Annotated in this window: 44 protein-coding genes, 1 tRNA gene and 1 pseudogene (1 of these 46 cut by a window edge); 17 read left to right on the top strand and 29 right to left on the bottom strand. The window is 73.0% G+C overall.

Annotated elements, in window-relative coordinates; all coding sequences use genetic code 11:
* The 3 genes from EES43_RS09285 to EES43_RS31215 all read right to left on the bottom strand — a co-directional run.
* A protein-coding gene (locus EES43_RS09285; protein ID WP_124268295.1) for a DNA glycosylase family protein crosses the window boundary here: on the bottom strand, window positions 1–48 show its beginning. Its footprint begins 756 nt before the window's first position; 48 of the gene's 804 nt are visible here — the first part of the coding sequence; it begins with the start codon at window positions 46–48; the stop codon falls past the left edge of the window.
* A gap of 407 nt (window positions 49–455) precedes the next feature.
* Complete coding sequence (locus EES43_RS31220) at window positions 456–953, bottom strand: pyridoxal-phosphate dependent enzyme (protein ID WP_241192355.1); 498 nt, start codon at window positions 951–953, stop codon at window positions 456–458.
* Window positions 950–1,129, bottom strand: coding sequence for a hypothetical protein (locus tag EES43_RS31215; RefSeq protein ID WP_241192354.1), 180 nt, complete (start codon window positions 1,127–1,129; stop codon window positions 950–952). Before EES43_RS31215 ends, EES43_RS31220 begins: the two co-directional genes overlap by 4 nt.
* 481 nt (window positions 1,130–1,610) lie before the next feature.
* Here EES43_RS31215 and EES43_RS30970 point away from each other — a divergent pair.
* Window positions 1,611–1,721: pseudogene (locus EES43_RS30970) on the top strand (IS5/IS1182 family transposase); the annotation flags it as partial.
* A 120-nt stretch (window positions 1,722–1,841) separates the two neighbouring features.
* On the opposite strand, the gene EES43_RS09270 reads toward EES43_RS30970, so the two are convergent.
* Entirely contained in the window at window positions 1,842–2,309 is a 468-nt protein-coding gene (locus tag EES43_RS09270; protein WP_124268293.1) for a hypothetical protein, read from the bottom strand.
* Window positions 2,310–3,064: 755 nt separating this feature from the next.
* Window positions 3,065–3,140 (bottom strand) — tRNA-Arg (locus tag EES43_RS09265).
* Between the two features lie 295 nt (window positions 3,141–3,435).
* Between EES43_RS09265 and EES43_RS09260 the strand changes: the two genes are divergently transcribed.
* The 7 genes from EES43_RS09260 (at window position 3,436) to EES43_RS09230 (ending at window position 12,457) form a co-directional block, all read left to right on the top strand.
* Window positions 3,436–5,076, top strand: coding sequence for an ATP-binding protein (locus EES43_RS09260; protein ID WP_124268292.1), 1,641 nt, complete (start codon window positions 3,436–3,438; stop codon window positions 5,074–5,076).
* Window positions 5,073–7,106: a YfjP family GTPase gene (locus EES43_RS09255; protein WP_124268291.1), complete on the top strand. Its 2,034-nt coding sequence runs from the start codon at window positions 5,073–5,075 to the stop codon at window positions 7,104–7,106. The genes EES43_RS09260 and EES43_RS09255 overlap by 4 nt, the downstream gene beginning before the upstream one ends.
* Before the next feature lie 116 nt (window positions 7,107–7,222).
* Entirely contained in the window at window positions 7,223–7,744 is a 522-nt protein-coding gene (locus EES43_RS09250; RefSeq protein ID WP_124268290.1) for a single-stranded DNA-binding protein, read from the top strand.
* A 189-nt stretch (window positions 7,745–7,933) separates the two neighbouring features.
* Entirely contained in the window at window positions 7,934–9,472 is a 1,539-nt protein-coding gene (locus EES43_RS09245; RefSeq protein WP_124268289.1) for a Cys-Gln thioester bond-forming surface protein, read from the top strand.
* A gap of 134 nt (window positions 9,473–9,606) precedes the next feature.
* The gene (ettA, locus tag EES43_RS09240; RefSeq protein WP_124268288.1) at window positions 9,607–11,271 is read left to right on the top strand and encodes an energy-dependent translational throttle protein EttA; all 1,665 of its coding nucleotides are present in this window, start codon (window positions 9,607–9,609) and stop codon (window positions 11,269–11,271) included.
* A 5-nt stretch (window positions 11,272–11,276) separates the two neighbouring features.
* Window positions 11,277–11,699, top strand: coding sequence for an acyl-CoA thioesterase (locus EES43_RS09235; protein WP_124268287.1), 423 nt, complete (start codon window positions 11,277–11,279; stop codon window positions 11,697–11,699).
* Complete coding sequence (locus EES43_RS09230; RefSeq protein WP_124268286.1) at window positions 11,696–12,457, top strand: serine/threonine-protein kinase; 762 nt, start codon at window positions 11,696–11,698, stop codon at window positions 12,455–12,457. The genes EES43_RS09235 and EES43_RS09230 overlap by 4 nt, the downstream gene beginning before the upstream one ends.
* Window positions 12,458–12,544: 87 nt before the next feature.
* Here the strand turns inward: EES43_RS09230 and EES43_RS09225 are convergent, their stop codons facing one another.
* On the bottom strand, window positions 12,545–12,949 hold the full coding sequence (locus EES43_RS09225) for a globin (RefSeq protein ID WP_124268285.1): 405 nt from the start codon (window positions 12,947–12,949) through the stop codon (window positions 12,545–12,547).
* Between the two features lie 141 nt (window positions 12,950–13,090).
* Between EES43_RS09225 and EES43_RS09220 the strand changes: the two genes are divergently transcribed.
* Window positions 13,091–14,092, top strand: coding sequence for a methyltransferase domain-containing protein (locus EES43_RS09220; RefSeq protein WP_124268284.1), 1,002 nt, complete (start codon window positions 13,091–13,093; stop codon window positions 14,090–14,092).
* 63 nt (window positions 14,093–14,155) lie between these two features.
* On the opposite strand, the gene EES43_RS09215 is transcribed toward EES43_RS09220, so the two are convergent.
* The 11 genes from EES43_RS09215 to EES43_RS09165 form a co-directional block, all read right to left on the bottom strand.
* Window positions 14,156–15,559 carry an FHA domain-containing protein gene (locus EES43_RS09215; RefSeq protein ID WP_124268283.1) on the bottom strand — a complete coding sequence of 468 codons (1,404 nt, stop codon included), beginning with the start codon at window positions 15,557–15,559 and terminating at the stop codon, window positions 14,156–14,158.
* Window positions 15,560–15,680: 121 nt separating this feature from the next.
* Window positions 15,681–17,036 carry a vWA domain-containing protein gene (locus EES43_RS09210; protein ID WP_124268282.1) on the bottom strand — a complete coding sequence of 452 codons (1,356 nt, stop codon included), beginning with the start codon at window positions 17,034–17,036 and terminating at the stop codon, window positions 15,681–15,683.
* Between the two features lie 201 nt (window positions 17,037–17,237).
* The gene (locus EES43_RS09205) at window positions 17,238–18,458 is read right to left on the bottom strand and encodes a PP2C family serine/threonine-protein phosphatase (RefSeq protein ID WP_124268281.1); all 1,221 of its coding nucleotides are present in this window, start codon (window positions 18,456–18,458) and stop codon (window positions 17,238–17,240) included.
* A 2-nt stretch (window positions 18,459–18,460) separates the two neighbouring features.
* A complete protein-coding gene (locus EES43_RS09200) occupies window positions 18,461–21,367 on the bottom strand; it encodes a serine/threonine-protein kinase (protein WP_124268280.1) in 2,907 nt (968 codons plus the stop codon).
* Window positions 21,364–22,710, bottom strand: a complete 1,347-nt coding sequence (locus EES43_RS09195) for a hypothetical protein (protein ID WP_124268279.1) — start codon at window positions 22,708–22,710, stop codon at window positions 21,364–21,366. Before EES43_RS09195 ends, EES43_RS09200 begins: the two co-directional genes overlap by 4 nt.
* An 87-nt stretch (window positions 22,711–22,797) precedes the next feature.
* Window positions 22,798–23,835 (bottom strand): glutamate ABC transporter substrate-binding protein, encoded by a 1,038-nt coding sequence (locus EES43_RS09190; protein ID WP_124268278.1) that lies wholly within the window; start codon window positions 23,833–23,835, stop codon window positions 22,798–22,800.
* A gap of 11 nt (window positions 23,836–23,846) precedes the next feature.
* A complete protein-coding gene (locus EES43_RS09185) occupies window positions 23,847–25,235 on the bottom strand; it encodes a hypothetical protein (RefSeq protein WP_124268277.1) in 1,389 nt (462 codons plus the stop codon).
* 429 nt (window positions 25,236–25,664) lie between these two features.
* Window positions 25,665–26,642 carry an N-acetylglucosamine kinase gene (locus EES43_RS09180; RefSeq protein WP_124268276.1) on the bottom strand — a complete coding sequence of 326 codons (978 nt, stop codon included), beginning with the start codon at window positions 26,640–26,642 and terminating at the stop codon, window positions 25,665–25,667.
* Complete coding sequence (locus EES43_RS09175; protein WP_124268275.1) at window positions 26,633–27,898, bottom strand: 6-phospho-beta-glucosidase; 1,266 nt, start codon at window positions 27,896–27,898, stop codon at window positions 26,633–26,635. The genes EES43_RS09180 and EES43_RS09175 overlap by 10 nt, the downstream gene beginning before the upstream one ends.
* Before the next feature lie 71 nt (window positions 27,899–27,969).
* Window positions 27,970–29,211 carry an ROK family transcriptional regulator gene (locus EES43_RS09170; RefSeq protein WP_124268274.1) on the bottom strand — a complete coding sequence of 414 codons (1,242 nt, stop codon included), beginning with the start codon at window positions 29,209–29,211 and terminating at the stop codon, window positions 27,970–27,972.
* A gap of 217 nt (window positions 29,212–29,428) precedes the next feature.
* Complete coding sequence (locus EES43_RS09165; RefSeq protein ID WP_124268273.1) at window positions 29,429–30,502, bottom strand: mechanosensitive ion channel family protein; 1,074 nt, start codon at window positions 30,500–30,502, stop codon at window positions 29,429–29,431.
* Window positions 30,503–30,816: 314 nt separating this feature from the next.
* Between EES43_RS09165 and EES43_RS09160 the strand changes: the two genes are divergently transcribed.
* The 4 genes from EES43_RS09160 to EES43_RS09145 all read left to right on the top strand — a co-directional run bounded on the left by EES43_RS09160 (window position 30,817) and on the right by EES43_RS09145 (window position 34,465).
* A complete protein-coding gene (locus EES43_RS09160; RefSeq protein WP_124268272.1) occupies window positions 30,817–31,353 on the top strand; it encodes an HNH endonuclease in 537 nt (178 codons plus the stop codon).
* A gap of 341 nt (window positions 31,354–31,694) precedes the next feature.
* The gene (locus EES43_RS09155) at window positions 31,695–32,006 is read left to right on the top strand and encodes a hypothetical protein (RefSeq protein ID WP_124268271.1); all 312 of its coding nucleotides are present in this window, start codon (window positions 31,695–31,697) and stop codon (window positions 32,004–32,006) included.
* Window positions 32,007–34,217 (top strand): 4-alpha-glucanotransferase, encoded by a 2,211-nt coding sequence (malQ, locus tag EES43_RS09150; RefSeq protein WP_124268270.1) that lies wholly within the window; start codon window positions 32,007–32,009, stop codon window positions 34,215–34,217.
* A gap of 20 nt (window positions 34,218–34,237) precedes the next feature.
* On the top strand, window positions 34,238–34,465 hold the full coding sequence (locus tag EES43_RS09145) for a hypothetical protein (RefSeq protein ID WP_124268269.1): 228 nt from the start codon (window positions 34,238–34,240) through the stop codon (window positions 34,463–34,465).
* A 133-nt stretch (window positions 34,466–34,598) separates the two neighbouring features.
* Here EES43_RS09145 and pepN (EES43_RS09140) read toward each other — a convergent pair whose 3' ends face one another.
* The 5 genes from pepN (EES43_RS09140) to pepN (EES43_RS09120) all read right to left on the bottom strand — a co-directional run bounded on the left by pepN (EES43_RS09140) (window position 34,599) and on the right by pepN (EES43_RS09120) (window position 46,298).
* The gene (gene pepN / locus EES43_RS09140) at window positions 34,599–37,175 is read right to left on the bottom strand and encodes an aminopeptidase N (protein ID WP_124268268.1); all 2,577 of its coding nucleotides are present in this window, start codon (window positions 37,173–37,175) and stop codon (window positions 34,599–34,601) included.
* A 175-nt stretch (window positions 37,176–37,350) separates the two neighbouring features.
* Window positions 37,351–38,379, bottom strand: coding sequence for an aspartate-semialdehyde dehydrogenase (locus EES43_RS09135; RefSeq protein WP_124268267.1), 1,029 nt, complete (start codon window positions 38,377–38,379; stop codon window positions 37,351–37,353).
* A gap of 383 nt (window positions 38,380–38,762) precedes the next feature.
* On the bottom strand, window positions 38,763–42,071 hold the full coding sequence (locus EES43_RS09130; RefSeq protein WP_206430017.1) for a S8 family serine peptidase: 3,309 nt from the start codon (window positions 42,069–42,071) through the stop codon (window positions 38,763–38,765).
* A gap of 342 nt (window positions 42,072–42,413) precedes the next feature.
* Window positions 42,414–43,490, bottom strand: coding sequence for a hypothetical protein (locus EES43_RS09125; protein WP_124268265.1), 1,077 nt, complete (start codon window positions 43,488–43,490; stop codon window positions 42,414–42,416).
* A 207-nt stretch (window positions 43,491–43,697) separates the two neighbouring features.
* Entirely contained in the window at window positions 43,698–46,298 is a 2,601-nt protein-coding gene (gene pepN, locus EES43_RS09120; RefSeq protein ID WP_124268264.1) for an aminopeptidase N, read from the bottom strand.
* A 147-nt stretch (window positions 46,299–46,445) separates the two neighbouring features.
* On the opposite strand from pepN (EES43_RS09120), the gene EES43_RS09115 reads away from it, so the two are divergent.
* Both EES43_RS09115 and EES43_RS09110 read left to right on the top strand, forming a co-directional pair.
* Window positions 46,446–47,096, top strand: coding sequence for a mycothiol-dependent nitroreductase Rv2466c family protein (locus tag EES43_RS09115; RefSeq protein ID WP_124268263.1), 651 nt, complete (start codon window positions 46,446–46,448; stop codon window positions 47,094–47,096).
* Window positions 47,097–47,168: 72 nt separating this feature from the next.
* Window positions 47,169–47,516: a VOC family protein gene (locus EES43_RS09110; RefSeq protein WP_124268262.1), complete on the top strand. Its 348-nt coding sequence runs from the start codon at window positions 47,169–47,171 to the stop codon at window positions 47,514–47,516.
* Window positions 47,517–47,705: 189 nt separating this feature from the next.
* Here the strand turns inward: EES43_RS09110 and EES43_RS09105 are convergent, their stop codons facing one another.
* The 6 genes from EES43_RS09105 to EES43_RS09080 form a co-directional block, all read right to left on the bottom strand.
* Window positions 47,706–48,110, bottom strand: coding sequence for a VOC family protein (locus EES43_RS09105; RefSeq protein ID WP_124271862.1), 405 nt, complete (start codon window positions 48,108–48,110; stop codon window positions 47,706–47,708).
* Between the two features lie 337 nt (window positions 48,111–48,447).
* A complete protein-coding gene (locus tag EES43_RS09100; RefSeq protein WP_124268261.1) occupies window positions 48,448–49,113 on the bottom strand; it encodes a CatB-related O-acetyltransferase in 666 nt (221 codons plus the stop codon).
* A gap of 232 nt (window positions 49,114–49,345) precedes the next feature.
* Window positions 49,346–49,987 (bottom strand): superoxide dismutase, encoded by a 642-nt coding sequence (locus EES43_RS09095; protein WP_124268260.1) that lies wholly within the window; start codon window positions 49,985–49,987, stop codon window positions 49,346–49,348.
* A 147-nt stretch (window positions 49,988–50,134) separates the two neighbouring features.
* Window positions 50,135–51,211 carry a glycerophosphodiester phosphodiesterase family protein gene (locus tag EES43_RS09090; protein ID WP_124268259.1) on the bottom strand — a complete coding sequence of 359 codons (1,077 nt, stop codon included), beginning with the start codon at window positions 51,209–51,211 and terminating at the stop codon, window positions 50,135–50,137.
* 300 nt (window positions 51,212–51,511) lie between these two features.
* On the bottom strand, window positions 51,512–52,954 hold the full coding sequence (locus tag EES43_RS09085) for an amino acid permease (protein ID WP_124268258.1): 1,443 nt from the start codon (window positions 52,952–52,954) through the stop codon (window positions 51,512–51,514).
* Between the two features lie 119 nt (window positions 52,955–53,073).
* Entirely contained in the window at window positions 53,074–54,516 is a 1,443-nt protein-coding gene (locus EES43_RS09080; protein WP_124268257.1) for an amino acid permease, read from the bottom strand.
* A 288-nt stretch (window positions 54,517–54,804) separates the two neighbouring features.
* Between EES43_RS09080 and EES43_RS09075 the strand changes: the two genes are divergently transcribed.
* Window positions 54,805–55,398, top strand: coding sequence for a biotin transporter BioY (locus tag EES43_RS09075; protein WP_124268256.1), 594 nt, complete (start codon window positions 54,805–54,807; stop codon window positions 55,396–55,398).
* A gap of 107 nt (window positions 55,399–55,505) precedes the next feature.
* Here the strand turns inward: EES43_RS09075 and EES43_RS09070 are convergent, their stop codons facing one another.
* Window positions 55,506–56,933, bottom strand: coding sequence for an amino acid permease (locus tag EES43_RS09070; protein WP_124268255.1), 1,428 nt, complete (start codon window positions 56,931–56,933; stop codon window positions 55,506–55,508).
* A gap of 229 nt (window positions 56,934–57,162) precedes the next feature.
* On the opposite strand from EES43_RS09070, the gene EES43_RS09065 reads away from it, so the two are divergent.
* Window positions 57,163–57,651 carry a ribose-5-phosphate isomerase gene (locus EES43_RS09065; protein ID WP_124268254.1) on the top strand — a complete coding sequence of 163 codons (489 nt, stop codon included), beginning with the start codon at window positions 57,163–57,165 and terminating at the stop codon, window positions 57,649–57,651.
* Window positions 57,652–57,671: the final 20 nt, after the last annotated feature.

The raw sequence follows: 57,671 nt of genomic DNA, 5'->3' as shown, positions 1-57,671 counted from the left end.
CGTGGTCTCGACCCAGGCCGGATGGTCGGTCGTCAGGACGCCTGTCACGGGTGCTCCTCGGGGTGGTGCGGGGGCTGTCGCCTCGTAGACTCTCGCGGTTCGCGCCCGGGATCTACTCGGTGGCCGGTCGTCAGGGGCGGGCCGGGCCCTGGTGTCAACCACCAGGGGGGCGCTGAGGCTCAGGGGCCGCAGGCCGAGGCTGACGCCCCGGCCGCCGAAGAACCGCTCGAAGTCTCCGATCGGTAGAACGGCCTTCCGGGTGGCTGAGGTGTGGCCTGAGGGGTTGTTGAAATGAACGTCGCCGGATGCGGAGACGCCGGTGACGAGGACGAGGTGGCCACCGAGCCGTTGCGGGTTCGTTTCGGGCGTCCGGATGCCCTTCGAGACGCTGGCCATGACCATGCGGCCGGTGTCGCACACCGTCCGCAGGTCATCGAGGGAGAGCCGTGGGTGGCCTACGGTCCGCATACCGTGGGCTGCATGGCGTACTCGGCGAACGGCTGGTGGATCAGCCCCCGGATCTCCTCTCCTCGGACCTGGTCGGCGCCCGCTCGCACCGCTCCGCGCCGCAGGTTCCACAGGGTCGGCGCCGTCCCGTCGCGGTGTACCAGGGCGATCTGGAAGCGCAGCAGCATCTCCAGGGCGACGGTCCCGGCACCGGTGATGACCGCCCCGTGCTCGGCGGACGGGACGACGGCCAGTCCGTGCCGGTTGGCCTCGACCAGCGCGATGGCGTCCCGCCCGCCCTCGCGACGCTGGTAGGTGATCACCGTCGCGCCCAACTGCTCGATCGCACGACGCTTGGCCGGCGGAGCGTCCTCGGGCAGGACCACGGTCACCGGCACCCTAAGCCGCTGACCAGCCAGCGCGAGCGCCGGGCCGTGATTCCCGGACGACGCTCCGATGACGCCGCGCGCACGCCGGTCCAGGGGCAGGCTCGTCAACGCGTTCATCGCCCCCGGTACTTGAAGGAGCCGCTGTGCTGCATGATCTCGGCCTTGACCAGCACCGGGCGGCCCATGCGGTGGCTGAAGTCGGCGCTCGCCGGCAGTGGCGTCTCCACGACCCGCCCCTTCAGCCGCTCGGCGAACAGGTACACCTCGCGCCGACTCAACTTGGTGTCCGTCATGCCGCGCTCCTCGTGCTCGTGGCGACCGGCGGACGCTGGCTCTGGCTCCGGCTCTGGCGCTGGCCAGGATGTGGGAGATGAGCTGCGGATAGGAGACGCCGTCCGCCTCGGCCATCCGCGCCAGGTTGCCCACGCGGGTCAGGCCGGGGCGCGTGTCGACCTCCAGCCAGTACGGGTGACCGTTCTTGTCCACGACGAAGTTGTGTCGCGAGTACCCGCTGCGCAGGGCGTTCAGGGCGGTCTCCGAGAGGCGGGCCGGGCAGTGGTACTCAGTCTGGCCGGGTACCCACTTGGCCTCGTAGGAGTAGACGTCCCCCACCAGGGCGAACGCGCAGTTAACGGTCGTCCCGTCGTCGCCGACGTCCACACGATCAGCGACGACGGCAACGAGGTGCAGACCCCGCCCATCCTCCGCGTCGTCGTTCAACGGCCGAGGGACGGGCGGGCGCGGGAGCCGTCGTCTTGCAGGGCGCCTGGACTCCTGCCGCGGCTCAAGCAGTGGCGCGGCCTGGCCATGCGAACGGACAAGCTCGCCATCGCCTGTCAGGCCGCACTCCACCTCGCCGCGATCCTCATCCGGGCCCGCCGATAAACGGCCGTCAGCGGTCGAAACCCCAACGGGCTTCCGCAGGCGAAGAGATCATTACCGATGTGCTCCACGACGCTGAACGCCATGCGAATGGGACGGTCTCCTCACCCGGATGTCACACGGCTAATCCCGCTCGACGGGCAGGAACGCCCAGCAATTCTGGAGGTCCCAGTTGGAAGGCGCCAGCTCGATCTCAGGCGGGAAGATCAACTTAGGAGAAATTGCCATCATCAGAGACTCTTCGTCATCTGCGACGCCGATGCGGAAGGGTGCCGGGTGTGGCTTCTGCGGAGCTGGGGTGATCTTCCACTCGCGAGTGGGGAAATCACTCACAGGCCCCAGGATCACCCTCTCGCCTTTCTCCGCCTCCTTGAAACTCAGGGAACGGGAGGGGAAGAGGCGGGCGGGGATCTGGATGGCGGCGAGGCCGTCCTCGCGGACCTCCACGCTAAACTCCTGCTCTCTTTCCGGTGCGGCCCCCGGAGCCGTAACGGTCACACCATTTTCCCCGGCTGTGAGGACCCGCGCCTCGGGGACCAATTCGCCGGGCCAGCTGACGATGCGATAGACGCCGGATTTCAAGATTCCCATGGGTGACTCCTGAGGTTGGTGATTGCCGCGACCCGCGACCGACTCCGGTCGACAGCCTCCTGCGGCGACAAGTGGGCCGGACCGCAGATCGGCCGGACAACCGGGCAACGCTGCAGGAGCCGTGAAGGTGCGCCACGAGACGGCAAACCACCTGAACGTGGGATAATCCCCCCGCCGCACTGGCCGCCGACGCCATCAAGTGCTGGGCCGACAAGGCGTATCAGGGCGCCGGCCCTGCGATGCGGGTCCCGATCCGGGTCCCGACCGGGGCAACCACCTGCGCGGCCGTCGCCGACGTCACACCGTGATCACGCCAAGGTCCGCAGCCTCGGCGAACGCTCCATGGCCATCCTCACGTCCTGGCGGCCCCGGTCGTGCTCGCGCGGGCCGTGCTCCACAACCGCGTCACACGCGTCCTCACGCAGAGTGTCGGCGTCCCCCTGGCGGTGGTTCATCACCCCCCGCGCCTCTGGGGGCCGTCGTCGTCGGCGTCTTCCGCCAGGGTCCAGCCGTTTCTTGCGCTCCGACCCACCAAGGAGGAGCCTCCGTAGGCCGGAGGCCGTCCGTCGGAGGCCGAGGGCCTGGAAGCCGCCGGATTTGTTGGACGTATGGAGGACGGGAGCCCGTAGAAGGCTGCTTTTTGCCGCGTCAGCCGGACGCTCGCGGTCCTCGGGCGGTGAAGGAGGCACCTACGGTGAGTGCCTCCCCCGCCCATCCTGACCTGTGAAAACGCCGCTCATCCGACGCGGCGTCGATGGCGCCCCCGGCAGGACTCGAACCTGCGGCCAAGCGCTTAGAAGGCGCCTGCTCTATCCACTGAGCTACGGGGGCCGGGAGTCCTGATCGGTGCTTCCGTGGCCGTGCCGGGTCAAGGATAGGGCTCCGATCCCCTGGACCCGGTTGCTTCACCTGCGTGGCACGATGTGGAGGTTCGGTGAAGCGAACCGATAATCGCAGGTAGGTGCGATTCCTGCATCGTTTTTCGCCACCTCGGCTGCGGGTGTTGTGCACTCGTTATGCCTGCGTCCCACTCGTCCCCTCTGTCCGGAGGGTGGAACCGCCGCGCAGAGGAGCCTATACGCTTCAAAAAGGCTTCAAAATTGGGCATTCTTCGCATGTGGTAACCATGGACGTACGGCCTCAGCTCATCGACGCACTTTCCGCCCTGCGCGACCGTGTCGCCGCCGTGCGTCTTCCCCTTCCGTTGCCGGGGGCCCCGCGCGCCCGGCAGACCCGGGCCGAACTCCTCGCACAGCTCGACGACTACCTGCTGCCCAGGCTCAAGGACCCCGAGGCGCCGCTCCTCGCGGTGATCGGCGGATCCACCGGCGCGGGCAAGTCCACGCTCGTCAACTCCCTCGTGGGCTGCCGGGTCAGCGAGGCGGGCGTCCTGCGCCCCACCACCCGCACCCCGGTCCTGGTCTGCCACCCCGACGACCACCACTGGTTCGCCGGCGCGCGAGTGCTGCCGCAGCTCACCCGCATCTGGCTGCCGCCGGGTCAGGCCCGGGACCCGGACGGCCTCGACGACCTCGGGCCCGACGACGAGGCCGCCGCCGTACTGCGGGTGGAGACCGCCGTCAGCCTGCCCCGGGGGCTCGCCATCCTCGACGCCCCCGACATCGACTCGCTCGTCGTCCGCAACCGGGTCCTCGCCGCCGAACTCATCTGCGCCGCCGACGTCTGGGTCATGGTCACCACCGCCTCCCGGTACGCCGACGCCGTGCCCTGGCACCTGCTGCGCACCGCGAAGGAGTACGACGCCTCGCTCGTCACCGTGCTCGACCGGGTGCCCCACCAGGTGATCGCCGAGGTGTCCCGGCAGTACGCGGCCCTGCTGACCCGGGCCGGGCTCGGAGACGTACCCCGCTTCACCATCCCGGAACTGCCCGAGTCGGCGGGCGGCGGCAGCGGACTGCTCCCCACCACCGCCGTCGCCCCGTTGCGCGCCTGGCTCACCCACCGGGTCCAGGACCCCGCGGCCCGGCAGCAGTCGGCGGGGCGCACCGCGTCCGGCGTCATCCAGTCGCTGAACGTACGGATGCCCGAACTGGCCGGCGCCGTCGCCGCCCAGTACGCCGCGTCCGTACGGCTGACCGGCGTGGTCGAGGAGGCGTACGCCCAGGAGGCCGCCCGCATCCGCCGCCGCCTCCAGAGCGGAGGCGTGCTCGCCGGGGACGCGCGGACCCGGTGGCGCGGCTATCCGCTCTACAGTTCGGCCGGGGAACTCCTCGAAGCGCTGGTGGACAGCCTGATCGCGCTGCTCCAGTGCGCGGTCTCCGCCGCCGACGAGCAGATCCGCGTCCGGTGGGGCCGGGAACCGGCCGCCGGACTCTTCCGGTCCGGGGGCGGCGGACGCGAGGCCGGGGGATGGGGGCCCGACGAGGACGTGGCGGGCCGGATCGCCGTCGCGGTAAGGCGATGGCGTCGGGTCCTGGAGGAACTGGCCGAGGAGGAGGCCCGCCAGCTCGAACGCAACGCGGCCCCCGACCCCGAGACCGTCGCCGCCCTCCTCGCCGCCGCCCTCCTCGGAGGGCGGCGCGCCCGTAGAGCGGGCGAACAGCTCGCCGAACGCATCGGAGCCCAGGGCGCGCTGCGGCTCCGCGACAAGGGCGGCGAACTGCTGAAGACATACCTCGACCAGGTGCTCGGCGGCGAACGCGACCGCCGGCTCGCCCCGCTCGACGCCCTCGACGTCGCCCCCGAACCGCAGGCCGAACTGATCGCCGCACTTTCCGTACTGCAGAAGGAGAGGTGGCAGCGATGACTGCCGTCACGGACGAGGACCCCGGCAACGGCGCCGCGCACGAAGGCGGAGCGGAGGACGAGCGGCGCCGGGCGCGGAAGGCCGGGCGCTGGGACGACGGGCTCATCGCCCGCCGCGCCGCCGCCCGCACCCGTACGCCCGAGGAACCCGCCGTCCCGCCGAAGGGGGCGGAGGAGGCGGCCGAGGACGTACGGCCGCAGGTCGAGGCGTACGTTCCGTCCGACGGGCCGCTCCCGGCCCGGCTGGACGCCCTGCGCGAACTGGTCGGGCTCTCCCGCGCCCGGCTCGACCGCGACACCCTCACCGAGGCCGGACGGGTCCTGGACGAGGCCGCCGCCCGGCGCAGGCTCTCCTCCCGGCACACCGTCGTCGCCGTCGCCGGAGCCTCCGGAAGCGGCAAGTCCACCCTCTTCAACGCGCTGGCCGGAGCCCAGATCTCCGACACCGGCCTGCGCCGCCCGACCACCTCGTCCCCCATCGCCTGCAGTTGGATGGACGGCGCCGCCGGACTGCTGGACCGCCTCGCGATCCCCGGCCGGCTGCGCCGCCGCCCCCACCCCGGTCCCGTCGCCTTCGACGAGGCGCTTCAGGGGCTCGTCCTGGTGGACCTGCCCGACCACGACTCGGCCGCCACCGCGCACCGCGAACAGGTCGACCGGGTGCTGGCCCTGGTCGACGCGGTGATCTGGGTCGTCGACCCGGAGAAGTACGCCGACGCCGCCCTGCACGAGCGCTATCTGCGTCCGCTGGCCGGACACGCCGAGGTCACCTTCGTCGTCCTCAACCAGATCGACCGGCTGCCCGGCGAGGCCGCCGACATCGTCCTGGACGACCTGCGCCGGCTGCTCGACGAGGACGGCATGGCCCTCGGCGAGCACGGCGAGCCCGGCGCCACCGTCCTGGCGCTCTCCGCGCTCACCGGTGAGGGCGTGCCCGAACTGCGCGAGCTGCTGGGCCGGTTCGTCCAGGACCGCACGGCCGCCACCCGACGCCTCTCCGCCGACGTCGACGCGGCGGCGGCCCGGCTGCGCCCGGTCTACGTGGCCGACGGCCGGCCCGGCCTCGGTGAACGCGCCCGGGAGGCGTTCACCGACCGGCTGGCCGAGGCCGTCGGAGCAGCCGCCGCCGGGCAGGCCGCCGAGCGGGAGTGGCGGCGGAACGCGAGCCGGGCCTGCGGGACGCCGTGGCTGCGGCTCTGGCGCTGGTACGAGTCCCGGGGGCTGCCCGGCAGCCTGGACCGGATGGGCCAGGCGCTGACCCCGGCGGAGGAGGAGCTGACCGCCCGCCAGCGGGTCGAGCAGGCGGTCCGGACCCTCGCCGACGACGCCGCCCGCGGGCTGCCCGACCCGTGGGCGCAGGCAGTCCGCGAGGCGGCGTTCACCGGGGCGGAAGGGCTGCCGGAAGCGCTGGACGAACTGGCGGTCGCGGCGGGCACGGCGGGCGCGAACGGGCGCAAGGGCGGCAGCGGCGTCGTCGGGGACGGCGGAGCCGGCGGAGCCGGTGGAGATGGCGGCGGTGGTTCGGGCGGTGGTTCGGAGGCTGGTTCAGGCGCGGGTTCGCGCGGTGGTCCGAGCGCTGGTTCAGGCGGTGGATCGGGTGCCGGTTCGGGCCGTGGGGTCCGGGGCGCGGGGGCCGGAGCAACGCTCGCCGGACGTCCGGCCAAGCCGCCCCGGCCCAGGTGGTGGCCCGCCGCCGTCCTGGCCCAGGTGTCCATGACCCTGCTCCAGGTCTTCGGCGGCCTGTGGCTGCTCGGCCAGATCGTCGGCCTGCTGGAGCCGGGGCTCGTCACGCCCGCCCTCATCATGCTGGCCGGCGTCGTCGGCGGGCCGTTGGTGGAGTGGTCCTGCGCGGCGGCGATCCGGGGACCGGCCCGCCGGTACGGCCAGGAGGCGGAGCGCCGGCTGCGCGAGGCGGCGGCGGGCTGCGGTCGGGCGCGGGTGCTGGACCCGGTCTCGGCCGAGCTGGTCCGCTACCGCGAGGTGCGCGAACGGTACGTGGCGGTGATGGAGTTCTCCACAACCGGCCGGTAGTCCACAGGCCCCCGCGCGAAAGCCCTCCCGCGTCCACCATGGAGGCGGTGCCGGACGCCGAGGACGGCGGACACGGCCGCGGAGAGGGACCAGAGGACACGAACCGGGGGCGGGACATGAACGAGACGTTGGTGACGCTGGTGGGGAACGCCGCTACGGCGGTGGAGTTCCGGGAGACGGCCACGGGCGGGATGGCGCGCTTCCGCTTCGCCGTGACGCCGCGCCGCTGGGACCGGGGGAAGCAACTCTGGGCGGACGGGACCACCAGCTTCTACACGGTCTGGGCCTGGCGGACCCTGGCCGCGAATCTGGCCGGATCAGTGGCGGTCGGCGAACCTCTGCTGGTGCACGGCCGGTTGAAGGTGCGGGAGGAGGAGAGCGACGGGCGACGGCGGATGTCCGTGGACGTCGAGGCGGTCGCGGTCGGCCACGACCTGAGTCGCGGTACGGCTGCCTTCCGGCGGCTGACCAGGGCCGATCCGGTCCCTGCGGGGTTCAGCGGCAGTGGTTCCGACGGTACGTCGGACATGGCGGCTGGCGTGGCTCCGGGCACCGGCGCGAGCGGTGGCCCGGTCGCCCCGGCGGACACCGCGCCGAGCCGGCGGGAGCGCGCCGGCGACAGGGTCGCGGTGTCTTGAAATGGCTGGTCGGGGGCGGGTGGACGGGGATAACGATTCCGATTCGGAATGGTTGAGCGGCGTCGGTACGGGGGATCGGGGTTCGCCCGGTCCCTAGGATTCCCCTTGCTCACGGGTCACTTGAGTCTGCTGGCGGGGCATTCCCCACACGCGCACCACGCGCGAGGGTCTCGCCCGGAGAGGAAATCTGTGTTTTCTGCGTCTTCGGCGTCCGCTTCTCCGTCCGTCACGAGGGGAGTCCACCCCCATCGCGACAGAACCGCCGAGGGCGGGGGCGGCGGACGCGGAGGACGTGGCCGGGGACTGCTCCGGCCCGTCGCCGCACTGCTGGCCGCCGGTCTCGCCGCGGCGGCATGCCTCGCCGGAGCGGGCGCGGCGGCGGCCGAGGAGCGCGGTCGCCACCAGAGCGGGGCCGCGGCGGTGCTCGACGGGCTGAGGACCTTCGACACCGCGGTGCTCCGCGTGCCGGGGGAGAACGGCGAGCCGGCCAGGACGCAGCAACTGCCCGCCGGGCTCTTCGAGATGACGGTGGAGGGCGGCGGCAAGCTCAAGACGTACTGCGTCGACCTGCACAACCCCACGCAGGACCAGGCGCGGTACCTGGAGACGCCGTGGGCCGAGACCTCGCTCGGGGCCAACCGGAACACCGGGAAGATCCGCTGGATCCTCCAGCACTCCTATCCCCGGATCGACGACCTCGCCTCCCTGGCCGAGGCGGCCGGCACCGGACCGCTGACCGAGCGCACCGCCGCCGCCGGCACCCAGGTCGCCATCTGGCGCTACTCGGACGGCGCGGACGTCACGGCCGCGGACGAGCAGGCGGAGAAGCTGGCCGACTGGCTCCACCGGCAGGCCCGCGACACCGCCGAACCCCGGACGTCGCTGACGCTGGAGCCGGCGGCGGTCTCCGGCCGGGCCGGCGAGCGGCTGGGCCCGGTGACGGTCCGCACGGACGCTGACCAGGTCTCCGTGTCGCCCCCCGTGGACGCGGCGGCGAGCGGCATCACGGTCACGGACAAGGACGGCGCACCCGTCACCACCGCGTCCGACGGCGACCGGCTCTACTTCGACGTCCCCGAGGACACGGCCGACGGCTCCGCCTCCCTGGCCGTGCAGGCGGCCACCTCGGTGCCGGTGGGCCGGGCCTTCGCCTCCGTCACCCGCAGCCAGACGCAGATCCTGGCCGGGTCCAGCGAGTCCACCGTCTCCGCCCGCGCCACCGCTACCTGGGCGGAAAAGGGCGCCGCCCCCGCGCTCACCGCGCGGAAGAACTGCGCCGAGGGCGGCGTGGACATCACCGCGGCCAACCGGGGCGACGAGCCGTTCACCTTCGAACTGGGTGGCGCCGAGTACACCGTCGCCGCCGGGGCCACGCGGACGGTGACCGTCCCGGTCGCCGAGGACCAGGCGTACGACTTCACCATCACCGGGCCCGGCGGGTTCCGGAAGAGCTTCACCGGCCTGCTGGACTGCGCGACCAGCGGCAGCGCCGCCACCGGCCCCGACGAGGCGGCGGAGGACGAGGGCGGTCTCGACACGCAGAGCGCCCAGCGGTCCGGTCCGGCCTCGACCGGCAGCACCACCGCGGAGATGGCGGGCGACCTCGCGGCCACCGGCGGATCCAGCGCCACCGCGATGATCGCCGTCATCGCCGTCGGACTGCTCGTCGTCGGCGGCGCGGCCTTCTTCTTCCTCGGCCGGAGGAATCCCCGGCACGACGCCGGCTGACGCACGCGATCATCGGCCCCGAACACGTCCCGGCGTGCCGGGGCCGATGCGTGGACGGGTTTCCGTCCGGGGACGGCCGTCAGGCAAGATGGGGTGTATCTGCCCACACCTCTATTGCTGCCGGACGGTTTCTCTTGGCTGAGTTCATCTACACCATGCGCAAGACGCGCAAGGCGCACGGCGACAAGGTGATCCTTGATGACGTCACCTTGAACTTCCTGCCCGGCGCGAAGATCGGTGTCGTGGGGCCCAACGGCGCCGGCAAGTCCACGGTGCTGAAGATCATGGCGGGCCTGGAGCAGCCGTCCAACGGCGACGCGTTCCTGTCGCCCGGGTTCAGCGTCGGCATCCTCATGCAGGAGCCGAAGCTCGACGAGGAGAAGACGGTCCTGGAGAACGTCCAGGACGGCGCGGCGGAGATCATGGCCAAGCTCCAGCGCTTCAACGAGGTCGCCGAGCTGATGGCGACCGACTACTCCGATGAGCTGCTGGACGAGATGGGCAAGCTCCAGGAGGACCTGGACCACGCCAACGCGTGGGACCTGGACGCCCAGCTGGAGCAGGCCATGGACGCCCTGGGCTGCCCGCCCGGCGACTGGCCGGTCACCAACCTCTCCGGTGGCGAGAAGCGCCGCGTGGCGCTCTGCAAGCTCCTCATCGAGGCCCCGGACCTGCTCCTCCTCGACGAGCCCACCAACCACCTCGACGCCGAGTCGGTGAACTGGCTGGAGCAGCACCTCTCGAAGTACGCGGGCTGTGTCATCGCCGTCACCCACGACCGGTACTTCCTGAACAACGTCGCCGAGTGGATCCTGGAGCTCGACCGGGGCCGCGCCATCGCGTACGAGGGCAACTACTCCACGTACCTGGAGAAGAAGCAGGCCCGCCTGAAGGTCGAGGGCCGCAAGGACGAGAAGCGGCAGAAGCGGCTCAAGGAGGAGCTGGAGTGGGTCCGCTCCAACGCCAAGGGCCGCCAGACCAAGTCCAAGGCCCGTCTCGCCCGGTACGAGGAGATGGCGGCCGAGGCGGACAAGATGCGGAAGCTGGACTTCGAGGAGATCCAGATCCCGCCGGGCCCGCGGCTCGGTTCCATCGTCGTCGAGGTCGAGAACCTCTCGAAGGCGTTCGGCGACAAGGTCCTCATCGACGACCTGTCGTTCACCCTGCCCCGTAACGGCATCGTCGGCGTCATCGGTCCGAACGGCGCGGGCAAGACCACGCTGTTCAAGATGATCCAGGGCCTGGAGACGCCGGACAGCGGCTCCATCAAGGTCGGCGACACCGTCAAGATTTCCTACGTCGACCAGTCCCGCGCCAACATCGACCCGAAGAAGAGCCTCTGGGCCGTCGTCTCGGACGAGCTGGACTACATCAACGTCGGCCAGGTCGAGATGCCTTCGCGCGCCTACGTCTCGGCGTTCGGCTTCAAGGGCCCGGACCAGCAGAAGCCGGCCGGCGTCCTCTCCGGCGGTGAGCGCAACCGCCTCAACCTGGCGCTGACGCTCAAGGAGGGCGGCAACCTGCTGCTCCTCGACGAGCCCACCAACGACCTCGACGTCGAGACGCTCTCCTCGCTGGAGAACGCCCTCCTGGAGTTCCCGGGCGCGGCCGTGGTCATCTCCCACGACCGCTGGTTCCTGGACCGCGTCGCGACGCACATCCTCGCCTACGAGGGCGACTCGTCGTGGTACTGGTTCGAGGGCAACTTCGAGTCGTACGAGAAGAACAAGGTCGAGCGCCTCGGCGCGGACGCGGCCCGCCCGCACCGCGCCACGTACAAGAAGCTCACGCGAGGCTGATCGTCTTGGCTCGTCACATCTACAGCTGCCCTCTGCGCTGGTCGGACATGGACGCCTTCGGCCACGTCAACAACGTGGTCTTCCTCCGCTACCTGGAGGAGGCGCGCATCGACTTCATGTTCCGGCTGGCGCCGGGGGACGGCTCGCCGTCCTTCTCGGGCGGGTCCGTCGTGGCCCGGCACGAGATCGACTACGTACGGCCGCTGGTGCACCGGCACGCGCCGGTGACCGTCGAGTCGTGGGTGACGAAGATCGGCGCGGCGTCGCTGACGATCGCCTACGAGATCAAGGACCCGGACCAGGTGTACGTCCGGGCCTCGACCATCGTCGTGCCGTACGACCTGGCGGCGGAGCGGCCCCGGCGGATCACCGCCGAGGAGAAGTTCTTCCTCCAGCAGTACCTGGCAGAGGAGCCCGCCGCGGCATGACCGTGCCCGTGCAGTCGCTGCGGTTCGCCGACGCGAGGGAGGCGGCGGATCTCGCCGCCTTCCTCGGCCGGCTGCTCCACTACGACCGGGCCGCCGCCGTCCGCCTCCAGGCCGGCGGCGGCGACGCTCTGGCCGTGTTCGGCCGCCCGCCGTCCTTCGAGGTGCTCGCCGTCCGCACGGCACGCCTGGCCGGGCCCGAAACGCTCGACGCCACGGTCTCGGCCGGCGAGCTGCTGGAGTCCCTGGACGTTCCCGGCGCGGACGGTTCGGACCGTGCGCGCGGCTCGGATGGTTCGGGCCGTTCCACGGGAGCCGGGGCCGAGGACGGGCCGGGGGCGGGTGTGCTGCCGGCGCCCGTCACCGGGCCGCCCTGGACCGGTGTCCTGCCGCCCCGGGGCCCGTGGCTGGCGCAGGCCGGACTGCCCCGGCCGGAGTCGCTGCGCGCCGCGCTGACCGCCGCCGTCGCCGAGTTCCGCGCCCGGGACGAGGCGCTGCCCGCGGCGCACCGCACCCGGGCCGAACGCGACCGCATCGGCCGCGAGATCTGGTCCCGCCCCGTCGGCGCGACCCCGCTGCCACTGCGGGCCGTGCACGCCGCGCAGTCCCTCGGCTTCCTGCGCCCCGACCCCGACTTCCCCGTCTCGCTGTTCGCGTCGGGCTCCTGGCTGCGGCTGCGGACCCCGTTCGGGTCGATCGCCCTGCGCAGCGACGCCGGGGCTGGCCTGGGCTCACTGGCCCTCACGGTCGGCCCCGGCTGACCGCCGTCCCGGCTGCCGCACCCCCTGGCGGGGCCCGTACGACCGGGGCGGGCCCGACCGGGGCCCGCGCCCGGCAGCGGCTCCGGATCAGTCCGTGGTGTTGATCATCGAGGCGGCGGCGTACGTGAGGTAGTCCCACAACTGCCGCTCGTGCTCCGGCGCGAGCCCCAGCTCGTCCAGCGCGACCCGCATATGACGCAGCCAGGCGTCGTGAGCATCCTGGTCCACCCGGAACGGGGCGTGCCGCATCCGCAGCCGCGGATGGCCCCGGTTCTCGCTGTAGGTGCGCGGGCCGCCCCAGTACTGGATGAGGAACAGGGCGAACCGGTCCTCGGCCGGCCCCAGATCCTCCTCCGGGTACATCGGTCGCAGCAGCTCGTCGCCCGCCACACCCTCGTAGAAGCGGTGGACCAGGCGTCGGAAGGTCTCCTCGCCGCCGACCTGCTCGTAGAAGGTCTGCTCCTGAAGCGTTCCGCGCGGAATCTCTGTCACCCGTCCATGGTCGCAGACGCGCCGCCCGAGGTCAGGGGTCCTAGGACCAATGGCCCGGCCCCGCCCGGCCTCGGTCCGGGTCCCGGCCTCGCCCCCGGCCCGCCGCTCGCCGTCGGCCGCCCGCCGCAGGACAGTGGAGTCATGGGCGCACCACCGGAACGCTCCGCAGCCGCCGTCCCGGGCGACGCCGCCGCCGACGCGGCCCGGCAGGCCCTGGTGCGGGACATCGTCGCCGAGGGCGGGCTCACCGACCCCGCCTGGCGCGCCGCCTTCGAGGAGGTGCCGCGCCACCTCTTCGTGCCCTACTACTACGTGCCCGGCGTCCACGGCCATGAGCGCCTGTGGGGCGAGGACCCCGACCCGGGACGGCGCGAACGGTGGCTGCGCGGGGCGTACGCGAACGAGCCGCTGGCCACCCGGATCAAGGACGGCGAACTCCTCTCGTCCTCCAGCCAGCCCTCCCTGATGGCGCTGATGCTCGACGCCCTCGACGTCCGCGACGGCGACACCGTCCTGGAGATCGGCACCGGCCCCGGCTACAACGCGGCGCTGCTCTCCCACCGGCTCGGTTCCGCCGCGGTCACCAGCGTCGACCTGGACCCGGAGATCACCGAATCGGCCCGCCGCCACCTCGCGTCGGCCGGCCACCGCCCGGCGGTGGTCACCGGCGACGGGGCACGCGGCTGCCCGCAGCGGGCCCCGTACGACCGGATCATCGTCACCTGCACCCTGCCGTCCGTACCGGCGGCATGGCCCGAGCAGTGCCGTGCGGGGGCGCGCGTCCTGGCACCGTTCGCCACCGGGCTCATCTCGCTGCGCGTACGGGCGACGGAGCGCGGCCCGTACGCCGAGGGGCGTTTCCTGCACACCCCGGCGTATTTCGTGCCCCTGCGCGGAGCGCTGCCGCAGCGTGAACCGCTCCCGCACCTCGACGGGCTGCCGCGCCGCGCCACCGGCCACGACCTCTTCCGCTTCCTGCTCACCCTGACGGCGGGCAGCCTCGATCCGGGCGACGCCCTCGCCCTCTGGGAGCGCGAGGGCCGCCCGCAGCGGGAGAGGTACGGCATCACGGTCGCGCCGGGCCGCCAGTGGGCGTGGCTCGACGACCCCGGGGGCCCGCACACCTGGCCCCTGGGCGGGTGACGGGCGTCCGAGCGGCCCGGACGCGTTCTCGACACGCGCCGGGGGCCGCTCGGGAACGCGGGGTCAGCCCCGGCGGACCGTGATCGTCGTCCACGCCCCGACGTGCACCTGGTCCCCGTCCTGGAGCGGCACGGGGACGTACGGCTGGATCGGGTCCTCGGCGCCGTTGAGCGTGGTGCCGTTGGTGGAGTTCTGGTCGACCACCGCCCAGCCGCCGTCGGGCTGCCGCACGAGCACCGCGTGCTGGTGCGAGACGCCCGGGTCCTCCGGCGGCACCGACAGGTCGATGTCCGGCGACTCGCCCGTACTGTGTCGGCGGCGGCCGATCGTGACCTGGCCGCCGGTGAGCGTCAGGCGCTGCTCGGGGGAGTACGCGGGCAGGTTCAGCCCGCCGGCCTCGGGGCCGCTGCGCCGCATCATCGCCAGGAAGTAGTCCCGGTCCGGGGCCACGACGGCGGTCCAGGACGCTGCCTGCTGCGGCTGCCCCTGGCCGGGCACCTGGCCGTGCGGCGCGTCCTGGGCGTAACCCGGGCCGAAGCCCGGACCTTGGCCGTGCTGCTGGCCCTGCTGCCCCGGGTGGCCCTGTTGATGCTGCTGGCCCTGCTGCTGCCCCGGGTGGCCCGGCTGCTGGAACTGCTGCGGCGGCTGCCCCTGCGAGGGCGGCGGGAGCATCCAGTCGTCCCCGCCGCCGTCGGGCCCGGACCGCTGCGGCGGCGCGGGCGGCGCCGACTGCTGCTGGTGCGGTGCGAACGGCGAGGACTGCTGCGGTTCGAACGGTTCGAACGGTGAGGGGCCCGACCGCGGCGGGTGCTCCTGCCGCTGGAACGCGGGCGGAGGCGGCGGGCCCTGCTGGAAGGCGTGCGGCGGAGGACCGCCCTGGCCGCCGCCCTGCGCGCCTGCCCCGCCGTGACCGCCCTGGCCGCCGTGACCGCCCGGGCTGCCCTGCTCCGGAGCCAGCGGCTCGGCGGGGCGGTTCATCTGCGAGGGCCGCGAGCCCTGGTACTGGAACGGGTCGTGCTGCTGCGACGCGCCTCCCGGACCGTCCGGAGCGCCCGGCCCGCCCTGCCGGACCGGCCCGCCCTGCTGTCCCGGCCCGCCCTGCTGGGCGCGGAAGCCCGGCGGCAGGTTGAGACCCGGCGGCGGGCCGCTGGGCGTCCCGTGCTGCGGGGCCAGCGGCGTGTAGGAGGTCGCGGTGCTGGTGACGAAGTTCCAGCGGCACTCCTCGCAGTACGGCGCGTTCGCCTCGCGCGGCGTGCGGCACTGCGGACAGAGCTCCGCCTGCATGGTCGGCCGGCCGCCGCCGCCGTCGCCGCCCGCGGGCGGCGGATATCCGTAACCGGGAGCCGGCGGCGGGGGAGGCGGCGGGGGCACCGCGCCCGCGGGCGCGCCGCTCTGGGCCATGCGGTGTCCGCAGACCTCGCACCAGTCCTCGGAACCCGACTGGTGTCCGTTCGGGCAGGTCGGCATGTCGGCGCTTCCCCCTCTCCTCGTCCGGCCCCGGAGGCCGTCTTGCCGTCGTCGCCGGTGCGGTCGCCCGGCGCATGCGTGTGGTGACCGTGCGGTGTGGTCTCACGACCACGCTGCGGTGCTACTTCTTGACGCGGACGGTCTTGGTGGAGCGCGTTTCGAGGGTCATCTCGTCCGCCTCCGCGACCTTCGCCTTCAGTCGCACAGTACCTGTCGCCGCGTCGACGACGTCGACCACCTTCGAAAGCAGTTTCGCAGTGTCCTGGTTCCCGGACGCCGACGCCAACTGCACCGCCCGGCCCAGCTTCGCCGTCGCGCCGTCCCGGTCGCCCGACTTGCGTGCGTCGAGCCCCTGCTGGATGACCTGCGCAAGCTCCGCCTGGCCCGTGTAGTGCGCCACCTGCGGATTGATCGACGTGGAGGCGGCCACGTCGTCCGTCCACACGGCCCGTACGAGCCCCTGCGAGAGGGTCTGCGGGGTGCCCGCGCCCGTCGGGTCGGGCAGGACCAGCGAGACCCGTGCCGCCAGCATCTCCTGCCCGATCCCGGCCTCCGGGACCAGGACGCACACGTGGTAGTCGCGGGACTCGTCGCCCCACGAACCGGTCGGGTAGTCCCCGGAGCGCGGCCCCGCCCCGGTGCGCCGGCCGGTCAGATCGGCGACCGCCGGAGCCACCTGCTTCACGAACCGGATCTCCACCCCGACGGGCGTCCAGAGCCGCAGCGCCACGTCCGCGACCTCCTTGCCCATCGCGTTCTCCATCATGCGCGTGAAGTCGGCCGCCAGCCCCGCCGGGTCGGCCACGATGTCGGAGGTGCCGAGGAGGGCGGTGGCTATCGCCGTGACCTCCTTCACCTCCCAGTCCGTGCCGACTCCCCGGGCGTCGCAGGTGAACCGGCCGGAGCAGGAGTCCAGCGCGGCCCGCAGATCCTCCGGCGCCTCGTGCTCGTTGCGCCCGTCGGTCAGCAGGATGCCGTGCCGGATGTCGGCCTCCGCCGCACCCAGCAGCCGGTCGGCCAGCCGCAGCCAGCTGCCGATCGCCGTTCCGCCGCCCGCGCTCAGCCGGCGCAGCGCCTCCTTCGCCTGCTCCTTCGTCCGGGCGTCGGCGACCGCCAGCCGCCCGTTGCCGGGATAGACGTCCTCGGCCACGTGCGTCCCGGCGACCACCGCGAACCGGGTGCCCTCGCGCAGGGTGTCGATGGCCGCCGCCGTCGCGTCGCGCGCGTTGCGCATCTTCGTCGGCGGGTGGTCCATCGAGCCGGAGCAGTCGACCATCAGCACCACGGCGGCGTTCGGCGCCCGCCCCGGCGCGCGTACGGGCGTCGAACCGGCCGGGGCGACACCGCCGGTGGTGCCGCCGCCGGTCGAGGTGACCGTGACGATCGCGTTGACCTCCCGGCCGCCCTCGGGCAGGTACTCGTTCTGGTACACCTCGACGGCGAACCGCGGCACCGAGGACTTGGCGAAGTTGGCCATCTGATCGTCTCCTTGAGGCCCCACCGGGACCGGGTGGTGGCAGGGGTGATGGGACGGGGGAGGGGCGTTCGGCGCGGAGGCGGAGGCGGAGGGGAGTTGGGCGCGGGCGCCGGGAGGGGGCCGGGGAAGAAGAGCGGGGAACAGCAGAGGCGGCGGCGGGATCGGGCGGGCTTGGAACGGCTCGGGCGGGATCGGACCGGCTCAGGCGGGATCGGACTGGTTCGGGCGGGATCGGACTGGTTCGCAGCCCGATCCTGCCCCTCGCGGCTCCACGGCGAACGGCAGCAGAGCCACTGTTACGTTGTCGTGGCCCCCGCCGTCCAGGGCGTGCCCGACGAGCACCCGCGCCGCGTGGAGCGGCCGTTCCCGGGCGTCGGGCGGCACGGCGGCGGCCATCTCCTCGGCGGCCTCCGCGTAGTTCCACAGGCCGTCCGTGCAGACCACGACGAGACCCGGCCGGTCCGGCCTGAACGCGGCGGTGTGCGGCTCCAGTTCGTAGGAGTCGGTGCCGAGCCAGCCGGTGATGGCGTGGGCCCGCTCGTCCGCGTACGCCTCCGCCTCGTTCATCAGGCCGGCCGCCACCATCTGCGCGGCCCAGGAGTCGTCCTCGGTGAGCCGGGCGGCGCTGCGGGTCCGGTCCTCCGGCACCCAGTACACCCGGCTGTCGCCGACCCAGCCGACGACCAGCAGGCCGCCCGCCATGATCGCGCCGACCAGCGTGCAGGCCGGGGCGTTCTGATGGCGGTGCGCGCTGTGCTCGGCGGGCCCGGCGGGCTCCAGCGCCAGCGCGTTGACCGCCTCGGACGCGGCGACGATCGCCTCGTGCATGGCCTGTTGCGGGTGCGTGCCGCGCGGCAGCGACTCCAGCAGCGCCTCGTTGGCGGCGCTCGCCGCCGCCGCGGACGCCTCGTCGGGGCGGCTCGCCGAGGAGACGCCGTCGCAGACGATCGCGACGACGGCGGGCGAACCGTCCGGCAACGCGGTCGAGGAGACGGCGAAGGAGTCCTCGTTGCGGTGGTGGCGCAGCCCCCGGTCGCTGACGGCCGCCACCGAACCGAGCTCCTGCTCCATGTGGTCGCGCTCGCGGGGCTGGGCGTGCCCGCAGTTCTCGCAGTAGCCGTCGGAGTCCACCCGGCCCGAACGGCAGGCCACGCAGACCTTCTCGCGGGCGGCGGGCCGCGCGGGCCGCTCCGCGGTACGGGGATCGGGGGCCGCGAGCGCGAAGTCACCGCCGTCCGCCGCCTCGGCCGGGACGGGCGCGGGGGGCGGCACCGTGATGGCCAGGGTCGGCCGGTCGTCAGGGCGGGCCGGCACGGCCGAGAGGTCGTAGCCGCACGCACCGCAGAACAGGTCGCCCGACTCCAGCGGCTCCTCGCAGCCGGGGCACCTCGACAGGGCGGGCTGCTGGTGGATCTGTGACATCTTCACACCCACGTCCGGGGGCGGAAACGGTTGGCCCGCTCCACCAGTTCGATCCTCTCGTCGCCCTGCTGCGCGAGCCGGGCGAGCAACCGGTACGAGCGCTCCAGCCCGAACCGCAGCCCCCGCTCGTCCAGTTCGGCGCCGAGCAGCTTCCGGTCGCCCGGAGGTCCGGCGGACGACCCGCCCGGCGACGCAGCACCGGGACTACCGGAGAGTACCCAGTCGAGCGCCTTGCCCAGAACCTCGGCCGACAACTGTTCGCGCCGCCCCGCGTCCAGGCCGAACCCCGTCAGGGCGGCCACCTGTGCGGCGGCGGCCGTCAGATCGGCCGGCAGGGCGTCGCGCGGGTCGCGCCCGCGCAGCCGGGCCCGGACGGCGGCGACCCGGGCCGCCGTGTAGTGGATCGACGCCTCCGGCACCGATTCCAGCGTGCGCACCGCGCCTTCCCGGTCCCCGGCCGCGATCTGCACCCGGGCCAGGCCGAACGCGGCGCTGACGAAACTCGGATCGGTCGCCCATACGAGGCGGTAGTACTCCGCCGCGTTGTCCAACTGGCCCAGCACCTCGGCGCAGATGCCCAGGGCCAGCTTCGGCGCGGGCTCACCCGGGAACGCGTCGTAGACCGCGTCGAAGGAGAGCGCGGCCACCGCGTGGTCACCGGTCCCCAGCGAGGTGACGCCCCGGTACCAGACGACCCGCCAGTCGTCCGGGTAGCGGCTCTCCAACGCGGCCAGCGCCTGCGCGGCGGACTGAGGGTCGCTCATCTCCAGCCGGGCGCGCAGCTCCCGCAGCCGGGTCTCCAGCGACGCGGCGGGCACCGCTTCCAGGGCCGCGACCAGCTCGGCCGGGGCCGAGGCCATCAGACCGGCGAGGAAGCCGGCGTTCGGATCCGTCGCGTCGACGCGGGGTACTGGCAGCGCCAGCGAGACGGCCCGTACGTCGACGGCCGCGAGCCGCACCCCGGCGGCGGGCGCGGCGGACGGCCCACCGGGCGCGGCGTACGGGGCGGAGAGAGGCGGCCGGGGCGCGGGCACGGACGCCCGCACGGGCGCGGGCGGCTGGACGGGCACGGGCGGCTGGACGGGCACGGATGCCTGCACCGGCGCGGAGGACGTCCGGACGGCCGCTCGGCCGCCGCTCGGAGCCCCGCTCCCGCCCCGCGCCCCGCCCCCGGCATGGGTCGCCGCCGCCGTCAGCGGGGCCGCCCCCGCCGGGCCGGGCGGCTGCGCACCCACCGGCAGCGCACCGGCCACCGCCGACGCCACGGCCCCGGGAGCCACCGGAACCGCTCCCGCCGGCCCCGGCGCGCCGCCGGGAAGGGGCGTCGCGGCCGTACCGCCGCCGCGCCGCCCGAAGCGTCCGCCGCGCACCGCCGCCGCGGCCCGGCCGCCGAGCAGGGACACGTCGTCGACCGGCGCTGCGAACAACTCCGTGTCCGTCACGCGCGGTTCGGTGCCGAAGAGCGTCGACAGCGCCGGTCGCGGTCGGCCTGTCTGGAGCGCCACGACCTCCCGCAGCACGCCCGTCAGCTGCTCGGCCATCTCGGCGGCGGAGGCGAACCGCCGCGCCGGATCCGGGTCGGTGGCCCGCACCAGCAGCCGGTAGAAGGACTCGTAGGCGCGGAACACCTCGATGTTGTCCGGGTCGGGCAGGGAGTCCGCGAAGACGTTCGTGTAGCCCTGGAAGTCGAACGTCAGCACCGCCAGCGTCCGCGCCACCGTGTACAGGTCGGACGCCACGGACGGGCCGACCTCCGCGACTTCGGGGGCCTGGTAGCCGACCGTGCCGTAGATGGCCGACTCGTCGTCGTCCATCCGGCGCACCGCGCCCATGTCGATCAGCTTGAGCTGGTCCTCCGTCTGGATCGCGTTGTCGACCTTGAAGTCGCAGTAGAGCAGGTTGCGGCTGTGCAGGTGCCCGAGCGCCTCCAGCGCCTCGATGCCGTACGCGCACGCCTGCTCGACCGGCAGCGGGTCGCGTCTGCCGGCCGGGGTGCGGCGCTCGTTGGCGATCTCCTTGAGCGCCTTGCCGCCGACGTACTCCATGACGATGTAGCCGTCCAGCGAACCGGTCCGCTGGTCGAGGTGTTCGACGAAGTTGTAGATCCGCACGATGTTGGAGTGCTCGATCTCGGCGAGGAAGCGGCGCTCGGAGATCGCCGCTGCCATCGCGTCCTGGTCGCCCGTGTCCAACAGGCCCTTGAGGACCACCCAGCGGTCGGATACCGCCCGGTCCACCGCGAGGTAGACCCAGCCCAGACCGCCGTGCGCCAGACAGCCCGCGACCTCGTACTGGCCGTGCACGACGTCCCCGCCGGCCAGCTTCGGCACGAAGGAGTACGGGTGTCCGCACTTCGTGCAGAACCCCTCGGTGCGGCCCCGGCGGTCGCCGCGCGAACGCCCCACCGGAGCACCGCAGTCCGCCCGCGAGCAGAACCGCTTGCGCTCGGGAACCTCCGGGTTCGCCATGACGGCGGTGCGCGGGTCGGGTCGCGGGACGTCCGGGACCTGCACCAGGCCGGCCCCGAGGCGGCCCCGCGCCGAGGAGGCGGAGGACGAGCCCGAGGAGCGCACCGAGACGGAACGGGACGTGGAGGAGCCGGACAGCGAGCGCGAGAGCCGCCCCGACACCGAGCGCCGGGACGTCGAGGAGCGCGAGGACGCCCGGGAGGAGGCCCGCGAACCCGACCGCTGCGAGCCGCTGTCGCGGCCGTCGGCCCGGCCGCCGCCCGCGATCCCGGTCGGCGGCGAGCCGAGCGACCCGTCGCCCCGCCCGCCGCCGGAACCGGCCTCGGCGGGGTCCGGGGCGGAGACGACCGGAGCCAGGCCGCAGGTGTCGCAGTACAGCTCGCCGCCGCCCATGTCCTCGTAGCAGCCCTCGCATCCGGGGCGCTGGCACCGCGTACTCATCGGATCTCCCCCTCGTCGCCCCGCCGGTCCCGCGGTCCGGCGACCCGGTGCGGTGTCAGCAGTTCGGCGGCGGCCTGCTGGTAGCGCAGGACGGCCTGCCCGGCGGCCCGCAGGTCGCACGGGGCGCTCCACAGCATCCGGCGGGCCGCGTCGTACCGCTCGATCAGCACCGGGTCCTCCGCCAGCCCGTGCCGGGTCACCTTCGCCCGGTACGCGTCGAGCCGGCCGCGCAGCTCCGCGCGGACCGCCAGCGGAGCCGTGACGGAGGTCAGCGACTCCCGGGCGCGCAGCAGTTCGTCCTCGGCCTCCCGCTCCAGCGACTCCAGCAGCGGCGAGAGGCGGTGCCACCGGGCGTGCCTGCGGTACTCCGCGGCGGCGGCCAGCCGCTCCTGGAGGGCGGTGGGCGGTCCGCTGACGGCCGGCACCTCGGAGGCGGCGATCTTGGCCAGCACCTCGCCGCGCGCGGACCGCGCCTCGGTGAGGGTGCGGTCCGCGCGCGAGAGCACGTCCCGCAGGCGCATCAGCCGGGCCTCGGCGTCCTGCCGGACCGCGAGCACCGCCTCGATCTCCCGCCGCACGTCCTCCAGGGCGCGGGCCGCCCGGTCGTAGCGCGAGGTGTCCGGACGGCCGCCGCCGGGCGCGGCGCTGCCGGGGCCGGCCACCCAGAACGCCAGCGGGTCGGCGATCACCCGCGCCCGCAGCGCGGTCAGCTCCCCGGTGATCTCCACCAGGTCGTCCCCGGCCGGATGCTCGCCGGGCCGCACGCCCACCGAGTGCGCCAGGGACCGGGTGCGGTGCAGCTCGGCGGAGAGCAGGTCGATGCGGGCGGGCAGCGCGGACCAGACGGAGTCGGAGGCGACGACCATGTCCAGCGACTCGGCGTACAGCTCGTTCATCCGGCCGACCAGCTCCTGGAGCGTGAACCGCTCGGAGAGCCGGGCCGGGCCGGTCGGCGAGGCGTTCGGCAGGGCCGCGGTGTTCGCCACGGTGACCGCGTCGCCGCGCAGCAGCCCGGTCAGCGCGGCCAGGTCCTCCCGGTTCGGGTGGCGCCGCCGCGCCCGGATCTCCCGCGCCTCGGCGAGCGCGCCCGCGTAGGCGTCGAAGTACCCCCACAGCAGCGTGATCGACCGCTCGGTCGCCGCCCAGCGCTCCCGGGTGACGCCGGAGAGTTCGGCGCCCTCCAGGAGGCGGCGGCCCGCATGGTCCTGGAGGGCGAGGAGCGAGGTCTCGATCGCCTCGTGCTCCGCGCCGAGCCGGTCCAGCGCACGGTCCGCCTCGTCCCGGTCCATGTCCGGACCGGGCGGCCTTCCCGTGGAGCCGGGAAAGGATCCCGCGACGCCCATCGATCACCTCTCCGCTCTGCCCGCCCGGCCGTGGGGCGCGGGCGGGATCGTTGCCCGGTCGTTCCGGCGGCGCCGGTCCGGGCGGGTTCAGTCGTTCCGGTAGGTGGGCGCCGGAGGCGCCGTGATGCCGGGCAGGCCGCTCGCCAGCCACTTGCGGTACGACGTCATCCAGGCGCTGTCCGGTCCGCCCGCGCGGTAGTCGACCAGCACCTGGTTGACGCGGGCCACCAGGTCGTCGGCGCCCTTCTTCGTCGCGACGCCGTAGTACTCCGTGGTGAACGGCTTGTCGCCCTTGAGGACCACCGCCGGGTCCTGCGCCGCCTGGCCCGCCGCCAGCGCGTTGTCCGTGACGACGGCGTCGACCTCGCCGAGTTGGAGCCGCACCAGGCAGTCCAGCTGGTTCGGCACGGTCAGCCGGTCCCGGTCGCGCGCGGTGCCGTCGCCCTCGTCCTGGTAGACCGCCCCGTAGGACCGCTTCTCCAGCGCCTCGTACGCCGTGGAGCCCTCGGCCGAGCAGACGCGCTTGCCCTTCAGCGAGGCGTCGTACCCCGTGATCGGCGAATCGCGCGGCGCGAGGACCTGCTGCCCCGCCTGGAAGTAGGCGGTGGAGAAGGAGACCTGCTCCAGCCGCTTGCAGTTGATCGTCATCGTCCGCACGACGACGTCGACCCGGCCGTTCTCCAGGGCGGCGACGCGCTGGTTGGTGGGTATGGCCCGGAAGACCACCGCGTCCGGGTCGCCGAGGATGTCCTCGGCGATGGCGTGCACCAGGTCGATGTCGAAGCCTTCGAGCCGGCCGGAGGCCGGGTCGCGGTAGCCCCAGCGGAAGCTGTTCTGGTCGACGCCCGCGACGAGCTTGCCGCGCGCCTTGATCCTCTCGATGTTCGGCCCGTCCGCCCCGGACGGCCGCAGACTCGCCTCCGGATCGTCGCAGGTCCCGGCGCTCGCCGGCACGGCGCTGCCGGTGTCCGCCGCCCGCGCCGCGGGCGGTTCGCCGGCCCGGTGGGACAGCGGCAGCAGGGTCAGCGCGGCGGTGACCGCGCACGCCAGCGCCATGCCCGTCACGCCGCCCCAGCCGCGCAGCCGGCCGCCCGCGACCCGCCGCGGTGTCCGGTCCCTGGTCATCGCCGCCCCTCTCACCGGTACTCCGAGAGCCTGCGGTTGACCCCGAGGATCGCGGCGACCGCGCCCAGCACCGCCAGTGCGGCGGCTCCTGTCGGCAGGCCGCGCACCGCCCCGCGCCCGCCCTCGGCCGCCTCGGTGAACTGGCCCTGCTCATGGGCGAGCGCCTGCCGCAGCGCCGCGTCGACCTGCCGGAAGGACTGCCCGGTCGAATCCTCGGACCCGATGATCCGCTCCAGCGCGCCGTCGTAGTCGCCCCGGTCGTCCGTGGCCCGGGCCGCGCGGTGCCGGCTCTGCCAGGCGGCGACGCCCTCGACGGCGCGGGCCACCGGAGCGCCGCCCGCCGCGTCGTCGGCGAGCCGCCCCGCGCTGCGCAGCCGGTCCTCCAGCGCCTTCATGCCCGTGGCGTAGTCGCTCTCGTACTGGTCGTGGGCTCCGTCGGGCGTCAGCACCGCGCCGCGCGCCACCAGCGTGAGGTTCTCGTTGGCGCGGGCCTTCAGCGAGTTGATCCGCGCGTCGTTCAGCACCTCCAGGGACTCCTGGCCGTGCACCATCGCCGAACGCAGCTCCGCGCGGACCACCCCGTGGCCCACCGCCAGCCAGAGCAGCACCACCGAGGCCGCGGCCGTCGCCGCGAGCAGCCCGTGGTTGAACACCCGGTTGGTACGGCGGTACTCGCGCCGCTGCGTCCACACCAGCACGCCCAGCACCAGGACTCCGGCGGCGAGCGAGAGGACGGGCCACTGCCGGGCGTCGGCCGAGTCCCGGCCGAGCCGGCCGGTCTCCGCCGCGTACAACCGCTCGGCGGCCGGAAGCAGTTCGTCGCTCATCTTCTGGTTCGCGTACCGCAGATACGCGCCGCCCAGCGGCAGCCCCTGCCGGTTGTTGGCGCGGGCCCGCTCGATCAGCCCGGTGTAGACGGGCAGCAGTTCGTTGAGGGTGGTGATCTCCTGCCGGGAGCGGGTGGAGGAGTCGGTGGTCGCCGACGCCTTCACCAGCAGGCGTGCCGCCTCCGCGATGTCCGCGCGGTACTGCTCCTGGACGGCCTCGGGCTCCTGGGCCCCCGCGAGGAAGCCGCTCGCCGCCATGGTGTCCGCGTCGGCGAGCGAGCGGTAGACGCTCGCCGCGTCGGCGCTCAGCGGCTGGCTGCGGCTCACCACGTCGTCGGCGGCGGACGCCCGGTGGGAGACCTCCAGCGCGGTGACCGCTCCGAACCCCACGACCAGCAGCGCCAGTACGGCCCCGACCACGCGGAGCCGGCCCGGCTCCGTCGTCGCCGCGGCGCGCAGCCGCCGGGCCCGCGCGGCCCCGGGACCGACGCGCCGCTCCGGCACGGCGGCGGGCGCGGACGCCGGGTCCGGCGCGTACCGCACCGGCGAGCCGCCGTTCGGCGGGTTCGTCACTTGACCTCCCCCTCGGTCACTGACCACGGCCCCCTCGGTCACTCACAACGGTCTGGCCCCCGGTCGGCCGGGGGTGGCGCCCGGCCAGAAGTATGGCCGCGGGGACGGGCGTCCACACCGGGAACGCCTGGATTCCGCGTCGGCCCCCGCATTCGATCAGGGCGGACGCGGCCGATCAAGGCAACCGGTGCAACGTGCCCGGAAACGCCCCATAAGCGCACCCCGCACGGTGGCGAAATCCCCCGAACCGCCTCCGATGCCGGCCCCGGGTGTCGTACCGAATCCGGGCCGACGTCCCATCAGGTACACGAGCGGGGCCGCCGATCGGTTCCCGGCGCACGGCGGCCGAACGGCGGCGTACCCGGGCGGACGTCGGCGTACACGGACGTACGGCGGCGTACACAGGCGCACGCCGGGGTGCGGCGGCGCTCAGGCCGCGTACTGCGCGCGCAGTCTGCGGTGCACCTCCCCGGCCGCCCCCGTACGGTCCAGTCCCAGCAGCGCCGCGCCCAGCACCGGCGGCTGCGCGACCACCCGCGCCACGGCCTTCGGCGCGCGGGCCGCCAGCAGTTCGGCGATCCGGTCGTTCAACCGGGGGTGGCGCGCGGCCAGCACGCTCCCGCCGAGCAGCACCGGAACCTCCTCCTCCAGCAGCTCCAGCCGGGCCAGCGCGACCGAGGCCAGTGCCACGACCTCCTCGGCCAGCCGCTCCACCAGCGAGTCGGCCACCGGGTCCCCGGCGGCGGCCGTGGCGAACAGCACCGGCGTCAGCTCGTGCCGCCGCGCCCGCGGGATCGCGCCCCGGTGCAGCGCCTCGATCAGCGCGTACATCGAGCCGAGTCCGAAGTGGCCGGGCAGCGCGCGGACCAGCTCGGTCGGTTCGCCGCGCCCGTCCTCGGCCCGCGCGGCGAACCACAGCGCCTCCTCCGCGAGCCCCGAACCGCCGCCCCAGTCACCGGATATCCGGCCGATCGCGGGGAAGCGGGCGGTGCGCCCGTCCGGCGCCATGCCCACGCAGTTGATCCCCGCGCCGCAGACGACCGCGACGCCCCGGGGCTCGTCCACCCCGGCGCGCAGGATCGCGAAGGTGTCGTTGCGCACCTCCACGGTGGCGGCCCAGCCGCGCGCCTCCAGAGCCCGCGTCAGCTCGGCCTCCTCCACCGGCAGATCGGCGTTGGCCAGGCACGCGGAGACGTGCCCGACCGATCCGAGCGGGCCGCCCAACCCGTCGACCGCCCGCTCCAGCGCGACGGCCAGCGCGTCGACCGCCGCCTCCACCCCGACCACGGGCGGCTGGAAGCCGCCGCCGCGTGCCGTCGACAGCACCGTGCCGTCCTGACCGATCAGGGCGACGTCGGTCTTGCTGTTGCCCGCGTCGACGGCGACGACCGCCACGTTCACGCCCACGCCAGGTGCTCCCGGTTGTGGGCGATCAGCCGGTCGGTGAGCCCGTCGGCGTAGTCGTACTGGCCGATCAGCGGGTGGGCGAGCAGCGCCTTGAAGACCCGGTCCCGGCCGCCGCGCAGCGCCGCCTCCAGCGCGAGGTCCTCGTACGCCGTGACGTTGGCGATCAGGCCCGCGTAGAGCGGGTCCAGCGCCGGTACGGCCAGCGGCGACGCCCCGTCGTGCCCGACGCGGGCCTGGACCTCGATCACCGCGTCGTCCGGGAGGAACGGCAGCGTCCCGTTGTTGTACGTGTTGACCACCTGGACCGCCGAACCGCCGCCGCCCAGCAGCGAGGCCGCGAGGTCCACCGCCGCCTCCGAGTAGAACGCGCCGCCGCGCTCGGCGAGCAGCGCGGGCTTCTCGTCCAGCGCGGGGTCGCCGTACATCGCGAGCAGTTCCCGCTCCATCGCCGCGACCTCGGCGGCGCGGGACGGCTTCGTGCCCAGCTCCCGTACGACCTCGTCGTGGGCGTAGAAGTACCGCAGGTAGTACGAGGGGACGACGCCGAGCCGGTCCACGATCCGCCGGGGCATCCGCAGGTCGTCGGCGACGGCGTCGCCGTGCTCGGCCAGCAGCCTCGGCAGGACGTCCTCCCCGTCCGGGCCGCCGAGGCGCACGCCCAGCTCCCAGGTCAGGTGGTTGAGCCCCACGTGGTCGAGGTGGACCTCGGCGGGAGCGACGTCCAGCAGCCGGGCGAACTTGCGCTGGAAGCCGATCGCCACGTTGCACAGGCCGACGGCCTTGTGGCCGGCCCGGAGGAGCGCCCGGGTGACGATGCCGACCGGGTTGGTGAAGTCGATGATCCACGCGTCCGGGTTGGTGCGGCGCACCCGCTCGGCGATGTCCAGGACGACCGGCACGGTGCGCAGCGCCTTGGCGAGGCCGCCGGCGCCGGTGGTCTCCTGCCCGACGCAGCCGCACTCCAGCGGCCAGGTCTCGTCCCGCTCGCGCGCGGCCTGCCCGCCGACGCGCAGCTGGAGCAGGACCGCGTCGGCGCCGGCCACGCCCGCGTCGAGGTCGGACGTCGTCGTGATCCTCCCCGCGTGCTCCTGCTTGGCGAAGATGCGCCGGGCGAGGGCGCCGACGAGCTCCAGGCGGTCGGCCGCCGGGTCGACGAGCACCAGCTCCTCGACCGGCAACGTGTCCCGCAACCGGGCGAATCCGTCGATCAGTTCAGGGGTGTAGGTGGACCCGCCACCCACTACTGCGAGCTTCATGTCGGCCCTCTGCTCCGGTCGGTGCGACGCCCTCGACGAATGCCGTCCGGGCGACGCGGTTCGGGGATGGTTCAGCGCGAGGTGTCGAACACCTCGTCGCGGGTGTCGGCCAGCGCCCTTTCCAGGGCTCCGCGCAGCACCGGGGCGCGGTCGATACCGCCGAGGACCAGGCGCGGCCGGGAGGCCGCCAGCTCGGCCAGTTCGGACTGGACCAGGGACCGGAGGACCTCGCCCCCGGCGGCGACCACGCCGCCGGAGAGCACGATCAGCCCGGGGTCCAGGACGGCGGTCACGGAGGCGAGTCCGGTGGCGAGCCGCTGGGCGTACCGGAGCAGCAGGCCGGTCAGCGCCTCGTCCCGCCCGTAGGCGTCCGCGGCCCGCGCCAGCAGGTCGGCGGCGACCGCCGCGTACGGCTGCCGCGCGGTGTCGATGCCGAGCGCCCTGGCGAGCCGGGGCACCGCCTGCGCGCCCGCCAGCTCCTGGAAGCCGCCGCTGTTCGCCTCGACGACCCGGCGGACGAGCGGCGCGCCGGGCACCGGGAGGAAACCGACCTCGCCCGCGCCGCCGGTGAAGCCGCGGTGCAGCCGGCCGTTGATGACGAGGGCGGCGCCCAGGCCCTCCTCGTTCCACAGCAGGACGAAGTCCTCGTGGCCGCGGGCCGCGCCCAGGCGCTGCTCGGCCACCGCCACCAGGTTCACGTCGTTCTCGTACTCCACCGGCATCGGCAGGGACGCGGCCAGCTCGTCCAGCAGGGTGGGGGAGTGCCAGCCGGGCAGGTGCGCGGCGTACCGCAGCCGCCCGGTGCCCGGGTCGAACGCGCCCGGCGTGCCGATGACCACCCGGTGGATGTCGGCGCGGGTGAGCCCGGCCTCCTCGACCGCGCCGTCCAGCGCCTCGGCGACCTGGCGCACCGCGCCGTCGCCGCGCCGGCCCGGCGTCCGCAGCTCGAACTCGCCCGCCGTCGCTCCGGTGACGTCCGCGACGGCGGCGGTGATCCGGCGGCTGGTCACGTCGAGCGCGGCCACGTGGGCGGCCCGCGGGTTCACGGTGTACAGCCGCGCGTTCGGCCCCGGCCGCCCGACGCTGGTGCCGGTCGCCACGACCAGGCCGGCGGCCTCCAGGCGGGCCAGCAGCTGGGAGGCGGTGGGCTTGGAGAGGCCGGTCAGCGCGCCGATCCGGGTCCGCGACAGCGGCCCGTGCTCCAGCAGCAGATCCAGCGCGGCCCGGTCGTTCATGGCCCGCAGCACGCGAGGGGTGCCCGGAGCGCCGGGAGTGCGGGGTGTGCCGGGTACGCCCGGAGTGGTTCCCGCCATGCTCGACGCACCGCCTCTGTTAGGAAGGTTTCCTATTCGGTGAGGGGACGGTAGGACGCGGGTCACCGGGCCGTCAAGGGCCGCCACCGGGTCCACCCCGGCGGCAACCGAAGCGTCACATCGCCGAGCGCCCCCGCGCGGCGCGTCGGCGGTACGCCCCGCACAGCGCACAGGGGCGCCCCGCCGGTGCGGCGGGACGCCCCTGGGAGGGAGACGGCTACTTGCTCAGGTTCGGCGGCGCGGCCGGCGGTATCGGGGTGGCCGCCAGGGACTGCGGCGAGGTCGCCGAGGCGTACGCGGAGGGCGGGGCCATGGCCGCGGTCGGGTCCGCGCCGTCCTGCCCCTCCGCCTGGACGGGCAGGACGCCGACCATCCGGATGCCCGCCTCGTCCAGGGACTGCTTGATGCGCCAGCGCAACTCCCGCTCGACGCCGAGGGACTTGCCCGGCATCGTCTTCGCCGTCACCCGCACGGTCATGGACTCCAGCAGCACGGAGTCCAGGCCGAGTACTTCGACCGGCCCCCACAGCCGCTCCGACCAGGGCTCTTCCTTGGTCATCGTCTCCGCGGCCGTGGTGATCGCCGCGCGGACGTCCTCCAGCTTCTCGGTGGGGCGCACCGTCACGTCGATCCCGGCCGTGGACCAGCCCTGGCTGAGGTTGCCGATCCGCTTCACCTCGCCGTTGCGGACGTACCAGATCTCGCCGTTGTCGCCGCGCAGCTTGGTGACCCGCAGCCCCACCTCGATGACCTCGCCGGAGGCCACGCCCGCGTCGACGGTGTCCCCGACGCCGTACTGGTCCTCCAGGATCATGAAGACGCCGGAGAGGAAGTCCGTGACCAGGTTGCGGGCGCCGAAGCCGAGGGCCACACCGGCGACACCCGCCGATGCCAGCAGCGGAGCCAGGTTGATCTTGAACGCGCCCAGCACCATCAGCGCGGCCGTGCCCATGATCACGAAGGACGCCACCGAGCGCAGGACCGAACCGATCGCCTCCGAGCGCTGGCGGCGGCGCTCCGCGTTGACCAGCAGCCCGCCGAGCGCGGTGCCCTCCACCGCCTGGGCGCTGCGGTTCATCCGGTCGATCAGATTGGTCAGCGCGCGCCGGATCAGGTACCGCAGGGTGATCGCGACGGCCACGATCAGCAGGATCCGCAAGCCCGTGCTCAGCCAGGTGGACCAGTTCTCCTCGACCCAGCTCGCGGCGTTGCCGGCCTGCTCGGCGGCTTCGTCGAGCGAGCCGCCGGGCTCGGGTGACGGGGCCGCGGCCAAGAGGGCGGACAGGGACACGGCGAGGACCTCCAGAGGAGCGACGGTGGATCAATAACACTAACGAAGCCGGGGGAGCGGATCGTTGCCGTCGGGGCGGGAGAGACAGGTCTCACCTGCGCCGCCCTCCTGTGGCCGATCGCACACCGCGCACGGCGACCCTGGTGGGACAGCCCCCACGGCCCCTCGGGCGGTGCGCCGCGGCGGAGGGTGAGAAAAATCCTTCCGGCCCGTTACCCCTACGTGGTGGCGCTTCGACCAGCCATGAGGAGAGACTGAGAGCGGATCGTCCCGGCGCGAGCCACGCGCCGCCGGCGTACAAGGAGGCATCCACCGTGCCGCACGTCCTGGTTCTCAACGCGTCGTACGAGCCGCTCGGCGTCGTGCCGCTCCGCCGCGCGCTCGTCCTCGTCCTCGAAAACAAGGCCATCTGCCTGGAGGAGGCCGGCTCCTTCCTGCACAGTGCCACCCGTGCCGTCCCCGCGCCCAGCGTGGTCCGCCTCAAGCGCTTCGTCCGGGTCCCCTACCGCGGCCCCGTGCCCCTCACGCGGCGGGCCCTGTTCGCCCGGGACGGCGGGCGCTGCATGTACTGCGGGGCCGCCGCCACCAGCGTCGACCACGTCATCCCGCGCAGCCGCGGTGGACAGCACGCCTGGGACAACGTGGTGGCGGCCTGCCGCCGCTGCAACCACGTCAAGGCCGACCGCCATCTGCCCGAGCTGGGCTGGCGGCTGCGCCACCAGCCCGCCCCGCCGACCGGCCTGGCCTGGCGGATCATCGGCACCGGCCACCGCGACCCGCGCTGGCTGCCCTACCTCCAGCCGTTCGGCGCGGACGACGTGATGGCCCGGATCGACGGCGTCTCCGCCTGACATCGACGGCGTCTCAAGCCTGGGACCGGGCCGCCCGTGCCGCAGGACGCCGCCCGCACGCGGGACGCACGCCGCCCTCGGGACGCACGCGGGACGCGTACGGGCCTTCACGCGTACGGGCGTACGCCGCATGCCCGGAGCGGTGGCGGGCACGGGCCCCGTGCGGTAGCTGTGATCCCAGAGGCCGGCCGAAACCGGCCCCTGCCCGCCGTCCGTGGGAACGGGATGTGACCCGCGGCACGCCGGGCTCGTTGCCGTAACGCGTACGTCACGTCCACGTCTGCCCGCGCGAGCCCTGGGTAGGTCTGCTGTGTCCTGTTCTCCACGGCCAGGAGGCCACCATGCCCGCATCCGCGCAGCTCCTGCTCTCCGCCCTCTCCAAACAGGTACCCGCCCAGACCACGCCCGCACCCCTGACCAGCGAACTCCCGCTCTCCGATGTCGCTCACCTGATCAGCGCCCCGCCGCTCGCCGACGTCTCCCTCCTGCTCGGCGCGTCCTCGTTCGCCGATGCCGCACCGCTCACCAGCGAGCCGCCGCTCGCCGACGCCACACCCCTCACGAGCGAGCCACCGCTCGCCGCCGTCGCCCCTCTGACCAGCGAGCCGACCGCACCCGGCACCGCGGGGGGCCTGGAGTTCCCAGGAGTCTGAATGGGCTTGTCGCGGCTCGCCGCCCTGCACGGCGTCGCCACCTCCTACTCCCCGTCCCCGGGTGTCACGGTGTCCGTCCCCGACGACACGGTCATCGCCGTGCTCGCCGCGCTGGGCGTGGACGCCGGCACCCCGGCGGACGTCGGGAAGTCCCTCGCGGCGGCGGAGTCGCGCTCGCGCCTGCTGCCGCCGACCGTGGTGGTCTGGGCCGGTGAGCCGCTGCCGTCCGTCCTGACCGGGCTGCCCTCCGGCTCGACCCTCACGGTCGAGCCGGAGCACGCCGAGGGCACCGCACCCGCCCCGGGCCGCACTCCCGCCCCGCTGAGCATGCGCGTACGGGCGGCGGGCCCCGCGAGGACGCCGGACGCCATCCCTCCGACGACGCCGGACGCCATCCCTCCGACGACGCCCGGCGACGCCCCGCCCGCGCCCCTCCCCGCCTGGTGGACCGAGCCGCCCCACGGCGTGCACCGCCTCCAGGTCCTCACCCCCGACCACCACCGCGCCACCGCCACGCTCATCGCCGCCCCGGCCCGCCTCCCCCGGCCGCCCGAGCGCACCCACGGCTTCCTGGTCCAGCTCTACTCGCTGCTCTCCGCCCGCTCCTGGGGCATGGGCGACCTCGGCGACCTGGCCGACCTCGCCGCCTGGTCCGGACGCACCCTCGGCGCCGGCTTCGTCCAGGTCAACCCGCTGCACGCCGCCGTACCGGGCGCGCCCACCGACCCGTCCCCCTACCGCCCCTCCTCGCGCCGCTTCCCCGACCCCGTGCACCTGCACGTCGAGTCGGTCCCGGAGTACGGGCACGTCCGCGACCGCGAGGTCCTGGACGACCTGCGCCAGGACGCCGCCGCACTGAGCGAGGCCGTGCTGAACAAGGGCGCGCTGATCGACCGGGACGCCGTCTGGGAGCTGAAGCGGCAGGCCCTGGAGCTCGTCCACCGGGTCCCGCTCACCCCCGGCAGGCGCGCCGACTACTGCGACTTCCTGGCCGAGCAGGGGCAGGCGCTGGAGGACCACGCCCTGTGGTGCGCGCTCGCCGAAGTGCACGGCCCCGACTGGCACGCCTGGCCCGCACCGCTGCGCGACCCGCGCTCCGCCGGGACCGCCCGCGCCCGTGCCGAGCTGCTGGACCGGGTCGACTTCCACTGCCGCCTCGCCTGGCTGACGGCCGGCCAGCTCGCCGCCGCCCAGCGGGCCGCCGAGGACGCCGGGATGTCCGTCGGGATCGTGCACGACCTCGCCGTCGGGGTGCACCCGTCCGGCGCCGACACCTGGGCCCAGCAGGACGCCTTCGCCCGGGGCATGTCCGTCGGCGCGCCCCCGGACGCCTTCAACGCGCGCGGCCAGGACTGGGGCCTGCCGCCCTGGCGCCCGGACGTCCTCGCCGCGACCGGCTACGCCGCCTACCGCGGACTGCTGCGCGGGCTGCTGGCGCGTGCGGGCGCCCTGCGCGTCGACCACGTCATGGGGCTGTTCCGGCTCTGGTGGGTGCCCGAGGGCCGGCCGCCCACCGAGGGCGCGTACGTCGCCCAGGACGCCGAGGCCATGCTCGCCGTCCTGGTCCTGGAAGCCCACCGGGCCGGAGCCGTCGTCGTCGGCGAGGACCTCGGCACCGTCGAGCCGGGCGTCCGCGAGGCGCTGGCCCGGCGCGGCGTGCTCGGCACCTCCGTGCTCTGGTTCGAGCGCGACTGGGACGGCGACGGCCGGCCGCTGGCCCCGCGGACCTGGCGCCAGGACTGCCTGGCCACCGCCACCACCCACGACCTGCCCTCCACCGCGGCCCGGCTGACCGGCGACCACGTGTCCCTGCGCCACCGCCTCGGCCTGCTCACCCGCCCGCTGGAGGAGGAGCTGACCGAGGACGCCACCGACACCGCCGAGTGGCTGGCCCTGCTCGCCCGGCTGCGGATGCTCCCCGAGGGCGACGGCGACGAGGAGGCCGCCGTCCGGGCCGTCCACCGCTTCCTGCTGAGCACCCCCGCCCGCATGGTCGGCGTCTGGCTCCCGGACACGGTCGGCGACCGCCGCCCGCAGAACCTCCCCGGCACCTGGGACCAGTACCCCAACTGGCGGCTGCCGATCGCCGACGCCGAGGGCCACCCCGTCACGCTGGAGGAGATCGCCGCCTCGCCCCGGCTGCACGCACTGATGGAGGTCCTCACGCCCCGAAAGGGTCATACGGCACCCCCGGGCGAGCGCCGCCTCTAGGCGTTCGCTACGTTGGCACCGTGGACAAGAAGAACGCTATGCGCGCCGGCGCCGTCGCGGCCGGGACGACGCTGATGATGCTGCTCATGTCGGCCCCGGCACTCGCGCTCACGCCCGACGACGGTGACGACCCGGGCACGGGCCTGAGCGTGATGGATACCGTCGGGCTCTTCGTCCTGGCGCCGATCGGCCTGTTCGTCGTGATCACCGCCCTCGTCATGGTCCTGGACAAGTCCAAGAAGGTCTGACCCGCCCGCTTTGACGGACGCGCCGCCGGTAGCAGCTACCGCGCGGCGCTTCCGTGCGTCCGGCCGCGCACGCGCCGCGCACGCCGAAGGGGGCGCCTCCCGTACGGGAGGCGCCCCCGGTCCGTGCCGCCGGTTACGCGGTGGCCGCCGCCGCGTCCGCCGCCTGGGCCTTCAGCGCCCGCTCCACGCCCGCCCGGGACTCCGACATCAGCCGGCGCAGGGCCGCGCTCGGCTCGGCCGAGGCAAGCCAGGCGTCCGTGGCGTCCAGCGTCTCCCGCGAGACCTGGAGGGCCGGGTACAGGCCCACCGCGATCTGCTGGGCCATCTCGTGGCTGCGCGTCTCCCAGACCTCCTTCACCGCGGCGAAGTACTTCCCGGCGTACGGGGCCAGCAGCTCGCGCTGGTCCGTCTGGACGAAGCCGGTGATGACCGCCTCCTGGAGGGAGTTCGGCAGCTTGTCGGACTCCACGACCGACGCCCACGCCTCGGCCTTGGCCTCCTCCGAGGGCTGTGCGGCCCGCGCGGCGGCGGCGTGGCGCTCGCCCGCCGCCGTCCGGTCGCGCTCGTACTCGGCGGCGATCTCCTCCTCGTCCAGCAGTCCGGCCGCGGCCAGCCGCTCCACGAACGTCCACCGCAGCTCGGTGTCGACGGCCAGCCCCTCGACGGCCTCCGAACCGTTCAGCAGCGACTGGAGCAGGTCCAGCTGCTGCGGGTTGCGCGCCGTCGCCGCGAAGGCCCGCGCCCACGCCAGCTGGTGGTCGCTGCCCGGCTCCGCCGCCCGCAGGTGCGCCAGGGTCGCGTCCGTCCACTGGTTGAGCGCGCCCTCGCGGGTCTGCGGCGCCGCGTACAGGTCCAGCGCCAGCTTCACCTGGCGGTGCAGCGACTGGACCACGCCGATGTCGGACTCCTTGCCGATGCCGGACAGCACCAGCGAGAGGTAGTCCCGCGTCGCCAGCTCGCCGTCGCGCGTCATGTCCCAGGCCGAGGCCCAGCACAGGGCGCGCGGCAGCGACTCCGCGAAGTCGCCCAGGTGCTCGGTGACGACCCGCAGCGACTCCTCGTCGAGGCGGACCTTCGCGTACGACAGGTCGTCGTCGTTGAGGAGGATGACCGCCGGGCGTGCCGTGCCCTTGGGGAACGGCACGGCGGTGCGCTCGCCGTCGACGTCCAGCTCGATGCGGTCCGTGCGGACCAGCTTGCCGTCCGCGTCCAGGTCGTAGCAGCCGATGGCGATCCGGTGCGGGCGCAGCGTCGGCTCGCCCTTCGCTCCGGCGGGCAGCGCCGGGGCCTCCTGGAGGACGGTGAAGGAGGTGACGTGGCCGTTCGCGTCCGTCTCGACCTCCGGGCGCAGGATGTTGATGCCCGCCGTCTCCAGCCACGCCTTCGACCAGGTCCTCAGATCGCGGCCGGAGGTCTTCTCCAGCGCGCCCAGCAGGTCCGACAGCCGGGTGTTGCCGAAGGCGTGCGCCTTGAAGTACGCCTGCACGCCCTCGAAGAAGGCGTCCGTGCCGACGTACGCCACGAGCTGCTTGAGGACCGAGGCGCCCTTGGCGTACGTGATCCCGTCGAAGTTGACCAGGACGTCGTCCAGGTCGGTGATGTCCGCCATGATCGGGTGCGTGGAGGGCAGTTGGTCCTGCCGGTACGCCCAGGTCTTCATGGAGTTGGCGAACGTGGTCCACGAGTGCGGCCACTTGGAGCCCACCGCGTCCGCCTGGCAGGCGATCGAGGTGTACGTGGCGAACGACTCGTTCAGCCAGAGGTCGTTCCACCACTCCATCGTCACGAGGTCGCCGAACCACATGTGGGCCAGCTCGTGCAGGATGGTCTCGGCCCGCACCTCGTACGACGCGTCCGTCACCTTGGAGCGGAAGACGTACTGGTCGCGGATGGTGACCGCGCCCGCGTTCTCCATCGCGCCCGCGTTGAACTCCGGGACGAAGAGCTGGTCGTACTTGGCGAACGGGTACGCGTAGTCGAACTTCTCCTGGAACCAGTCGAAGCCCTGCCGGGTCACCGCGAAGATCTCGTCCGCGTCGAGGTACTCGGCGAGCGAGGGGCGGCAGTAGATGCCGAGCGGGACGGACTGGCCGTCCTTCTCGTAGCTGCTGTGCACCGCGTGGTACGGACCGGCGATGAGCGCCGTGATGTACGTCGAGATGCGCGGCGTCGGTGCGAAGGACCAGACGTTGTCGTGCGGCTCGGGCGTCGGGGAGTTCGAGATGACCGTCCAGCCCGCGGGGGCCGTCACGGTGAACCGGAAGGTCGCCTTCAGATCGGGCTGCTCGAACGAGGCGAACACCCGGCGGGCGTCCGGCACCTCGAACTGCGTGTACAGATAGACCTGTTCGTCGACCGGATCGACGAACCGGTGCAGGCCCTCACCGGTGTTGGTGTACGAGCACTCCGCGACGACCTTCAGCTCGTTGGGGCCCCGCAGCAGACCCGGCAGCGCGATCCGCGAGTCGCGGAACGCGGTGCTCGCGTCCAGCGGCTCGCCGTTCAGCACCACCTCGTGGACGGCCGGGGCGACCAGGTCGATGAAGGACTCCGCACCGGCCTCCGCGGAGTCGAAGCGCACGGTGGTCACGGACCGGTAGGTGCCGCCCTCCTGCGCTCCGGAGAGGTCGAGATCGATCTCGTACGCGTCCACGGTCAGCAGGCGCGCCCGCTCCTGTGCCTCTTCGCGGGTCAGATTCGTGCCAGGCACGCGGTCATCTCCTAGGTGTGCGACTTGATATGCGGCGTTTCCGGCCATCCTTCCACGTGCGACACCCCAGCGCGATGCCCCTTTTCCGCCGGACCCCGCGCGGGCGCGGACGGGTCCGGAGACAGCGAGGGGCGGCCACCGGTCGCCGGTGGCCGCCCCTGTGCTCTGGTGCCGGTCAGCCGCGCAGCTCGGCCGCCACCAGCTCCGCGATCTGCACGGCGTTGAGCGCCGCGCCCTTGCGGAGGTTGTCGTTGGAGACGAAGAGCGCGAGGCCGTTCTCGACGGTCTCGTCGACCCGGACCCGGCCCACGAAGGAGGCGTCCTTGCCGGCCGCCTGGAGCGGGGTCGGGATCTCGGAGAGCTCGACGCCCTCGGCGTCCTTCAGCAGCTCGTACGCGCGCTCGACGCCGATCGGCCGGGCGAAGCGGGCGTTGATCTGGAGCGAGTGGCCGGAGAAGACCGGGACCCGGACGCAGGTGCCGGAGACCTTCAGCTCCGGGATCTCCAGGATCTTGCGGGACTCGTTGCGGAGCTTCTGCTCCTCGTCCGTCTCGAACGACCCGTCGTCCACGATCGAGCCGGCCAGCGGCAGCACGTTGAAGGCGATCGGGCGCTTGTAGACGGCCGGCTCGGGGAAGTCCACGGCCTCGCCGTCGTGGGCCAGCCTGTCGGCCTCGGCGACCACCTTGGCGGCCTGGCCGTGCAGCTCGGCGACGCCGGCGACGCCGGAGCCGGACACGGCCTGGTAGGTGGCCACGGTCAGCGCTTCGAGGCCGGCCTCGGCGTGCAGCGGGCGCAGCACGGGCATCGCGGCCATCGTGGTGCAGTTCGGGTTGGCGATGATGCCCTTGGGCCTCACGCGCGCCGCGTGCGGGTTGACCTCGGAGACGACCAGCGGGACCTCGGGGTCGCGCCGCCAGGCGGAGGAGTTGTCGATCACGACCGCGCCCTGGGCGGCGACCTTCTCGGCCAGGGCCTTCGAGGTCGCGCCGCCGGCGGAGAAGAGGACGATGTCCAGGCCGGTGTAGTCGGCGGTGGAGGCGTCCTCCACGGTGACGTCGGAGCCCTGCCAGGTGAGGGTGGAGCCCGCGGACCGGGCGGAGGCGAACAGGCGCAGCTCGTCGACGGGGAAGTTCCGCTCGGCCAGGATGGTGCGCATGACTGTGCCGACCTGACCGGTGGCGCCGACGATTCCGACCTTCACGAGGACTCCTCTGTACGTTGTGCGGTCCGTTTGCCGCTCCATGATGCGTATGTCCGGGCGCACCTTGTCCAATCCATTGTCCGACCTGCGGACCCGTCCCGCCAGGACCGCAGGTTCTGCCGCGTCCGGCCCCCGCCGGGGGAACATCTGCGGCCCGCGGCCGAACCGCAGGTTCTGCCGCGTCCGGCCCCCGCCGGGGGAACATCTGCGGCCCGCGGCCGGGCGGTGTGACGATGGACACGGCGACGGCGCCGGTGAACGCGGCCGGGAGACGCACGGCACGGCGGAGCAGGGCCGGGGAGACGCACGGCGGGGGAGACGCACGGCGGGGCGGGTGCTCCGTGAAGAGCGCCCGCCCCGCCGCGTGGTTCAGGAAGGGTCCGTTACGGCGTGACCTTCTCGATCACGACGCTGCCGGCGCCCGCGGCGGTGCCGCGCTTGTTCACCAGCTGGACCTCGCCGAAGAACTGCCGGCCGGCGGGGGCAGCCCCCGCCACCAGCACCTCGGCGCCGACCTGCGCCTTGGCGCCGCCGGCCAGCTCGACGGTCTTGGTGCCGTCGACCTTGATCGTGCCGAGCGAGGCCGCGTAGTACACGTCGCGGTAGTCGTACGTGGTGCTCCCGGACGGAACCGAGTAGCCGTCGACGACGATCGTGTACGTGCCCGCGGCGGGCTTCACCAGGCTGACGGACTCCTCGGAGCCGGCGGAGGTGGAGCTGCCGACCTGCGTGGCGCCCTTGAGGACGGTCAGGTCGATGTCCGCGTTGGCGTCCGACGTGCCGCCGAGGGCGATGTCGAGCTTCTCGACACCGGCGCCGATGGTGACGGTGCTGATCTGCTGCTGGCCCGTGCTGATCGTCGGCTTGGCCACCTTGGCCGAGCCCAGCGAGCCGCCCTGGAGCTTGCCCGACAGCGCGGCGGCGGTGTTGGTGACGGTCCAGTTCACGGCGGCCGGAGCGCCGACCTTCGCCTCGGCGATGGTCTGCACCGCCGGGTCGAAGGAGACGCCGAGCAGCGAGACATCCAGCTTGTACGGGTTGTCCAGCAGCGGCGACGTACGGCGGGCCTCGACCTCGATCTCCCACACGCCGGGCTGCGGGTCCTTGTAGGACCGCGCGTCCGGGCGGCAGGTGTTGGCCGGGTTCTCGTAGTTCGGGTAGCACATGGTCGTGGCGGTCGGGTCGACCGGCGTCCCGTACGGGTGCAGGGCGACGAACCGCGTCTGGCTGCCCGAGCGCAGCGCGCTCATGGCGACCTCAAGGGTCTTGGCGCCCTCCGGCACGTTGATGAAGTACGACGTGGTGCTGTTGCGCTGCACCGTGCCGGACTTCTTGAACGCGTAGCCGGGGGCCGCGAGGTCCTCGGCGACGACGACGGTGGACAGGACCGAGTGGTCCACGCCGGCCGTCTTCTTGTCGTCCACCTGCAGGATCGCGCTGTGGACCCCGCTGGTGCGGGCCTTCGCCCGGACCTTCACCTTGACCGGCGTGTCGAGCGGCAGCGAGACGTACTCGGGGCTGCTGAGCTCGAAGGTGCCGTCGTTGTTCTTCCACGACAGCTTGTGCTGGACGCTGCGGTCCGGACCGGTGGTGCGGGTCACGACGACGTCGTAGACCTTCGTCTCGCCGGCCTTCAGGCCGCCCTCGCGGTCGTAGATGCCGGTGCCGAAGCCCGGGTCCTTGAGCGCGAAGTCGATCGCGGTGTCGACCGGGGCCTTCACCGTGAACTCGTGGGCGGGCTCGCCCTTCTTGGTGATCTGCTTCCAGGCGCCGACGATGTCGATCAGACCGGAGCCCTGGACGTGCGCGGGCACGTCCTTGATGTGGGTGGCGGTGCTGGTCAGCGCGGAGCGCAGGTCGGCCGGGGGCAGTTCGAGGTTCTTCTGCTTCGCGGCCGAGAGCAGCAGGGCCGCGGCGCCGGCGGCCTGCGGCGAGGCCATCGAGGTGCCCTGGAGCATGGAGTAGCCGGCCGGGAGGGAGTAGCCCGCCTCCTTGACCGGACCGCCCGCGGCCCAGGTCTGCGTGGTGTTGATCGCCGCACCCGGGGCCGAGATGATCGGCGCGAAGCCGCCGTCCTCACGCGGACCGCGCGAGGAGAAGGGCAGCATGTCGTACTTCTTGGAGACGTTGGAGCCGTAGTTGGCGGCCCAGGTCTCCTTGGAGATCGACGCGCCGACCGAGATCACGTGGTCGGCCAGGGCCGGGTCGCCGATGGTGTTGAGCCCCGGGCCGCTGTTGCCGGCCGAGATGATCAGCTGCACGCCGTAGATGTCGACGAGCCGCTTGTAGAGCTCGGCGCGCGCGTTGTTGCCGTCGTTCAGCGGCGGCAGGCCGCCGATCGACATGTTGACGATGTCGACGCCGCGGTTCACCACGAGGTCGATCATGCCCTCGGTCAGCGCGATGTTGGTGCATCCGCCGGACCAGGTGCAGGCGCGCGAGGAGACGATCTTGGCGCCGGGGGCGGCGCCGTCCATCTCGCCGCCGAACAGGCCGTTGGCCGCCGTGATGCCCGCCACGTGCGTGCCGTGCGAGCCCTCGATGACGCCGATGTTGACGAAGTCCGCCGTGGCGCCGGCCGCGTTGTAGACGACGTCCTTGCGGGTCTCGACGACGAACGGGATGCGCTCGACGACGTCGGTGCGCGGGTCGTCCTCGCCGAAGTAGGAGACCTGGAACTTCTCCTTGTACGGCTTGAGGACCTTGTCGTCCGCGAAGTCCGCGTTGCCGTTCAGGTCGACCCGGGTGGTGCCGGCGACCTGGTCGTACAGCACGCCCCACACGTCGGTGGTGTCGCCGTCGCGGTTGAGGTCGCCCGCCATCTCGCCGCCGGCGGTGGCCGACTCCTTGAACAGGCTGAACCGGTAGCTGCCCGCAGGGGCCGCGTACGTCGTGCCGCCGGACGTGAACGTCGGGCCGGCGACGGACTCGGTCATCCGCAGCCAGGTGCCGTCGCCGTCGCTGACCGGGTCGGTCGCGGTCACCCAGTCGACGATCTTGCGCTCGCCGGTGGTGGTCTTCCGCAGCGCCGGGTGGCCGAGGTCGACGCCGGAGTCCAGGATGCCGATGGTGATCCCGCGGCCGTCGGCCTCGGGGTGCTGCTCGACGAAGTCGACCGCGCCCGTCTCGAAGGACGGGTTGTACGGGTTCTTCGCCGGGGTCTTCTTGCCCGGGGCCGGGTAACTGCCCGTGGCCTTCAGCTGCTTCGCGCCCGCGACCCGGTCGCCCGAAGGCGTCGGGTCGTCCAGCTCGACCTCCTGCTTGAGGTCGATGCCGAGCACGGACGACAGCTTGGAGGCGGCCTTGATGGTCGCCTCGGCGCCAGCCGTCGGCACGGTCGCACGGACGTAGCCGAGCTTGTCGTAGGTCTGTCCCAGCACGGAGCCCTTGACGGCGTCCAGCTGCTCGGTGACCTGCTCGGTCGCGCCCGGAGCGGTCGCGATCATCATTGTGACGTTCTTCTGGCCCTTGGCCTCGGCCTTGGCCAGGAGGTCGGCGTCCGCCTCGCCGAGCTTGTCGCCCCGGTCGCTGGTGGCGGCCGGTTTGACGGGGGCCGGAGCCGGGTCCTCGGCGGCGAAGGCCGGAGCGGCGCCGGAGGCGGCGAGCGCCGCAGCCAGACCCGCGGCGGCGGCGATGCGCGCGGCGCGTCTCGCCCCGGGTATGGAGCTGGGGGATTCCTTGGTCATCAGCATCCCTGTAAGTGAAAGAGAGAGTCCGGAATTCGGTACCGGATGACCGCTCAGCCTGTCTTAAATGACAGGGGTTTGTGGAGACTTGACGGAGACGAGTCAGGGACATGGCGGAGATCCGCCACCGGGGGTCATGCGTCACGCGGGACCAAAGAGGCGAAAACGTACGCCCGTTGCGTCGTCCGCGCCGCATGGTCCATACCTGGTGACCGGTCCGGGTCCGTAACTTGCGGGTCCGGGGCGCATCTCGCGCGGGTCCGCGACGCGCCGCGCGCCGGTTCGGGTCCGCATCAGGGTTCGGCGCGGGGCCGCCGGCGCACCGGCGGCCCCGCGCCCGACCCTCCGTCAGCGGGGCAGCACGACCACGTACGCGGCCGGGTCGCGGTCCGCCGACGCCATCAGCGCCGTACGCACCACCGTCGCCTGCTGCTCCGCCGCCTCGCGGAGCTTCCCCGGCGTGAGGTGCACGACCGTCACGCCCAGCCGCTCCAGCCGCTCCCGCTTGGCGGCGTACGCCGACCACTGCCCGTCCGCCCCCGCCCCGCCGTGCGCCGCCCCGTCCCGCTCCGCACCGCCCGCCGCACCGCTGCGGATCGCGCGGGTGTCCAGCTCGACCGCCACCGCCTCGTCGGGCCAGTACGCGTCGACCTCGCCCAGGTGCGGCCCGCCCGGCAGCCGCAGGTCCACGTTCCACAGCGGGGCGGGCAGCCCGTGCTCGCGCACCATCGCGTACAGCCGCTCCTCCGCGACCGCCCGGCCCTCGGCCCGCAGCGCGTCCAGCGCGTCCGCCACCGCGGGCCGCCCCAGCAACCGGGCCGCGCTCAACTCCCGGACCACGGCGGCCGGTTCGCCGTGCCCGCCCCGCACCGCCTCGGTCAGCAGCCGCCGTACGTCCCGCGCCTCCGCCAGCCCCGCCACCGCGTCGGCCAGCGCCCGCTCCACCGGGGCGACGGGCAGCCCGTCCCGGTACGCGCCGACGGGGATCGGGGCGGCCCGCACCACCTCCACGAACCGGGTCGAGCGCAGCCGCCGGGTGCGCGGCACCAGCACGTCGACGCGGTGCGGCGACCCCAGGTCCGGCGCCGTGGCGAAACCGTGCAGCGCGAGCGCCGCGAGGCCGGTGACCATCGCCTCGCCGTACCCCGACTCCGACGGCCGGGCCTCCGCGCGCCGCGCGGAGGCCGGCGGGCGGCCCGCGTACAGCAGCGCGCCGTGCAGCCGCTCGCGGCCGGTGGGCGGCCCCGGGTGCAGCAGATAGACCCCGGGCAGCAGGTGCTGCCAGGGGCCGCCGGGCAGGCACTGCGCGGAGGCCTGCGCGGCGGAGACGCCCCGGGCCCGCAACTGGGCGACGGACAGCACGCGGTGCGCCACGTCGTGGAGCGGGTGCGGAGGGCGGGGGGACAGCGGAATGTTCTGGCTCATGCCCCGGGATTTCCCGCCCGCCGAGGGTGCCCTAACCCCTGTTACACGCCCGTCGACATTCCCGGACGATCCCGTCCTAAAGTACGCATGTTCGACGACCGAAAAGGGCCGTCGTGCCGGGATTGCGGCGGCGAAGCGGCGGGCAGGGTCGGGCAGGTGTGCGAGCGCCGTTCCGCTCCGGCTCGCACACTGCCCGCGCGCCGCGCGTCAGGCCCCGCGGTCGCACTCCTGGCCGCGCAGTGCCCGCGCCAGGTCGTCCCGGGCCTCCAGCACCAGCCTCCGCAGGGCCGGCGCCGCCCCGGCGTGCTCCGCCAGCCACGCGTCGGTGGCCGCGAGGGTGTCCGGGCTGTCCTGGAGGCCCGGGAACAGGCCCCGCACCACGTCCATGCCGATCTGGATGGACCGCTCCGCCCACACCCGCTCGATCGCCGCGAAGTACCGGTCCGCGTACGGGGCCAGCAGCGCGCGCTGCGAGGGCTGCGCGAGGCCCGCGATCGTCGCCCCGACCAGCGCGTTGGACAGCTTGTCCGACTCCACGACCGCCGCCCAGGCCAGCGCCTTCACCGCCTCGGACGGGCGCGAGGCCAGGCACCGTACGTGGTGGCGCCTGCCGGACGCCGTGTCGTCACGGGCCAGCTCGGCGTCGATCGCCGCCTCGTTCGCCACCCCGTGCGAGGCCAGCGGCGACAGGAACACCCAGCGCAGCTCCTGGTCCACGTCCAGCCCGTCGATCCGCGCGGTGCCGTCCAGCAGCCCGCCGAGCAGCTGGAAGTCCTCCTCGGACGCGGCGACCGCGGCGAAGAAACGGGCCCAGGTCAACTGGTGCTGGCTGCCCGGCTCGGCGAGCCGCAGCTCACGCAGCGCGCCGTCCGCCAGCGCCCGGCCGCCCTCCTCGCGCCAGGCCGGTGCGGCGTAGTGCACCAGCGCCGACTGCGCCCAGGCGTGCAGCATCTGGAGGACCCCGATGTCGCTCTCGCGCCCGGCGAACGCCAGCACCAGGGCGACGAAGTCGCGGGCCGGCATCAGCGCGTCCCGGGTCAGGTTCCACAGGGCCGACCAGCACAGGGCGCGGGCCAGCGGGTCCGTCATCGAGCCCAGGTGCTCGCGCAGCGTGGCCAGCGACGCCTCGTCGAAGCGGACCTTGCAGTACGTGAGGTCGTCGTCGTTGACCAGGATCAGCTCGGGCCGCTCGGCCCCGGCCAGCGCGTCCACCACCGTCCGCTCGCCGGCCACGTCCACCTCCGCGCGGGCGTACCGGGTCAGCTCGCCCTGGGGCGTACGCCGGTACAGGCCGACCGCGACCCGGTGCGGGCGCAGCTCCGGGTACCCGGCCGCGGCCTCCTGGACCACCGCCAATTCGGTCAGCTTCCCGGCGGCGTCGTACGCGGCGACCGGGGTCAGCGCGTTGACGCCCGCCGTCTGGAGCCAGGACCGCGACCAGGCCGTCATGTCGCGCCCGGACGTCTCGGCGAGCACCGAGAGCAGGTCGCCCAGGCGCGTGTTGCCGTACGCGTGGCTCTTGAAGTAGCGCCGGGCGCCCTCCAGGAACGCCTCCCGGCCCACGTACGCCACCAGCTGCTTGAGCACCGAGGCGCCCTTGGCGTAGGTGATGCCGTCGAAGTTCAGCTTGGCGTCCTCCAGGTCACGGATGTCGGCCGTGACCGGGTGGGTGGAGGGCCGCTGGTCGGCGCTGTAGGCCCACGCCTTGCGGTTGTTGGCGAAGGTGATCCAGCCGTTGGTGAAGCGGGTCGCCTCGACCATCGAGAAGGAGCCCATGAAGTCCGCGAAGGACTCCTTCAGCCACAGGTCGTCCCACCACTCCATGGTGACCAGGTCTCCGAACCACATGTGCGCCATCTCGTGCAGGATGACGTTGGCGCGGCGCTCGTAGGCGGCGGAGGTGACCTTGCCGCGGTAGATGTACTCCTCGCGGAAGGTGACCAGGCCCGGGTTCTCCATCGCCCCCAGGTTGTACTCGGGCACGAACGCCTGGTCGTACTTCCCGAAGGGGTACGGGTAGTCGAAGTGGTCGTGGAAGAAGTCCAGCCCCTGCTTGGTCAGCAGGAAGACGTCGTCGGCGTCGAAGTACCTGGCCAGCCCCTTGCGGCACATCGCGCCGAGCGGGATCTCCAGCTTCGTGCCGTCGTCCAGGGTGCGCGTGTAGTGATCGCTCACGTAGTGGTACGGACCGGCCACGACGGCTGTGATGTACGTGGAGATCGGCTGCGTCCGCGCGAACCGCCGGACCTCGCCCTCCCGCGACTCCTCGGCCCCGTTGGACCAGACCCGCCAGCCCTCGGGGGCGGTCACCTCGAAGCGGTAGGGGGCCTTGAGGTCCGGCTGCTCGAAGTTGGCGAAGACGCGGCGGGCGTCGGCCGGCTCGTACTGGGTGTAGAGGTAGACCTCGCCGTCCTCCGGGTCCACGAAGCGGTGCATGCCCTCGCCGGTCCGGCTGTAGGCGCACCGGGCGTCGACCACGAGCACGTTCTCGCCCTCGACGAGCCCGTCCAGCGCCACCCGCGTGCCGTCGAACACGGCGGCCGGGTCGAGCGCGACCCCGTTGAGCGTCACGGCCTCCACGGCCGGCGCCACCAGGTCGGCGAAGGTCGAGGCGCCCGCGCGGGCGGACCGGAACCGGATCGTGGTCAGCGAGCGGAAGGTCCGCGGACCGGCCTCCCCGTCGCCCCCGTCGGCCCCCTCGGGCCCCCCGACGGCGGACCGCAGGTCGAGAGCGACCTCGTATCCGTCGACGGACAGCAGCTCGGCCCTCTCCTGGGCCTCGTCGCGGGACAGGTTTTCACCGGGCACGGGCACTCCTTCGTGACGCGCGTCATTGTGTCGTGTTCGAACCCATTGATCCTTGCACGCGTCCCCGGACGCCGGTATCCGGGAATGGGGCGACCGTCTCCCGGCGTTTTCCCGCACAGGTGGCACAAGCCCTTCATGAGGAGAGACATGACCGAGAACAGCGCGGCGAACGGCAGCACTCCGGTGGACTTCTGGTTCGACCCGCTCTGCCCCTGGGCGTGGATGACCTCGCGCTGGATGCTGGAGGTGGAGAAGGTCCGCGAGGTCGAGGTCCGCTGGCACGTGATGAGCCTCGCCGTCCTGAACGAGGACAAGCTCGACGAGCTTCCCGAGGAGTACCGCGACATGCTGGAGACGAAGGCGTGGGGCCCGGTGAGAGTCGTCGTCGCCGCCCAGCAGCTGCACGGCGACGAGGTCGTCGGACCGCTCTACACGGCACTCGGCACCCGCTTCCACAACCAAGGCGAGGGCCCCACCCGCGAGGCCGTCGTCGGCGCGCTCAAGGACGTCGGACTGCCCGTCGAGCTGGCCGACCACGCCGACTCGGACACGTACGACACCGAGCTGCGCGCCTCGCACAAGAAGGGCATCGACATGGTCGGCCAGGAGGTCGGCACACCGGTCATCGCCGTGCCCGGCGCGAACGGCGAGCAGGTCGCCTTCTTCGGCCCGGTCGTCACGCCCGCGCCCAAGGGCGAGGCCGCGGCGAGGCTCTGGGACGGCACGCTGCTGGTCGCCTCCACGCCGGGCTTCTACGAGATCAAGCGGACCCGGACGCAGGGCCCGGTCTTCGACTGACCGCGTACGGGCCGGGGGCGCGCGGGGCGTGCTCCCGGCCCGTTGTCAGTGCCGGGTCGTACGGTGTCGGGCATGCGCATCTCAGCACAGATGATCACGATCGACTGCGCGGACGCCCGCGCGCTGTCCGCCTGGTGGGCCGAGGCCCTCGGCGTCGAGGTGGCCCAGGACTACGGCGAGTTCGTGGTCCTGGCCGCCGCACCGCTGGTGCTCGGCTTCCAGCAGGTGCCCGAGCCCAAGGCCGCCAAGAACCGGGTCCACGTGGACTTCTCCAGCGAGGACCGCGCGGCGGAGGTGGCACGCCTGGTGGAGCTGGGGGCCACCGTGGTGGCCGAGCACACCGCGCCGGGCTTGGCCTGGACGACGCTCATGGACCCGCAGGACAACGAGTTCTGCGTGTCCGACGCGGGCGGCCACTGAGCGGCGGGCGGCTCGTCCCACGGAGCGCTGGGCGCGTACGGGGAGGAAGACGTGAACCCATCCCGCCGGGCACTCCTGGCCGGGGGTCTGTGCTCCGCTGCCCGTGCCGTCCCAGCCTTCTCGGCTCCCATGTCCCATGCCTACGCTGATGAGGGTTACGGTCAGGACCCGTGGACGGGGTGATCGTTGTCAGTCTGGTTCTGATGGGTTGACGGCGACGAGTTCGACCTCGAAGCCGTCGGTGTTCTCCAGGTACGCGGCGTAGTTCCCGCCGTTGCTGTCGGGGTGTCGGCCGGGAAACATCAGGCTCCAGCCGTGCTGCTGGGCCTGGGAGACCAGCGCGTCCACCGTGTCGTGGCCGTCGATGTGGAACGCGAGATGGTTCAGGCCGGGCCGGCACCGGTCGTGCTCGTCTCCGGTCAGGGCTGGAGACTGTTCGAAGACCAGATAGGTCGCCCCGAGGCGCCAGCTGCGACCGTTGCCCCAGCTCTGGAACAGCGTGTAGCCCAGGGCTTCCAGCAGCCAGCCGAAGGAGGCGACGGCACGGTCCAGGTCGGGCACCCAGATCTCGACGTGATGCAGCGTCCCGCGGATCCGGTGTTCGGCGGGAAAGTCGTGGAAGGCCGGCAACGTGTCCTCATCATCGGTGCACTTCTTGGCCGCTTCCGGACTTCGCGCCGTAGTGCCGGGCGAACGGCTTGACGGCCTGGACCGCGTGCTCGCGGTCCAGGCATTGTAGATCCCCTGCGGGGCCTTCTTCGCGGCCGGCTGGGCGGACTTGGGGAGACGGTCGGGCACATCGGCGGCCTTGTGCGCCGTGAAGTCGAGACCGTTCGCCGATGACGGACGAGATCGCGGACTTCCTCGATGACCTGGGGGGCGGCCAGGCCCGGCCGATGAGAGCCGCGTTCCGGGTGAACACGGTCGCGGGCTACTCGCGGGCCGCCTCCGGGGCCGCCGCCTCCAGTTCGGTCAGCGAGCCGGACATCACCGTGCGGATGTGGCGGGTGAGGTGGTCGGCCGGCCAGTCCCACCAGGCGACGGCGAGCAGGCGGGCGATGTCGGCCTCCGTGAAGCGGGTGCGGATCAATCGCGCGGGGTTGCCGCCGACGACGCCGTAGTCGGGCACGTCCGAGACGACCACCGAGCGCGAGCCGACGATCGCGCCGTGCCCGATGCGGACGCCCGGCATGATCACCGCCTCGTAGCCGATCCAGACGTCGTTGCCGATCACCGTGTCGCCCCGGCCGGGCAGGCCCGTCAGCAGGTCGAAGTGGTCGGCCCAGGAGCCGCCGAGGGTGGGGAACGGGAAGGTGGACGGGCCGTCCATCCGGTGGTTGGCGCCGTTCATGATGAAGCGCACCCCGGTGCCGAACGCGCAGAACCGGCCGATCACCAGCCGCTCCGGGCCGTAGTGGTAGAGCACGTTGCGGGTCGCGAACTCCGTGGCGTGCTCGGGATCGTCGTAGTACGTGTAGTCGCCGACCTCGATCAACGGCGAGGTGAGCAGGGGCTTCAACTGCACGACACGCGGCTGGCCGGGCATCGGGTGCAGCACCGTGGGATCGGCGGGTACGGGAGAGGGCTCGGGGTTCATGGGGCGGCTTCCGGGGCTCGCGGGCGGAGGGACGAAGGCCATCGTGGCAGCCGGGCCCCGCGGACGGCGGATGTTTTCCGGGGCGCGCGGCCGGCTGGACTCCCTGCTCGGGGCATGGAAGAGCCCCCGCGAGTCACGTCCTCGCGAGGGCTCTTCGTTCATCCGCCTGCCGCAGTGAAGGTTGAGAAGACGATCACGAGGCAGGACGTGCTGTCCGCCGCTGCGGAGGAGGTCAGGGGGCGAGCAGCAGTACGTCCGCGCGCTCCTTGGCGGCGGCGTACCGCTTGGCCACGTCCTGCCAGTTGACGACCTGCCACATCGCGTCGATGAAGTCCACCTTCTGGTTCTTGTACTGGAGGTAGAAGGCGTGCTCCCAGGCGTCGAAGACCAGGATCGGGACCGAGCCCTGGCCGACGTTGCCCTGGTGGTCGTAGACCTGCTCGACGATCAGCTTGCCGCTCACGGGCTCGTACGCCAGAACGCCCCAGCCGGAACCCTGCGTGGTGGCCGCGGCCTTCGTCAGCTGCGACTTGAAACCGGCGTAGGAGCCGAAGGACTCGGCGATCGCGTCCGCGAGGTCGCCCACGCCGTCCGCCGCGAGGGGCTCGCCGCCGCCGTCGCCGGTCATGTTGTGCCAGTAGATCGAGTGCAGGATGTGGCCGGAGAGGTGGAACGCGAGGTTCTTCTGCAGGCCGTTGATCGCGCCCCAGGCTCCCTTGTCGCGCGCCTCTGCCAACTGCTCCAGGGTGTCGTTCGCGCCCTTGACGTACGCGGCGTGGTGCTTGTCGTGGTGCAGCTCGATGATCTGCGGGTTGATGACCGGTTCGAGCGCCGCGTAGTCGTAGGGGAGTTCCGGGAGCGTGTACGTGGCCATGAGTTCGAACCCTCCGACTGCTGGGAATGCCGTCCAGTTGTTATTGCAACCTATATGCAGGAGCAGGCTAACAGCAGGAGGGTCCGCCCGTGATCAGCCCTTCGGCCTAGGCCCGCCGGGCAGCCCTACGGCCCTCGCCGGGCAGCCCTACGGCCGCAGCGCGTCCCTGGCCTGCGCCGCGATGTCCGGGAAGTCCGTCACCACGGCGTCCACGCCCCGCCCGTAGTGGAAGGCGTACTCCGCGAACGCGTCGCCGAAGTCGCCCGGCGCGCCGCCCCTGCGGTAGGCGGCCGGCAGGTACTGGTTCTCCGCCCGGAAGGTGTACGCGCCGACCTTCAGGCCCGCCGCGTGCGCGTCCGCCAGCAGGGTGCGCGGCGGGACGAGGGAGGACTTGTCGGGCCCGATCCAGTCGGCGTACCCGGCGATCTCGCGCAGCCCGTCCGGGGTCGCCATCTCCTCGTACGTGGCCGGGTGGCCGTACGGTCCGCCGCTCGTGCCCAGCGCCTGCCAGAGCGGCAGCCCGAGTCGGGCGTCGGCCACGCGCCGCAGGCTGGACGGCTCGAAGGACTGCACGACGCACTCGCGGGCGGTCAGCCGGTTGCGGCGGATCACCCGGATCAGCTCCTCCTCCAGCGGCAGCCCGACCGACCGGAAGTACGTGGGGTGTTTGGTCTCCGGGAACACCGTGATCCGCCGGCCCGACTCCCGCGACAGCCGCCGCGCCAGGTCCACGACCTCCTGGAACGTCATGACCCGCCCCCGGCCGTCGAAGACCGTGTTGCGGTTGCGGAGCTGCGGCAGGCGCTCCACGGTGTGCAGCGTCCTCAGCTCCCGCAGCGTGAAGTCCTCGGTGAACCAGCCGGTCACCGCCCTGCCGTCGACGGTCTTCGTGGTGCGGCGGTCCGTGAACTCCGGGCGGCGGGCGACGTCGGTCGTGGTGGAGATCTCGTTCTCGTGCCGTACGACGAGCACGTGGTCCTTCGTCGGCACGAGGTCGGGCTCGATCCAGTCGGCTCCGGAACGCACCGCGTAGACGTAGGCGTCGGCCGTGTGCTCGGGCCGCCAGCCCGCCGCGCCCCGGTGGCCGATGACCAGCGGTCCGGCGGGGCGGCGCGGGGGGCGTTCGGCGAGGGAGGAGGCGGCGGAGGCGGGCGCGGCGGCGGTGGCGGCCGTGGCCGCGGCGGCGCCCAGCAGGACCGAACGACGCCTGAACGTGCGGGACATGGCAACTCCTCGGTGAGTGGAAGCACCACCGAAGCCAGGGCGGGTGAATGCCCGGCGTCCGGCGTCCGGCCCGCCAATGTACGAGACCGGACGCCGAGGCGTCAGGGACCGGGCCGCGTATCCCGGAGAAAGCAGCCGGGCCCGCCCGCGCGGGGCGTCAAGGCCCCGGGGGACGCGCGAGGGCGGGCACCCTGTGCGGGGGCCCGCCCTCGCGGCGATGAGGAGATGACGACGAGGAGAGGACCGGAGGAAAAGTCAGCCCTGCTCGGAAGGAAGCGTCAGCCCTGCTCGGAAGGAACGTCAGCCCTGCTCGGATACGTCGGATACATCGGATGCGGCGGCGGCCCGCCGCTGCCGCAGCAGCCCGAGGACGATCAGCACCACGGTCAGCCCGCCGGTGGCGAGCAACTGGTCGCGGGTGTCCGGCCGGGTCAGCATCAGGACGAAGATCCCGGCCATGGCCGCCAGCGCGAGGATCGTGCCGACGGGGAAGAACCACATCCGGATCACCAGCTTCTGCGGGGACTCGCGCTCCAGGCGGCGGCGCAGGATCAGCTGGGAGACCGCGATGAAGATCCACACGACCAGGATCACCGCGCCGATCATGTTCAGCAGCCACGGGAAGACGTCGTCCGGCCGCCAGTAGCTGAGCAGCACGCACAGGAAGCCGAAGACCGAGGAGAACAGCACGGCGTTGCGCGGCACTCCGGAGGAGATCCGGCCGAGCGCGGCCGGTCCCTGTCCGCGGGCGACCAGTGAGCGGGCCATGCGCGAGGAACCGTAGATGTTGGCGTTCATCGCCGAGAGCAGTGCGATGAGGATCACCACGTTCATGATCTCCGCCGCGCCGCCGATGCCGAGGTGGTCGAGCATCGCGTAGAACGGACCGACCTCGACGACCTGCGGGTCGTCCCAGGGGACCAGGGTGACGATGACGGCCATCGAACCGATGTAGAAGACCGCGATGCGCCACATGGCCGTGCGGACCGCCTTGGTCACGCCCTGCACCGGGTTCTCCGACTCGGCCGCCGCGATCGTGACGGTCTCCATGCCGCCGTACGCGAAGACGGAGGCGAGCAGCCCGATGATGAAACCGTCCATGCCCTTGGGCAGGAAGCCGCCGTCGCCGGTCAGGTTGGAGAGGCCGGGCGCCTCGGTGCTGGGCAGCACGCCGAGGATCGCCAGCGCGCCGAGGACCAGGAACAGCGTGATCGCGATGACCTTGAGCGCGGCGAACCAGAACTCGAACTCGCCGAAGTTCTTCACCGCGGCCAGGTTCGTCCCGAGGAAGATCACCATGAACAGGGCCACCCAGGCCCACTCCGGCGTGCCGGGCAGCCAGCCGCTGACGATCTGGGCGGCGCCGATGCCCTCCAGCCCCACCGCCACGCAGAGCAGGAACCAGAAGGACCAGCCGGCGGTGAACCCGGCCCACGGGCCGATCGCGCGCTCGGCGTGCACGGAGAAGGACCCCGAGGCCGGGTTCGCGGCGGACATCTCGCCGAGCATGCGCATCACGAACATGACGAGCAGCCCGGAGAGCGCGTAGGCGATGACGATCGAGGGCCCGGCGGCGGCGATGCCCGCGCCGGAGCCGACGAACAGACCGGCGCCGATCACTCCGCCGAGGGCGATCATCGACAGGTGCCGCTGCTTGAGGCCGTGGGTGAGAGCGGAGTCGGCCGTCGCCGGGGCGGGGGCCGCGGAGTCAGCGGTGGGGGGAGACGCGGAGGTCCGAGGCATGGACTTGCTCTGTTCGGTAGCTGAGACAGGGGACGTACCCACAGTCTGAGCAACACGCCGTTCACACGGAGCGGGTGTCCGCTATACGGTCACAAAGCTCACACAAGGTGTGCGCGGTGCTACCGATCGGTGAGCGCGCCCGGTCCGCGCCGACCCCGCCCGCGCCGGTCCCGCACCACCGCCACCAGGACCACCCCGGCCGTCGCCCCCGCCGACCACAGGACCTGGGGCCGGGCCGCGTCGTCGGTCAGCATCAGCACCAGCACGCCCAGCAGTCCGGCCAGCGTCAGCCAGGTCAGGTACGGGAAGCACCACATGCGCAGGGCGAGCGCGTCCGGGGCCTCCCGCTCCAGCCGGGCCCGCAGCCGCAGCTGCGACGCGGCGATCAGCGCCCACACGAACAGCAGCACCGCGCCGACCGAGTTGAGCATGTAGAGGAAGACCGTGTCCGGCCAGAGCAGGTTCAGCAGGACGGAGACGAAGCCGAAGGCGACCGAGGCCAGCACCGCCCGCACCGGCACCCCGCCCCTCCCGCCGCCGCGGCCCGACACCTTCAGCAGACCGCGCGGCGCCTCGCCGCGCTCGGCCAGCGAGAAGACCATCCGCGAGGACCCGTACAGGTTGGCGTTCAGGGCGGAGAGCAGCGCCACGAACACCACGATGTTCATGATCTGCCCGGCCGACGGCACCCCGACCGCGTCCAGCACCGTCACGAACGGGCTGAGTCCGGCCTGCTGCGCGGTCCATGGCAGCACGGTCACGATGACCAGCATCGAACCGACGTAGAAGAACAGGATGCGCACCACCGCACTGCGCACCGCCCGCCCCACCGCACGCGCCGGGTCGTCGGTCTCGGCGGCGGCGATGGTGACGACCTCCAGGCCGCCGAAGGCGAAGACCACCGTCAGAACCCCGGAGACGACTCCGCCCCAGCCGTTCGGCAGGAAGCCGCCCTCACCCGTCAGACGCGTCAGGCCCACCGGATCGGTGTCCGGCAGCAGGCCGAAGACCGCGAGCAGCCCCAGCGCCAGGAACACCACGATCGCGCCGACCTTCAGCGCGGCGAACCAGAACTCGAACTCGCCGAAGTTCTTCACCGCCGTCAGGTTCGCCGCGGTGAAGACCACCATGAACAGCAGCACCCAGGCCCACGGTTCGACGCCGGGCACCCAGCCGTGGGCGATCTGCGCCGCCGCCGTCGCCTCCACGGCGAGCACCACCACCAGCAGGAACCAGTACAGCCAGCCGGCGCTGAACCCGGCCCAGCGCCCGAGCGCCCGCTCCGCGTGCACCGAGAAGGAGCCGGAGGCCGGCATCGCCGCGGACATCTCGCCGAGCATCCGCATGACGAGCATCGCGAGCGCCCCGGCGATCAGGTACGAGACGACGATCGCGGGCCCCGCCACGGCGATGCCCGCGCCCGACCCGACGAACAGCCCGGCTCCGATCACCCCGCCGAGCCCGAGCATCGTCAGGTGCCGCTGCCGGAGGCCGCCGGCGAGCGGTTCGCCGGCCGGCGGGGACGGGGCGGGGGAGGGCTTGGCGGGCGGCGCGTGGTGCATGGGGTGGGGGTCGCTCTCAGATCATTTATGGGGAACCTACAGTCTGACGCCCCGACGCCCCTCCCGCCAAAACGGGCCGCCTCCGGCCCCACCTCAGTGACGAGCATCACGCCGCGGGATGATTGCCCGCAACTCTTTGTGCGAACCCGACCAAGCCGCCAACCGCCGCTTTGTGGGCGGCTGATGGTGATCGGGCATCGGGGCGTGGACTAACGTCGGCGGAAGTCCGCCCCTGCCCGACCGGCGGGAGCCTTCCCACCCTGCCTGCCCTCACCCGCGGAGTCCCCGATGAGCACTGCTGCCGCCCCCGTCCGCTCCGGAGCGGTCCTCGCCGACCTGCTGCCCGCAGCCCGGCACCGCTACGCCGTCGACGCGGCCCTCGTGCTGGGCGGCGCGGCGCTGACCGGCCTCGCGGCCCAGATCGCCGTACCGGTGCCCGGCTCCCCGGTCCCGGTCACCGGCCAGACCTTCGCCGCGCTGCTCATCGGCACCGCGCTCGGGGCCCGCCGAGGCTTCCTCTCCCTCGCGCTGTACGCGCTCGTCGGCATGGCCGGCGTGCCGTGGTTCGCCGAGGGCACGTCCGGTTACGCCATGCCGTCCCTCGGCTATGTCTTCGGCATGCTGCTCGCCGCGACCGTGGTCGGCGCGCTCGCCCGGCGCGGCGGCGACCGCTCGGTGCTGCGGACGGCCGGGACGATGGCCATCGGCTCCGCGGTCGTCTACGCCGTCGGCGTGCCCTACCTGGCGCTCTCCACCGGGATGTCGCTGAGCGCCGCGGTCGCCGCCGGACTCACCCCGTTCCTGATCGGCGACGCGCTCAAGGCGCTCCTGGCCATGGGCGCGCTGCCCGCCGCCTGGAAGCTCCTCGGGCGTCGCGGCTGACCCCGCCCGCGCCACCGGCCCGTCGTCGGGCCCTGTCACGCCGAAGGGGCTCGCCCCGGAACGTCACCGACGTTCCGGGGCGAGCCCCTTCGCATGCGCGGGGCCGGTCAGGCGGCCTTGCGGCCGCGCCGCTCGCGTACCAGCGAGATGCCGACCACCAGCGCGGCGACCAGCACCGAGAGGACGACCTGCTCGCGGGCGGTGTCGTCGGTGAGCATGTAGACCAGCACGAAGGAGATCATCGCGATCGTCGCCCAGGTCAGGTACGGGAAGAGCCACATCCGCACGACCAGCTTGCCGGGGTTCTCGCGCAGGATGATCCCGCGCATCCGCAGCTGGGTGAAGCAGATGACCAGCCAGACGAACAGCGCGACCGCGCCGGAGGAGTTCAGCAGGAACTGGAACACCGTGTCGGGCCACTGGTAGTTGAAGAACACCGCGACGAAGCCGAAGACGACCGAGGACAGGATCGCCGCACGCGGCACTCCGCTCTTGTTGACCTTGGCGAACGACTTCGGCGCGTCGCCCCGCTCACCGAGCGAGAACGCCATGCGGGAGGCGGTGTACAGGCCCGAGTTGAGGCAGGACAGCACGGCCGTGAGCACGATGAAGTCCATGACCTGCCCGGCGTGCGGGATGCCGATCGAGTTCAGCGCGGCGACGTAACTGCCGTCCTTCATGATCGACGGGTCGTTCCACGGCAGCAGCGTCAGCACGACGAAGATCGAGCCGAGGTAGAAGACGGCGATGCGCCAGATCACGCTGTTGGTGGCCTTCGACACCGCACGCTGCGGGTCCGTCGACTCACCGGCGGCCAGCGTCACGATCTCGCTGCCCATGAAGGAGAAGACGACCATCAGCACACCCGTGAGGATCGCCCCCGGCCCCTCGGGGAAGAAGCCCCCGCTGTCCGTCAGGTGCGCCAGCCCCGAACCGGGGTTGTCGGATCCGGGCAGCAGGCCGAAGACGGCCAGCATGCCGACGACCACGAACGCGGCGATCGCCACGACCTTGATCCCGGCGAACCAGAACTCGAACTCCCCGTAGCTGCCGACCGACACCAGGTTCGTCGCGGTCAGCACGACCATCACGATCAGCGCCCAGGCCCACTGCGGCACACCCGGGACCCAGCTCTCCAGGATCTTGGCGCCGGCGGTCGCCTCGACCGCGAGCACCACGACCCAGAAGAACCAGTACAGCCAGCCGATGGAGAAACCGGCCCAACGGCCCAGCGCCTGGTCGGCGTAGGCCGAGAACGAGCCGGAGCTCGGCCGGGCCGCGGCCATCTCGCCGAGCATCCGCATGACGAGCACCACCATCGCGCCGACCAGGGCGTACGACAGGAGGATCGCCGGTCCGGCAGCCGCGATGCCCGCGCTGGAGCCCACGAAGAGGCCCGCGCCGATCACACCGCCGATCGCGATCATCGAGAGGTGGCGGTTCTTCAGGCCGGCCTGAAGCCCGCCCGACGAATCCGGCCGGTCCGGCTCGCCGGGCTCCTGGCCCGGCTTCGCCAGCGTCGTCTGCGACGTCATGGGGGGAAATCCTTACTTTCGTACATGAGGGTGCGCCCTGCTTCGCGAGGAATGAGGTGCGAAGACAAAGACCACGCATTCAAGCCCGACAGAGGGCATAAGCGGAACCCCCCCTTTCGGATAGTTCACCGGATCGTTGCCCGAGTGGCGTTGACCACACGGGAAACAGGGCTCCGGCCGCCGACCCCGCTGACGGCCACCCCGCGAAGTTCGTGCCACACTTCGCACCATGCGCGTGTACCTCGGATCCGACCATGCCGGTTACGAACTCAAGAACCACCTCGTCGAGTGGCTCGGCGCCCACGGCCACGAGGCCGTCGACTGCGGCCCCCACATCTACGACGCCCAGGACGACTACCCGCCGTTCTGCCTGCGCGCCGCCGAGAGGACGGCCGCGGACCCGGACAGCCTCGGCATCGTGATCGGCGGCTCCGGCAACGGCGAGCAGATCGCCGCCAACAAGGTCAAGGGCGTCCGCGCCGCACTGGCCTGGAGCGAGCAGACCGCCGCCCTCGGCCGCGAGCACAACAACGCCAACGTCGTCGCCATCGGCGGCCGGATGCACACGGTGGAGGAGTCCACCCGGTTCGTCGAGATCTTCCTCGCCACGCCGTACTCGAACGAGGAGCGCCACACGCGCCGCATCGAGATGCTCTCGGCGTACGAGGCCACCGGCGAGCTGCCCCCGATCCCGGCCCACCACCCGCGGCAGGGCTGACCGCCCGCCGTCCTCCGCCT

It is taken from the genome of Streptomyces sp. ADI96-02, from assembly GCF_003846185.1.
In the GTDB taxonomy this organism is placed as follows: domain Bacteria; phylum Actinomycetota; class Actinomycetes; order Streptomycetales; family Streptomycetaceae; genus Streptomyces.
The sequence above is the reverse complement of the archived record's forward strand: the minus strand, read 5'-3'. Positions and strand labels throughout refer to the sequence as shown.

Coding starts and splice junctions, on each gene's coding strand:
- EES43_RS31220 (WP_241192355.1), bottom strand. CDS start 953: ATGAACGCGTTGACGAGCCTGCCCCTGGACCGGCGTGCGCGCGGCGTC.
- EES43_RS31215 (WP_241192354.1), bottom strand. CDS start 1,129: ATGACGGACACCAAGTTGAGTCGGCGCGAGGTGTACCTGTTCGCCGAG.
- EES43_RS09270 (WP_124268293.1), bottom strand. CDS start 2,309: ATGGGAATCTTGAAATCCGGCGTCTATCGCATCGTCAGCTGGCCCGGC.
- EES43_RS09260 (WP_124268292.1), top strand. CDS start 3,436: ATGGACGTACGGCCTCAGCTCATCGACGCACTTTCCGCCCTGCGCGAC.
- EES43_RS09255 (WP_124268291.1), top strand. CDS start 5,073: ATGACTGCCGTCACGGACGAGGACCCCGGCAACGGCGCCGCGCACGAA.
- EES43_RS09250 (WP_124268290.1), top strand. CDS start 7,223: ATGAACGAGACGTTGGTGACGCTGGTGGGGAACGCCGCTACGGCGGTG.
- EES43_RS09230 (WP_124268286.1), top strand. CDS start 11,696: ATGACCGTGCCCGTGCAGTCGCTGCGGTTCGCCGACGCGAGGGAGGCG.
- EES43_RS09220 (WP_124268284.1), top strand. CDS start 13,091: ATGGGCGCACCACCGGAACGCTCCGCAGCCGCCGTCCCGGGCGACGCC.
- EES43_RS09215 (WP_124268283.1), bottom strand. CDS start 15,559: ATGCCGACCTGCCCGAACGGACACCAGTCGGGTTCCGAGGACTGGTGC.
- EES43_RS09210 (WP_124268282.1), bottom strand. CDS start 17,036: ATGGCCAACTTCGCCAAGTCCTCGGTGCCGCGGTTCGCCGTCGAGGTG.
- EES43_RS09205 (WP_124268281.1), bottom strand. CDS start 18,458: ATGTCACAGATCCACCAGCAGCCCGCCCTGTCGAGGTGCCCCGGCTGC.
- EES43_RS09200 (WP_124268280.1), bottom strand. CDS start 21,367: ATGAGTACGCGGTGCCAGCGCCCCGGATGCGAGGGCTGCTACGAGGAC.
- EES43_RS09195 (WP_124268279.1), bottom strand. CDS start 22,710: ATGGGCGTCGCGGGATCCTTTCCCGGCTCCACGGGAAGGCCGCCCGGT.
- EES43_RS09190 (WP_124268278.1), bottom strand. CDS start 23,835: ATGACCAGGGACCGGACACCGCGGCGGGTCGCGGGCGGCCGGCTGCGC.
- EES43_RS09175 (WP_124268275.1), bottom strand. CDS start 27,898: ATGAAGCTCGCAGTAGTGGGTGGCGGGTCCACCTACACCCCTGAACTG.
- EES43_RS09170 (WP_124268274.1), bottom strand. CDS start 29,211: ATGGCGGGAACCACTCCGGGCGTACCCGGCACACCCCGCACTCCCGGC.
- EES43_RS09155 (WP_124268271.1), top strand. CDS start 31,695: ATGCCCGCATCCGCGCAGCTCCTGCTCTCCGCCCTCTCCAAACAGGTA.
- malQ (WP_124268270.1), top strand. CDS start 32,007: ATGGGCTTGTCGCGGCTCGCCGCCCTGCACGGCGTCGCCACCTCCTAC.
- EES43_RS09130 (WP_206430017.1), bottom strand. CDS start 42,071: ATGCTGATGACCAAGGAATCCCCCAGCTCCATACCCGGGGCGAGACGC.
- EES43_RS09125 (WP_124268265.1), bottom strand. CDS start 43,490: ATGAGCCAGAACATTCCGCTGTCCCCCCGCCCTCCGCACCCGCTCCAC.
- EES43_RS09115 (WP_124268263.1), top strand. CDS start 46,446: ATGACCGAGAACAGCGCGGCGAACGGCAGCACTCCGGTGGACTTCTGG.
- EES43_RS09110 (WP_124268262.1), top strand. CDS start 47,169: ATGCGCATCTCAGCACAGATGATCACGATCGACTGCGCGGACGCCCGC.
- EES43_RS09100 (WP_124268261.1), bottom strand. CDS start 49,113: ATGAACCCCGAGCCCTCTCCCGTACCCGCCGATCCCACGGTGCTGCAC.
- EES43_RS09095 (WP_124268260.1), bottom strand. CDS start 49,987: ATGGCCACGTACACGCTCCCGGAACTCCCCTACGACTACGCGGCGCTC.
- EES43_RS09090 (WP_124268259.1), bottom strand. CDS start 51,211: ATGTCCCGCACGTTCAGGCGTCGTTCGGTCCTGCTGGGCGCCGCCGCG.
- EES43_RS09085 (WP_124268258.1), bottom strand. CDS start 52,954: ATGCCTCGGACCTCCGCGTCTCCCCCCACCGCTGACTCCGCGGCCCCC.
- EES43_RS09080 (WP_124268257.1), bottom strand. CDS start 54,516: ATGCACCACGCGCCGCCCGCCAAGCCCTCCCCCGCCCCGTCCCCGCCG.
- EES43_RS09075 (WP_124268256.1), top strand. CDS start 54,805: ATGAGCACTGCTGCCGCCCCCGTCCGCTCCGGAGCGGTCCTCGCCGAC.
- EES43_RS09070 (WP_124268255.1), bottom strand. CDS start 56,933: ATGACGTCGCAGACGACGCTGGCGAAGCCGGGCCAGGAGCCCGGCGAG.
- EES43_RS09065 (WP_124268254.1), top strand. CDS start 57,163: ATGCGCGTGTACCTCGGATCCGACCATGCCGGTTACGAACTCAAGAAC.